Source organism: Streptomyces sp. NPDC002669 (genome assembly GCF_042889165.1).
Classification (GTDB): domain Bacteria; phylum Actinomycetota; class Actinomycetes; order Streptomycetales; family Streptomycetaceae; genus Streptomyces.
The window spans coordinates 1-57671 of the sequence record NZ_JBIAQQ010000036.1; the positions used below are offsets into that span (position 1 = coordinate 1).

Here is a 57671-nt window from a genome sequence, read left to right on the forward strand (position 1 = left end):
CCCCGGCCCGCCCCGCCACCCACCTCCCCGGCCCCGTCGACCCCCACCACTACCCCCTCCCGCCACCCACCACCGACTGAACACACCCCGGTCCGCGCAGGGGGCACCAAGTGCCGTGGGCCGGTTGTCAGAAGCAGCGGGCCTGCAGGTCCGCGGCGGAGTACCGCTTACTGATCTTGCGCCCGGAGTCGTCGCGAAGGAAGAAGTACCACTGCTGGTCCCTGTGGTGCCAGACCTTGTCCCGGACGGCACCGCGGCGGGGTGTGCGGTTACGGTCGTTGAGCACCACCTGCGCCCGTTGGCCCTCGTGGAAAGCGGGCGCAGGTATTTCGACGCCGCCGGGACTCAGCACAGCCGCCCGGGCCTGGTCGGTGAGCTGGTCGGCCTCCAGAGCCGAGCGAAGGACCGACCGGGCGGACGACCGGTCGTGGACCGTACCGAAAGGCAACAGCTCATGGAGTTCGAAGCGGCGACCCGGCTCGGCATCGAGTCTGGCGGACGCATACAGGTGCATCGGCACCTCGGTCCAGCCTCCGGGCGGAAGCTCCCGGTACAGCTCACCCGAGGCGCCCATGGCGGCCAGCACGTCGTGCGCGACCAGAGGATGGCGGACGTAGGCCTCGACCACCGCCAGACGCAGATCCTCGGCAGGGATCCGTCGGCACAGCTCCACCAGGTCGCCGGGCCTGGTTATCAGGTTGATGAACGTGTGCTCGACGAACCGCCGGGCGTTGAGGTGCTGCTCTTGCCGGGCGTAGACGAGGTCGACGGCATCGGCGAAAACCGAGGGGAAAAGGTCTTCGTACGCCCACAGCCGACAGGCGTTCAACCGGTCGGCAAGCAGCCGGTAACGCTGCCCGGCCGGCAACGACATCAACTCATGGACATTGATGTCCAATGGCCTTCTCCCTCGCGTCCGTGCCCGCCGCCCGCAACGCAGAACACCCGTTCCACGCACAATAACCGTGGGCGTGAAGTGCGCCGCAGAGGGGCGGCCGGTGCGGACGGCCGCCGCACCGGCCGCATCCACGCCGTCCATCCGCGCTGCGGCCACACCTGCGTCAACGACACCGTCAGCGTGTACTTCGCCGACGACCGGCTGCTCTCCCACGACCTCATCTGCCGTCGGTGAGACCGGCCATGCGATGGTCCGCCGGCCCGCCCGAACGGACGGAACGGGCGGAACGGATAAACGAAATGAACGAGCGGGGGGCGTCCCGGTGTGTGCCACCGGGAACGGCCCCGCCGCTGGATGGTTCGGCACTCGCCGGCCGGTGACGGCCGGCCGGACCGGTCGTGACCGGTCAGCGCCCCGGCACCGGCCTCGCGTGGGCGAAGCCCCTGTGGTGCCATACCAGGCCCCCCGCCGGGCGGCCCCGGCAGTCGGACGCGGCCACCCGGCCCACCAGGATCGTGTGGTCCCCCGCCTCGATCGCGTCGTGCCGCGCGCAGGTCAACCGCAGTGCGCTGTCGGCCAGTTGGGGTGCGTGGCGCGAGGTCGGGCCGGAGGTCAGCCGGACGTTCTCGAACCGCTTCTCGGTGGGGCCCGCGAACTTCCTCGCCAGGTCCTCGTTCTCCGGACCGAGCAGATGGAGGGTGAAGGCGTCCGCCGTGACGAGCACGTCATGGGTGCGCGAGCCCCGGTCCAGGCAGACCAGGATCAGCGGGGGGGCCAGCGACAGCGAGGACACCGCGCTCGCCGTCAGCCCCCGGGGACTCCCCGTCCTGTCGTAGCACGTCACCACCGTGACGGGGGCGGCGAGCGACGCCATCGCGGCACGGAACTCGTCGGCCGGTATGTCGCCGGACATCACCATGTGCGGTGCGCCCGGCTCCGGGGTCGCGGCGGCGTCCGGCACCCCGAGTTCCGGGGCGACGGCCGTCGCCGTGTCCGGAACGGACTGGGCCAGCAGGGTCGTGGCGCTCATCGGACAGCCCCTTCCAGTTCCCGGGACGGCATGGCCGGGGACGAGGCCCCGGGGAGATCCGCGGCCGGAAGGGCCGGCCCCGGAAGCCACCGGCCGAGGGGCTCGCCCACGGTTCCGCGGGTCAGGTCCCAGGCCACCCGACCACCCCGCACCACCGTGGTGAACCGGCCGGTGAACATCCAGCCCTCGTAGGCCGACCAGCCGCACAGCGACTGCACGTGCCCCGCGGAGAGCTGCCACCGCGCGGCCGGGTCCAGGAGCGCGAGATCGGCGTCCGCGCCCACCGTCAGCCGGCCCTTGCCGGCCAGCTCGAACAGGTCGGCCGGCCCCGTGCCCATCAACCGTGCGAGATGGGATGCCGCGGCGTCGGGCTCGACGCCCCGTGCGAGCAGGCCCGTCCACACGGAGACGGCGAGTTCCTGGACCCCGGGCAGCCCGGGGGGAGCCTCGGCCGGGGGACGGTTCTTCTCCTCGACGGTGTGCGGGGCGTGGTCGCTGCCGATGGTGGATGCCTCACCGTCGAGCACCGCCCGCCAGAGCCGCTCGCGGTCGCGCGGGGCACGGATCGCCGGGGAGAGCCGGGTGCGGGGGCCGCGCCGGGCCGTGTCGTGGTCGGTGAACGACAGGTGGTGCCCGGTGACCTCGAAACTGATCGGCAGTCCCTCGGCCGCCGCGGCGACCAGCAGGTCGGTCTCCTCGGCCGACGACACATGGAGTATGTGCACCTTGGTGCCGTGGGTGCGCACCAGATGGACCACCTTGGCGACCGCGACGATCGCCCCGGAACGCGGCCGGTGGGGTTCGTAGGCGCTGTACGAATCGGGGTCGCCGCTGCGGGAGTCGAGCAGGTCGAAGACGTGCTGGTCCTCGGCGTGCAGCACGAGACGGACGCCACCGCGCGCGGCCGCGGCGAAGGCCGCCTCCAGCTGGTGCGCCTCGCGGAAGACCACGGGCGCGGTGTGGTGCCCGGCCATGAACGCCTTCGCGGAGGTCGCGACGGCCGGGTCCAGGCCGGCGAGCACCTCGGGGTGGTCGGGGTCCGCTCCTATGTGGAACCGGTGGTCCACGTAGGAGCGGCCCGCTATCAGGGCGGCCTTCGCCCGGAGCGATGCCGCGTCGAGCGACGGCGGACGGGTGTTGGGCATATCCATGACGGTCGTGACCCCGCCGGAGAGGGCCGCCCGGCTGCCGCTCTCCCAGGTCTCCTTGTGCTCCAGACCGGGAGTGCGGAAGTGCACGTGGGAATCGATGAGGCCCGGCAGGACGTACCGGCCCCGGGCGTCCAGGCGCGGCCCGGCGGGGAGCGGATCGCCGGGGGCGACGAGGGCCGCGATCCGGCCGCCGCGGACGACGACACCGCCCTCGAAGACGCCTTCGGGGGTGACGAGGCGGCCTCCCTCCACCACCAGGTCGGCCTCTGCGGCGGACCCCTGGGAGGAGGACGGGGACATGGAGGAGGAGGGGGAGGTTTTCAACGGTTCCACGGCAGACTCACCAGTTCCTTGCAGAGGTCGTTGGTCGGTCCCATCAGGGCGACGGCCCGGGCGTCGCGCCCGAACCGGTTGATCGGGTGCGTCTCGACGTATCCGGCCGAGCCGAGGAACCGGGCGACGTCCGCCACCACCCGCTCGGCCGCCGCGGAGGCGGACAGCTTGGAGTGGAGCGTGGTCAGCCCCGGATCGGCCGAGGTGCGCCGGCCCGCCCGTTCCACCACCGCGCGGGCGGTCTCGACCTCGGTGGCCAGGTCCACCAGGCGGTGACGGACCGCCTGGTGGGCGTAGAGCCCGCGACGTTCGGCGTGCCGGTGCGCCGCGTCGAGCGCGGCCTGGGCGATGCCCACGGCGACCGCGCCGAGCGAGGCGCCGCTGTCGCGGACCCGGGCGATGATGGAGGCGGCGACGCCCGGCGCGCCGAGCCGCGCGGAGTCCGGGACGTGGCACTCCCGCACGGACACGAAACCGGTGGCGGAGCCGCGCATCCCGGACAGCCGCATCGACGTGTCGGGCAGCAGCCCCGGATGGCTCCCGGGCACCAGGAAGAAGGTCTGCCCGGCGGCCCCGTATCCGGTGTCCCGCGACGCGGCGGCCGGCGCGGGGGAATCGTCCCGCGACTGCGCCAGGACGAGGTATACGTCCGCGAGCCCCGCACTGGTGGTGAAGGACTTCGCCCCGTCCAGGACCCACCCCCCGTCGGAGGTGCGGCGGGCCTGGGTCGCGAGGTTCTTCTTGTCCGCACCGGCCCCGCTCTCCGACCACGCGGAGGCGGCCAGCCACTGGCCACCGGCCAGTCTGGGCAGCAGCTCGCGGTGCTGGGCGGGGGTGCCGTTCTCGACGATCCGGCTGGTGACGGCGCAGTGCTGGAAGAGCATGATCGCGGCGGACGCGTTCACCGAGGCGACCTGCTCGACACAGGTGTTGAGTGCCACCGCGTCGGCCCCGGCCCCGCCGTGGGACTTGGGGACGACGAGCGCGAGCAGTCCGCTCCCGCGGAGCACGGCGACGGCCTCGCTGTCCGGCTCCCCGCTGCGGTCGGCCGCCTCGGCACAGGCGGCCAGACGGCTCAGCACCTCGGGCGAGGGGACCGCGGAGGCGGCCCGTGCGGTGTCGGAGAGACCGGCCCAACGGGCGTCGGCCGCGGCGAACGGGGCGACGGAGCGCGTGTCGGTCGGCACCCGCGCGGATGTACTCCCGCGCACGGCGGTCAGGCTGTCAACGGAACCCACGGGGTCTCCTCGGATACGCGGTCGGACGGGGGGAGTACGGAGGGGCGGGAGGTGGTGAAACCGTTCTGCGGGGTCGCGGGCCGGGGACGCGGCAGCAGCCCCCGGTACTCGACCTGCTTCTCGGCGACGGACACCCAGGCGAGCCTGCGTTCCCCGTCGGAGCCCTGCGTCGAATGGGCGGCCACCCGTACGCAGCCGCCGGGGGTGCGTACCGGCAGGAGCGCGTCGGGATCCTGCGCCTCCCGCCCCGACAGGGACCAGGGCACGGTGCCCGCGATGCCGGCGGCGGCGCCCAGACAGATCGCGCCGGTGAGCGCGACGGTGGGATGCCAGGACGGTACGGAGACGGCCCGTACGAACAGCCCCCCGCCCTCCTGCGGCAGCAGGGCCGCGATCTTCGGGAAGGCCCCGAAGGTGTCCCAGCCCAGCGATTCGCAGACCGCGATCCGCAGTCGGGTCATGACGTCGAACAGCCGGGGATCGTCCGCGAAGAGCCGCCCGGGCGTGTCCGCTCCGAGGTGCGAGGCGTCCACGAAGGCGTACGGATTGCCCATCGACACCAGCGAGACGGGCACCTCCCGGCCCTCGAAGGGCACCCGGGTCACCGGCTCGCCCGTCATCAGGAGCTCCGGCAGCCTCAGCGGCGGAGAGCACAGGAAATGGGCGGTGAACCGGGTGCCGCCGTCGGAGGTCTCCTCGGTCTCGCAGACCACGTTGTCACCGTTGTTGAGCACATTGACCCGGACCCGGCAGCCCGGTACCAACGGCTGGATCATGCCGGTACGGGCGGCCGCCTCGACGGCGGCCAGGATCGAGTGACCGCAGGAACCGCGCAGGTCGAAGCTGTCGTGACTCTGCGGAAGGGACTGCACGAACCGGTAGTCGAGGTCGAACAGCGGGTGGCGGGACGGGCGCACGATGGCGTTCTTGAGCACGTCACCGGCGCCCTGTCCGGACAGCTCGGCCCGCAGGTCGGCCAGCGCGCCCAGCAGTTGGGGTTCGGATTCGGGGAAGTCGCGGCCGTCCAGGACGGCCGTGGGACAGGGCGCGCCGTGCGCTCGGGCGAGGGAGACGCTCATCCGGTGGCCACCGCCAGTTCACGCGTGCGCGGAGCCGTTCCGGCGGTCCTGCCGAAGAACTCGCTGCGCCACATCTGGTGCGACATCAGGGCCCACAGCGCCAGGGACGAGCTGTCGGACGGCCGGGCGGCCTGCTCGGCGAAGAGGGCGTCGACGGCCTCGTACCGCAACCGCCCGTCGGAACGCAGCGCCTGCGGGGACAGGACGTCGCGGGCCATCGCCCACAGCCGCTGGCCGGGGGCCAGCATCGCCGTGATCGGCAGGGTGAACGGCTGCTTGGGCCGGTTCAGCACGCTGTCGGGCAGCAGCCCCTCGGCGGCGCGGTACAGCGCGCGCTTGACGCCGACCCCGGGAACGGTGCGGTGCTGGTCGGGCAGTGTCGCCGCGTAGCGCACCACGCTCGGCTGGCAGAACGGGAGCCGGGCCTCCACCGAGCTGGCCATCGACAGGTGGTCGACCCGGCGCAGGTGGTACGCGGGAAGCCGGTAGCGCTGCTCGATCCGGCAGATGCGCTGGAGCCGGCTGCCCGTGCCGTACGCGAGCATGTCGGTGAGGCCCGGCGGCATGGGCGACATGCCGGGGGAGAGGACCAGGTCGGCGTACTCGGCGGTGTACAGATCGTCGCGCAGCGCACGGGGGACGGCGGCCAGGTGGTCCAGGTAGGCACCGGCCCAGTCCGCCCCCTCGGGCGCGGCGAGCGCCTGCGTCATGCGGGCGTATCCGCCGAAGAGTTCGTCGGCGGCGTCCCCGGTCAGGGCGACCTTGAACCCCGCGTCGCGGACCGCCCGGAAGAGCGAGAAGGTGCTGAGGGTGATCGGATCGGCGTTGGGCTGGCCGAGGTGCCGTACGACGTCGCCCATCAGGTCCGGGAAGGTGGCCGGGTCGATCTCCACCTGGTGGTGCACCGTGCCGGTGTGCCGGGAGACCTCCGCGGCGAACGCGCGCTCGTCCCCGGGCCAGTCGCCGGTGTAGGCGATGTTGAAGGTGTGCAGCGCCCCGGACGCGCCGCGGTCGTGCAGGGAGCGCGCGGCGAGCGCCGTGACCAGGCTGGAGTCGAGGCCGCCGGAGGTGATGGCGGCGACCGGCGCGTCGGCGACGAGCAGCCGGGACACCTCGCGGGCCAGCAGCTCGCGCAGTTCCTCGCCCGCCCGGGCGAGGCTGCGCTCCTCGGCGACCGGCGGGGCGGACTCGTACCCCATCCGCCGGGTGCTGAGACGGAGGCCCTCCTCCCGGGTCACGACCGCGGTGGCGGCCGGCGGCAGGACGTCGATGCCCTGGAACATGGTCCGCTGGCCGAAGGGGGTCTTCGCCGACAGGTAGGTGTGCAGGCCCAGTTCGTCCTCGTAGGGGCGTACGTCGGTGAAGCCGAGGAGGGCGGGCAGCTCCGAGGCGAAGTGGAAGCGGCCGCTGCGCTCCTCCCAGTGGTAGTAGAGCGGCTTCATCCCGGAGGCGTCGGTGGCGATCACGAGGCGCGGGGCGCGCCGCAGGTCCATGACGGCGACGGAGAACATGCCGTCGAGCTGCTCGGCGAACCGCTCGCCGTACGTGAGGTACAGCGCCGGCAGGATCGATCCGTCGCACCGGTCCTCGAAGTGGAAGCCCTGCCTGATGAGTTCGGTGCGCAACCGGTCGTGGTTGTAGAGCTCGCCGTTGAAGACGACGGTGATGTCACCGAGGCGGTAGGGCTGGGCACCGCCCTCGGGGTCCATGATCGACAACCGGTTGTTGCCGAGGGCCCACCCCGAGTGCTGGGCGAAGGACTGGGCGTCGGGCCCGCCGTGGTGCTGGAGGGCGGCGACGTGGCGCATTTCCTGGGCGGTGGTGCGGGCGTGGAAGGATCCGTGGATACGGCACATGGCTCAGATCACCTGACGTCGGAGGAGAGACCGGCGGCGGAGTAGAGCGCCGGGTCGTACGGGCTGGGACCGCCGCAGGTCACGAAGCGACGGGCGTCGGGACCGGTGTGCGGGTTGCGTGCTCCGTGCAGGACGCCGGGCGCCGCGTACAGGACGTCTCCGGCGGCTACATCGATCCAGCGGTCGCGCAGGTACATCTGGCCGATGCCCTCGAAGGCGATGAACGCCTCGTCGCTGTCGGGGTGCAGATGCACGTTGAAGGTCTGGCCCGGCTGCTGGATGCCGCAGTGCAGGCAGAGCTGGCTGCTGCCGTTGCCGGGCCAGAAGACGAAGTTCATGGTGGCGCGGTCGCCGTCGGGGGCGATCTGGCCGGTGCCGCCGAAGCCGCGCAGCTGGGTGGTCTCGTCCCAGAGGGTGGAGAAGGGCTCGGGGTCCGTGCCGGGCCTGCGGCCCGCCGCGAGCGGTGTGCGCCAGATGTAGACGGTCAGCCCCTCGGTGTCGGCCGTGAGGTCCAGGACCTGCCCGGTGGGTGCGTACACGGCGTGGGACCGTTCGACCCGGTGGCTGCGGGAGCCGACCGTCGCGGTGCCGCGGCCGTCGAAGACGACCGCGGTGTTCTCCTCCCCGACGCTCCCGTCCGGGCTGAAGGACTCGCCCGCCGCGATGCGCACGACGTGCAGGGTGACGTGCGTGGCGCCCGCGGCGGGGCTCACCGGGGTGGCCAGTGTGGTGCGCCGGCCGGGCAGCGGGGCGAAGGCGAACTCGGCGGCCGTGACGATCCGGGCGTCCCCGAGGGGGGACGCGGCGAGGGTTGCCGGGGCGGATGTGCGCGTCATGCGAAGGGCTCCTTGGAGGTGAGGAGGAGACGAGAGGAGGGCGGGGAAGGAGTGGGAGGGGCGGCCCCGTCCTCGTCCTGTGAACCCAACTTCGCCCAGGCCGGTCCCGCCGTACTCCCGCTTCGCTACCGCGGCGAAGGAGATGACCGGGAACCGTCCCGTACCGGCAGGGCCTTCATCGGGAACTCAACTCCACTGTTTGGAAAGGGAATTGATGGAAAAGGCGCAACGGAACGGGGCCGGCGCGGGCCCCCTGGAAGGGTGTCCGCGCCGGCCCCGGCTCAGTGCGTTGTGCTGCATCGCGCTGCGTTGTGTTGTGTTGTGTCAAGCCGTGTCGTGTCGTGCCGCGTTGTGCCGCGGTTCGTTACGGGCAGGACTCCTCCGGTACGCGGGCGGGCGCGACCGGCGCCGGCGGCGCCGTCTTCGCCCGCTGGGACAGGGCGGAGACACGCCCCTCCGCGACGGCGAGCGCGGCGATCACGACGACACCGCCCACCGGCACGTTCCAGGTCAGCGGTTCGCCCAGGGCCAGCACCCCGACGACGACGGAGAACACCGGCACCAGATAGTTCACACCGGACGCCGTGGTCGGACCGGCGTCCGCGATCAGCCGGTTGAGCAGGGCGAACGCGATACCGGTGGAGGCGGCGCCGAGGACCAGCAGGGCGAGCAGGGGCTTGAGGGTGAGGTCGCCGTGCAGCGTCCAGCCGGTCATGAGCGTGGTGACCACCACGGTGATGACGGCTGCCATGCTCAGCTGGGCGGCGGTCACGGAGAGCGCCGGCAGCTTGTGGGGACCGATGAAGCGGCGGATGTAGACGAAGCTGACGGCATAGCTCGCCGCCGCGCCGACGCAGGCGAGCTGCCCGCCGATCGTGCCGAAACCATCGGTGTTCCACGGCCCGACGACCACGATCAGCCCGATGAACCCACCGACCAGACCGGCCACCTTGCGGCCCGTAGGCTTCTCCTCGGAGAGCGCGAGCGCGGCGACGCCCAGCGTGATGAGAGGGGTCGCGCCCTGGATCACCCCGGCCGTGGTCGCGGTGGTGTGCTGCTCACCGATGGCGAAGAGGGTGAAGGGGACGACGTTGCCGAAGACGGAGGCGACGGCGATGTGCCCCCAGAGCTTCCGGGAGGGGAAGGCGAGCCGCTTCAGGGCGAGGATGCCCAGGACGACCAGGGCGCCGACGATCAGCCGGCCCGAGGCGAGCTGGAGGGGCGCGAATGCCTCCAGGGACATCTTGATGAAGGCGAAGCTGCAGCCCCACAGGGCGGCCAGCAGGCCGAAACGGCCCCAGTTGACGAGGTTCATGCTGTGTTTCTCCTAGGGGAGACGGGGCGGGGCGGATGGCGCCCCGTCGGTCAGTGGTGGTGGTGCGGGTGCGTGTCGTCCGGGCCGTGGTGGTGCGCGGGCCCGTTCTCGTGCGCGTGCGGGTGGTCGTGGTCCGTGTCGGGGGCGTCGACCTCGAACTGGTCGTACTTCTCCATCAGGGCGACCATCTCCTCGCGGGACGGGCGGTTGCCGTCGGCGAGAAGAGCGGCCAGACCCTCGAAGTACCCCTCGCGGTGCTCGGCCGGAGTGAAGATGATCAGCATCTCGGCGAGAGCGTCGCTCTCGTTGCGGAAACCGTGCACGGCGTTCTCCGGCACGTGCAGGAAGTCACCCGCCCTGGCGGTGCGCCAGCCGGTGCCGTCGTGCAGGCGCACCTCGCCCGTCAGCACGTAGAAGGACTCGGAGATCCGTGAGTGGTAGTGCGGGGCGGCGCCGCCGGCACCCGGCAGCATGGAGTGGTGGAAGAGCCCGAACCGCCCGTCGGTGGTCTCCGCGAGAGCGATGAAACGCGTCGTCGTGGCGGTTCCGATCTCCGCCTTCACCGCGTCCGCGTACGCCCGGAACATCGCGTGACTCATGGTCAGCCCTCCCACATGCTCAGGTAGCGCTCACCTGTGTCGGGCAGCAGCGTCACGATCACACCGTCGGTGAACTCGGCCCTGCGGGCGACGATCTCGCTGGCACGGGCGGCGGCACCGGAGGAGACACCGGTGAACAGCCCCTGGCTGGTGGCCAGTCGGCGGGCGGTGAGCAGGGCGTCCTCGTCGGAGATCGTCAGCACCTCGTCGATGAGCGAGACATCGGTGGTGTCGGCGACGAAACCGCCGTTGAGGCCCGGGATGCGGTGCTGACCCGCGTACCCCCGGGACAGCACCGGCGACTTCTCCGGCTCGACGGCTATCACCCGCACGTCCGGGTCCTGCTCCTTGAGGTGGCGGGCGACACCGGTGAGGGTGCCCCCGGTGCCGACCCCGCAGACGAAGGCCGAGATGCGGCGGCCGGTGGCCGCCACCGCGGAATGGATCTCGGGGCCCGTGGTCTCGTAGTGCGCCAGGACGTTGTCCTGGTTCTCGTGCTGGCAGGGGAACCAGGAGCCCGGCGTGGCCGCGTGCAGCCGCTCCGCCTCGGCGATCGCTCCCGGGTAACCCAGCGCGCTCGGTGTCTGGACGATCTCGGCACCGAAGGCGCGCAGCAGCTTGACCCGTTCGGCCGTGGCGTTGTCCGGGAGCACGATGACGCAGCGGTAACCGCGCGAGGCGGCGAACGCGGCCAGCGAGATCCCGGTGTTCCCGGAGGTGGCCTCGATGACGGTGCCACCGGGCCGCAGCGCGCCGCGCTCCTCGGCGGCACGCAGCATGTAGAGGGCGGCCCGGTCCTTGCTGGACGACATCGGGTTGGCGGACTCCAGCTTCGCCAGCACCCGCGCACCGGGCGCCAGGTCGCGCAGACGCAGTTCCAGCAACGGGGTGGAGCCGACGAGGTCCTCGATGCGCGAGGCGACGGCCGGGCGGGCGGGGGCGATGTGGGCCGAGGGGGCCTGTGCGGTGGTCGACACGGTTCTCATCTCTCGCAATCGGGGGAGTCGGTCGGCACGGAGTTCGGACGGGTCACCAGGAACCCGCGGAGGCGATGACGGTGAAGACGTCCTCCATCAGCTCCGGCCGGCGGCCGGGCTCCTTGATGACGGCGGTGGGCGCGAGCACCCGGGCACCGCGGGGGACGTCCTTGTTGACGAGGGCCTGCGCACCGATGACCGCACGGTCACCGACGGTCACCGGACCGAGGACGGTGGCGTTGGCGCCGAGGACGACACCACTGCCGACAACGGGGTGACGGCGGTCGCCCTCGGGCCGCTTGTTGTCGCTCCACCAGCCGACCGCGCCGAGGGTGACCTGGTGGTACATGGTCACGTCGTCGCCGACGACGGCGGTCTCACCGATCACCACACCGGCGCCGTGGTCGATGAAGACCCGACGGCCCAGGACCGCGCCGGGGTGGATCTCCACCGCCGTCACCCGGCGTGCCCACCGGGCCAGCAGCCGGGCCGGTATCCGCAGGCCGCGGCCGTGCAGACGGTGAGCGATCCGGTGCGCCCACAGCGCGGTGAGCGCGGGATGGAGGACGGCTTCCTTCTTGCTCCGCACGGACGGGTCCCGGGCCACGACGACATCGAGGTCCTCACGGAGGGCGGAGAGGAGGCGGAGGGACGCGGAGGCGGGGGTGGCGGAGGCGGGGGCGGCGGCGCCCGCCGCCCCGGAGCCCGTGGCGGGGGCGGGGGCGGACGCGGGGCCGGAGGGCTGATTCGGCTCCGGTTTCGTCGGACTGAGCAGGCTCATCGTGGCTCCAGTGGCGGGGCGGGCCTTTGACTGGAAAAGAGCGTGCCGGGCCGGCTTCCCGCCGCAGTCCCGGCCCGTTCCCGCTCGTCGGGACCGCCGCCGCCCCCGACGGAACCAGGAGGGAACGCGGCGGGAAACATACGGGAACGACCGCTCCCACACTTGCCTGTGCACCACCCGATCGGCCGCACGCCGGCCCATCGGCCGGCTGCACCTTGTCGAGATGTCCCATTGCGAACAGAGGAGCTTCCCGTGCCTGTGATTTCCGTTGACTGGTGGAAAGGCAACGACCGTGCCCGACGCCAGGAACTGGTCGGTGAGCTGACCGCCTGCGTGTCCCGGATAGCGGGGTGCCCCGAGGAGGCCGTCACCGTCATCGTGCGGGATGTGGACCCCGGCCACTGGGGGAAGGGCGGCCTGCTCGCCGACACACCCCCCGACGCCACCGCTCTGCCCGCACCGCAGGACACCGGGGGACAGCAGCCATGACGGCCCCCGCCGGATCCAGTTCCTCAGATCCGCGCTCCCTTCTCCTCGTCTGTCCGACGCCCCGGCTGGTGACCGCGGCGACGGAGGCCGGATTCCAGGTCGTCACGGTCGCCGATCCGGCCGGTTTCACGGACGACCAGCTGCGCGACCACCTGGCGGAGACCATCCGCACCCACCGGGTGGGCATGCTGATCGCCTGCGGAGAAGCGAGTACCCTGCCCGCCGTGCTGGAGACGGCCGAACGCCTCGGCGTGTCCCCGAACCCGGCGGCCGCGGCCCGGCTGCTCGCCGACGCGTCGCAGATCAGGGGCCTGATGACGCGCAGCGGCCCCCAATGGGAGGCGCTGACCCTGCCCACCGGGCCGGAGGACGGGCCCCCGCCGTACGACATCGAGTACGGCGTGGAGACGCTGACGGCGGAGGGGATGCACCGGGTCACCGGCATCGTCGAACTGCGCTTCACGGGCAGGGGAGCTCCCCGCACCAATTCCGGGCCCGGACCGGGCACCGGGGACGGCCCCACCGGCACGGTGCGCGAGGGCGCCCCCCTCCACACCTTCCCCGCGCCCATCACCAGGCAGGAGGAAGCGGAGATCCGGGCCCTGGCCACGGGCCTCCTGGACCTGGCCGGGTACGAGTTCGGCTACGCCTTCACCCGCATCGCCCGCACCGACGAGGGACCGCGCGTCATCGAGTCGCTCCCGCGGCAGGCGAGCTGGCCCACCTCCCGGCTGATCGAACTGACCACGGGACTCGTGCCGGAGCGGGAACTCGTGCGCGCCCTGTCGGGCAGCCCCCCGGAGGCGCCGGCGATGGTCGGCTGCGCCGCCGCCGTCCCGCTGCCCGACCCGTCCGGGGCACCGGACCGGATCACAGCACTCGCGGATGTACGGGAGGTGCGGGACGGCCACGTCCTGCTCACCGCCCTCACCCCTGCCGAACTGGCCACCCGGACGGCGGCCGTCCTCGACAGCCAGGTCTGATCCGGTCTCCTCCCTCATGAGTCCCCGGGGGTCCACGAGGGGTCCACGCAAACGCCCGACCGGGGTTTCCCGGCCGGGCGTTCTGCGTGGGCGCCCGCACCGGATCCCACTCTCCCCGGCGCGGTCCTTCCCGCGTCCGGCGGTGCGGGATTCCCAGCGCTTCCCAGGGTTTCCCGCTGTGTTCCCGGTCGCCCGGGAGAGCCGGTAACCGAAGCGGAACAACCCGGGAGCGGGGCACGACAAAGTCATTCCTGTCAGCAGGAAAGCCCAGGCAGGACCACTCCAGAAGGCGGGATTCAGATGCGGAACTCGGTGCTCACGATGGCGGGAATCCTCACGGCGGCCGTTCTCACGGTCGGCGGCGCTGCCGCCACGGCGAACCTCACGGGTGGCGCCGAGCTCGATTCCACGGCCACCGCGCACCTGGTCCTGAAGAGCACCGGCTCCGAGGCCGCCGGCACGGACACGGGCGAGGGCCCGAACACCGGCGAGGGCCCCAACAGCGGGGAAGGCCCCAACAGTGGCGAGGGCCCGAACACCACGCCGGTGGTTCTCGCGCTCGACGGTGAGGGTCCGAACGTCGGTCCCATGTCCGATGGTGAGGGTCCGAACGTCGGCCCCGCATCCGATGGTGAGGGTCCGAACGTGGTTCTCGCGCTCGATGGCGAGGGCCCGAACGTCGGTCCCGCGCCCAGTGGTGAGGGCCCCAACTTCGCCGCCTGATCCCCGTCGCCGCACAGGCCCCCTGCTGGAAGGCCGGTGCCCCGCTCTCCGCCGAGGAGAGCGCGGCACCGGCCTTTCCCGCGTTCGAGGATGCGGATGCCGGGAACCGGCCGCGCGGCAGTGGTCCTCGGCCGCGGCCCGGCCAGGGAACCCCGTCAGGCCGTTCGGGCCGCGGGAATCCCCATGGCCTCGAACGCCTTGTTCGCCGCCTCCCGGTGGACCCGGGCCGAACCGTGGTCGCCGAGGTGTTCCAGGGCGTGCGCCATACCGGCCAGCGCGTGTGCCTCCTCCACCCGGTAGCCGATGCCGGAGGCCGCGTCATGGGCGTGCTGGTGGAGGTCGAGGGCGAGGGAGTAGCGGCCGTTGCGGGTGTGCAGCCGGCCGACGATGTTGCCGACGGCGGCCTCGCGCATCGGTGCGCCGCTCAGATCCCCCAACTGCAGCGCCGACTCCGCCCATTCGGTGGCCGGCCTGCTCTCGCCGAGCCGGTCGGCGGCCTCGGCGGACAGGGCGAGCAGCAAGGACATGTCGGCGGGCGACATGACGTCCACGGCCAGCTTGCGGGCCCGGCCCAGCAGATCGGCGGCCACATCGACCTCGCCCGCGCCGAGTTTGGCGATCGCCAGCTCCGTGAGCCCCTCGACCTCCTTGTCTACGGAACCGATGCCCCGGGAGAGCGTGATGGCACGGGTGGCCGCCTCCACCGCCTCCGGGAAACGCCCCCACTCGGCGTACAGGTTGCTCAGGTTGGTCAGGGACTCGGCCTCGGCCCGCTCCGCCCCGAGCTCCCGCTTGATCGAGATGGACTGCTGGAGCCGGGGAAGCGCTTCGTGGTACCGCCCCAGCGCGCTGAGCAGGAGGCCCAGGACGCCGGTGTCCTTGGCCTCGCCGCGCCGGTCGGCGAGACCGACGGCCAGCTCGAACGCCTCCTCGGCCACCTCGATCCCCTCCTCGAAGCGCCCGAGCTTCCAGCAGGCCACGGAGAGGTTGGACAGGCTCAGCCGCAACAGGGCCGGATCGCCCAGCCGACGGGCGGCGGTGATCGCGGTGCGGCTCAGCTCCCGGAACTCCTCCAGCCGGCCACGCAGGTCGAGGGGAAAGACGACATTGGCGGCGAGCAGCCCCACATGGCTGTCCAGTTCCCAGCGGTACGCCAACGAGACGGCGGCCATCAGCGAGTCCTGCTCCCGCTCCAGCCAGTCCCGGGCCTGGTCCGGAGTGCTGAGCGGAGGGAGTTCGGCAGCCGACCGGGGCTCGGGGCGGTTTATCCGGGCACGTCCGGGAAAGAGCATGTCGCAGGCGGCGTCCGTCGCGGCCAGCGCGAAGTCCAGGAGCCGGCGCACGGCGCGCGCGGCCTCCTCGTCCCCCGTGCCCGCGCCCGCATTCGCACCGCCGGGTTCGGCATCGGGGCGCGCACTGCCGCGCGAGAGGTTCTGGGCGAAGCTGCGGACCAGGTCGTGGAAGGCGTAACGACCGGTCTCGTGCTGCTGGAGCAGGTGCATGTCCAGGAGGTACTCAAGGACCCCCTCCGCGTCCCGCGCGCTCTTGTCGAGCAGGGCGCCGGCCGCGTACACGTCGATCTCGGTCCCCGGATGCTGGCCCAGCATCCTGAACGCCTCCCGGGTCTCGGCCGCCAGACCCTCGTACGAGAGCCGCAACGTCACTTCGACGCTGCGCTCGCCCGAGTTGAGCTCGGCCAGCCGGTGGGCGTCGTCGCGGAGCCTGTCGACGAGGTAGCGGACGGTCCAGCGGGGGCGCTTGCGCAGCCGGGCGGCCGCGATGCGCAGGGCGAGCGGAAGATGACCGCAGAGCTCCGCCAGTTGCGCGACGGCCTCCGGCTCGGCGCGGGCGCGGGTACGGCCGAGGACCCCCTCGACGAGGGCGACACTGTCGCCGGGCGGCATGACGCCGAGCGAGACGGTGTGCGCGGCGTCGAGGTCCACGAGGAGGGCGCGGCTGGTGACGAGGACGAGGGTTTCGGTGGGGGAGGTGAGGAGCGGCCTCACCTGCGACTCGTCCAGGGCGTTGTCGAGCAGCAGGATCATGCGATGGGTGCTCATGGTGCGCCGCCACAGGGCGATGCGGCCCTCCGCGTCGTCCGGGATGCGGTCGCCCGGAACGCCGAGCGCCCGCAGCAGGGCCTCGGCGGCGGCGCCCGCGCTGAGCGGCTGCCCGCTGGGTGTGAACCCGCGCAGATCGATGTGGAGCTGCGCGTCCGGATAGCTGTCGGCGAGCTGATGGGCGGCCCGTACGGCGAGTGATGTCTTGCCGCTGCCGCCCATGCCGTCGATGGCGATGATCAGGGGGCCCGTGCCGGGGGCTTCCGCGACGAACCCGAGCAGTTCGCGGACCTCCTCCTCACGGCCGGTGAAGTCGCGCAGGTCGTAGGGGAGGGTGGAGGGCTTGCCCTCCGGGGTGAACGGGGCGACGGTGGTCTGCGGCGGGGCGGCGAGCTCGGGGCTGTTGCGCAGGATGGCGTTGTGGAGTTCGGTGAGCGAGTCGCCGGGACCGATGCCGAGTTCGTCGATCAGGAACTCGCGGACCTTGGCGAACTCTTCCAGGGCTTCCGCCTGGCGGCCGGATCGGAAGAGGGCGAGCATCAGCTGGCCGCGCAGGGTCTCGCGCAACGGGTGCGCGTCGATGAACTCTCTCAACTCGCCGACCAGTTCGCCGTTCTCTCCTGAATCGAGCCGCAGGTCGAAGAGTTGCTCGACGGCCGTCAGGCGTCGTTCCTCCAGGGCCGCGGAGGCGGCGGCGAGCACCGAGCCGCCACTGCCCGACAGCAGCGGCCCCCGCCATAACTCCAGCGCTTCGCGCAACGCCGTGGCGGCAAGTGCGTTCTGTCCGGCGGCAGTGGCTTCCCTGGCCTGTTTCAGCCCCTGCGTGAACCTGCTGAGGTCCACCTGGTCGGGTGTGGTGAGCGCCCGGTAACCCGGCCCCTCGGTGACGATCAGATTGCGCCCGTCGGGAATGCGCTGACGCAACTCCGCAACCGCCTTGCGTACCTGATGGGCGGCGGTGGCGGGCGCGTTCTCGTCCCAGACGGCTTCCACCAGACGGAAGACGGGAAGCACGCGCTGGGGTTCCAGCAGGAGCGTGACCAGCACCTTCTCGTGCACGGGGCCACCCACCCGAACGCGCTCCGACCCGTCCCAGCATTCGAACGAGCCCAGAATCCGGAACCGTACTCTCAGTTCCCCTGTGTTCTCGCTCATGAAACGTTTCCCTCCAGCGGGCCCTGGAGCGGCCCTGCCGCCACCCCACGAATGCCGATGCTCCCAGTCCTGCCGGTCCGAATGGGTCATCACACCAGGGTGTCGAGCCGGGCGGCAAGACGGCCTTCCGTTTCATGGCCTCAAGTGAGTGTTTTTCCGCAGAATTGACTTGCCGTCAACATTTGCCGTTGTCGATTGACCGGGCGTCCGGACGACGAGCTCCTCGCGCACGGCCGGTCACCCCTTCACGGGGACGGGGCGATGCGACGAACCACGGCACGTGCCGGTGGCGGAGGCCCGGAGCCAGTGTTGTGGACGGCGTCCCGGCGGGACCGATCGAACCGGGTGGCACCGATCCGGGCACGGCTCCGGCCGGGCCCTCACCGCCGGCCGCCGTGCGCTTCATGGACCCCTTCTCCTGGCCCGGCGGGTTCCACGGGTTCGGCGTGATGGCACCGCACACCGCCACACGCGCAGGGGGTGCGCAGGCGTCACCCCCACCCAGGTGCCCCGAGAGGGCATCCGAACCGGGGTTGCCGGGCGGTTGATGTTTCGGGGCGCTCTTGCGGTCGTGGGCCGTAGCACTCGCTGCCCGGGGCACGGCCCTCGACGCGCGTATCGCGGTGACGTCTCCCACCTCTCGTGGTTAACGATGTTAACGATATGGCTGAATCGCTGTTTCTGAGGGCGTAACATTGTGCACGTGAATACGGAAGCACGGATTTTGGAAGCGGCTGCCGCACTGCTCGCCGAGTCTCCGGCGGGAGGCATCTCGATCCGCGCGGTGTGCGAGGCCGCGCAAGTGGGAGCGCCGACTCTCTACCGGCTCTTCGAGGACAAGGCCGCACTGCTGGCCGCGGTCGTCGACCATGCCTTCGAGCAGTACCTGGCTTCCAAACGCGCCGTGGTGGCGTCCGATGATCCGGTACGTGATCTCTGCGACGGCTGGGACAATCACGTGGCTTTCGCCCTGGCGCGGCCCGCCTGCTACAAGCTCATGTACTCCCCGGAGCTCGGTGGCCGTCCGGAAGCCGCCGGGGAGGCCCACCGGATGCTGACTGCGGTGATCGAGCGGATCGCGGTCGCGGGCCGGCTGGGCGTGCCGGTCGACCGGGCCGCGCAGATGGTCATGGCCGCCAACGTCGGCCTGGCTCTTTCGTTGCTCTACCGGCCCGACACCAACCAGGACCCCGCTCTGTCGGACAGCATCCGGGACGCCGTCGTCACCGCCATCACCACGAAGGCCGCCGCCCCGGAAGCGGCCGCCTCACCGGCGACGACCCTGCGGACCCGGCTGAGCCGGACCCCGCCGCCCGGATTCACCCCCGCCGAGACCGCCCTGCTCCACGAATGGCTCGGCCGCCTGGAGAACCCCACCACCTGAAAAGGAACCCACTGCCATGACCTCCGACAACGGCACCACCCCGCGGATCGCCCTGGTCACCGGAGCCTCCGGCGGCATCGGACGCGCCACCGCGCTGCGTCTCGCCCGTGACGGCATGACCGTCGTCGCGCACTACGCGGGCCGCAGGGCCACCGCCGAGCAACTGGTCGAGGAGATCATCGCCGCAGGCGGACGCGCCGTCGCCCTCGGCGGCGACATCGCGGACGAGACCGCCATGACCGAGCTCTTCGACGAGATCGAGCGCACCTTCGGCGGCATCGACGTCGTGGTGAACACCGCCGGCATCATGCTCCTCTCACCGGTGGCGGAACTCGACCTGGATGCGCTGGACCGCATGCACCGCACCAACATTCGCGGCACCTTCGTCATCTCCCAGCAGGCGGCCCGCCGACTGCGCCGCGGCGGCTCCTTGATCAACTTCTCCACCACCGTCACCCGGACCGGCTTTCCCGCCTACGGCGCCTACGTGGCTTCCAAGGCCGCGGTCGAAGCCCTGACCCCGGTCCTGGCCAGGGAACTGCGCGGCCGCGACATCACCGTCAACACCGTCGCCCCCGGCCCCACCGCCACCCCGCTCTTCCTCGACGGCAAGGACGAGCAGACCATCGCCCATCTGGCCGAGGCCGCCCCCCTGGAGCGGCTGGGGCAGCCCGAGGACATCGCGGAGACCGTCGCCTTCCTCGCCGGACCCGCCCGCTGGATCAACGGGCAGACGCTATTTGCCAACGGCGGCCTGGCCTGACCCCCGTACCGAAGGAAAACCTCGCCCCGCCGCGCAGGCACCCCCGACGATGCCTCCGCCCCCCGCGGTTTCGACGGCACCCCTTTCGCGGCGTCCGTGCCGACGACCGAACGGGCCCGAGCCCGCGTGGACGGTGGTCGGCACGCGCCCTCTTCGAGCGCGAACGGTCCGGGGCGGTGCCGGCGAGTTGGGCGTCGGCCGTTGAACTCTGGTGGTCGGGCGATCCGATCCGGTGGTCAGGCGGTCTGAACCGTCGTTACGACCGTGCTCCGGCCGAGCTAGCTGCCGGGCCGGGGGGCCACCGAAGCCATGAGCGCACCGTGTGCGGGGCCCATGGGGCGTAGCTCCGTGGAGCTACGTGCCGGATGGGCTCCGCAGGAGGATGCGGGCCCGCCCCGACACCTTCTAATGTCGTGCCGGGATTTCCTCATCCGGCACGAAGGACCACGAATGCCCGACAACGCCCGCATGCGTGACTGTGCGGAGGGCCTGGCAGCCCCTGCGCCGCCGCGGCGCCCGACCGCATGGCACCCACGGGCGGACCTGCTGACCGCACGGTCCCAGCCACTGCCGCCCCTGGCCTGGCCCCGCAGCCTCCGCCTGCTGCCGCACACCCTGGTGGTGCTCACGGCCGTCGCCCTGGCAGCCACCGGCGCGGACACCACCGCACGACTGCTGGCCGCGGCGCACGCGGCCACCGTGGTGGTGGCGCTGCGCCGCCCGGTGCCCGCCTGGTGGCTGTCGACGGGACTCGCCGTCGGGATCGTCCTGGGGCATCCGCCCACCTCCGACAACGAGCTGTGGGTATGGGCAGTCCAGGCATGCGTCCTGTTCCTGCTGGCGCTGCGCGTCCCGACACCCTCGGCCGCCCTGGCCACGGCAATCAGCGGACTCGTGATGCTGATCCTCGAACTGGCGGGGGCGGCGGTGGGCCCGTGGCCGCTCGCGGGGTTCGGCTTCGTACTGTTCGCACTCGCGCCGACCATCGGCGCGGTGGCGCGAGGACGGCGCGAGGACCGGGCCCGACTCACCGAACAGATCGCGGCCACCGCCCAGGAACGGGCACTGCGCACCGTCCTGGAGGAACGCGCCCGGATCGCCCGTGAACTGCACGATGTCGTCGCGCATCACATGTCGATGATCTCCATCCAGGCGGACGCCGCACCGCACCGCGTACCGGACCCGCCACAGGCCCTGGTCACCGAATTCGCATCGATCCGGGCCACGGCCCAGGAAGGGCTCGGCGAACTGCGCCGCCTGCTGGGTCTGCTGAGGGCCGAGCCGTCCGGCGACGAACCGCCGACCACCGCCCCGCAACCCTCGCTCGCCCGGCTCGACACACTGCTGGCGTCGGTGCGTGCCACGGGTCTGCCGGTCACCGCCCACATCGGGGGCACACCGCGTCCGCTGCCGCCCGGGGTCGAGCTGTCCGCGTACCGCATCGTGCAGGAGGCGCTCAGCAACGTGCTGCGCCACGCCCCCGGCGCCACGGCCACCGTCCACGTCGACCACGGCCGCAGCACACTGCGCCTGCGCATCGCCAACACCCCCGCGACGCGTCCGGCCGCGCCCTCGCCCGGCACGGGCCACGGCCTCACCGGCATGCGTGAGCGTGCCACGATGCTCGGCGGCGAACTGTCCGCGGGGCCCGCCCCCGACGGCGGTTTCGAGGTCACTGCCGCCCTTCCCGTCCCGCCGTACGCCGAGGAGCCCGCCCCATGACCATCCGTGTGTTGATCGCCGACGACCAGGCGATGGTGCGCGACGCCTTCTCCGTCCTGCTCGGCGTACAGCCCGACATCGAGGTGGTGGCCACCGCCGATGACGGAGCGCAGGCGGTGGAACGGACCGACGAGCTGGCCCCGGACGTCGTCGTGATGGACATCCGCATGCCGAACATGGACGGCATCGAGGCCACCCGGCGCATCGCGGCACGGCCGGGCAGCCGGACGAGGATCCTGATCCTGACCACGTTCGACCTCGACGAGTACGTGTACGAAGCACTGCGCGCCGGGGCCTCCGGCTTTCTGCTCAAGGACGCCTCCGGGGACCAGCTCGCCCGGGCCGTCCGGGTCGTCGCGGCCGGTGACGCCCTGCTCGCGCCCGGCCTGACGATGCGGCTGATCACCGAGTACGCCCGGGTCACCGCCGGCCCGCGACGGGCCGCCGGAGCGCGCGTCGAGGAGCTGACACCGCGGGAGACCGAGGTGCTGTGCCAGATCGCGCTCGGCCTGTCCAACGAGGAGATCGCACAGCGCCTGACCATCGCCGAGGAGACGGTCAAGACACACGTCGGGCGCATCCTCATGAAACTGGGGCTGCGCGACCGTACCCAGGCGGCCGTCCACGCGTACGAGGGCGGGCTGGTGGTACCGGGCGCGCCCTCCGCCTGAGGCCGTCCCTCCGCAGAGCCAGGCGGAAGGTTGGCTCCGGCGCGGGACGCCCGGCGAGGGTGCGTGGCGCGACGCTGGTGGTGCGTCGGGAACAGCGGCAGCAGGAGGCCGCTCCCCGGCGCACCATCCTTCGTTCCCCGCACCGCACAGGAGCCGCACCATGTCCGCGTCCGCACGATCCGCGTCGCCCGAACCCGCCACCGGCCCCGGGCCCCGTGCCGTGGCCGGGCCGGGCCCCCTGCGCCGCACACTCCGCGCGGCCCTGGCCGTGCCCGCCTCGTTCCTCACGTTCCTCGTCGTGGCGATCGTGCTCGGGGCGTACGTGCCGGCGATACCGAAGATCGGGATCATCGGCCCCGTCCTCGGCGGACAGTACCCGTTCCACATGGCCCTGTTCGGACTCGTCGGGGTCGCGCTGGGAGCACTGGTGTGGCGCGGCGGGCTCGTACGTTGGGGCCGGGCCCTGACCACGCTCACCGCACTGGCCACGGCGGGCGCCCTCGCCATCGGAGCCGTCCAGTTCACAACGGCGAAGAACGCCGGGGCGGACGTCTCGTTCGATGACGTCCTCACGGAACTCGGCTACCCGGACGCCACCCCGGACGCCACTCCCACCTACGCGGTGCGCGACGGCGAGCGCCTGAAGGCGGACGTCTATCTGCCCAAGGGCGCACGGGCCGGTGCGCGGCACAAGGTCCCGGCGATCGTGCTCGCACACGCGGGCGGCTTCCACACCTTCGACAAGAGCGACCTGCGCGGCACGGGCCGCTGGCTCGCCGATCGCGGCGTGGCCGTCCTCGCCGTCGACTACCGCCTGGCCACACCCGACCGCCCGACCTGGAACAAGGCACCCCAGGACCTCGTCACCGCGCTGCGCTGGGCCGAGGACCACGCCGACGGGTACGGGATCGACGCCGACCGGATATCGATGGGCGGCATGTCGGCCGGCGGCACACTCGCCATGGACACCGCCTACCGCCTGCAGAACGCCACACTGAAGGCCACCGACGGCCGGACACCGAAGGCACCGCACTCGGTCGTCGGCTTCTACCCGGGCACCGACGTGACCGACATGTGGCAGCGCGACGTCGCGGGCACGCGCGAGGCGGCCGAACTGTTCACCGGCGGCACGCCCCGTGAGTACCCCGACCGCTACCGCGAGGTGTCGCCGACGAACCAGATCACCAAGGGGCTGCAGCGCACCCTGCTCGTCGTCGGGGACCGGGACCGCAGCGCGCCGCCGTCCACGGTGAACGAGCTCGCAACGGCGCTGCGCGCCAAGGACATCGACACCACGGTCGAGCAACTCCCCTTCGCGGAACACGCCTTCGACGACGCGTACGGGAGCCTGACGTCGCAGACGAGCCGGCAGATCCTGCTCGACTTCCTCACCCGATGAACCCCGGCCCCCGACCGCGCTCACGGCCTGCGGGCGGCGCCGAGGCACGGCATCTGCGCCGATTGGGGCGCACCGGTGCGCGAGCACACCCGGTTGCTCCGCCCCGTCGAGCCGGCCCGCGTGACCGCCCAGGACAAGGTCACCGTGGTCCAGGGCCGGTTCGCCGCGGTGGCACTCACGGCTCTGCGTGACGAGGAGGCGTACGAGGACGTGCTTCCGCCACCGCTGACCGCGCGCAACCCGCGCACCCGTCCGGCCGGCGGCACCGCACTGCGCCGGGCGGGACGGCCGGGGCAGGCGGAGTCGTTCCTCGGCGACCGGTCCGCGCCGGTGCGTGCCTGCGCCAGGTACGGCGTACGGACAGCACGGAGACGGTCCCGCGGCCTGGTACCGGAAACGACGCACAACACCGGACGACCTCGTGCCGCTCCCCGGCGCGGTCATCGGACTGGCCGGGTGCGGGAAGCCCCCGGCCCCCGAGGGCACGTTCGACGTGTGGCCGGCGCCCGACAACCGGATACCGCTGGTCTCCGTCTGCAAATGGCGCACCCCGGGACAGGGCGAGAAGAGCAACCTGTTCCCGCTCGACCTCGCCACCGGCAGAAGCCGGCTCGTCGAGCAGTGGGAGCCGCGCACCGGCAAAAGGCTCGCCCGCTTCGGCGCCCCGGCGATCCGCTCCCGGGCCGTGGGCGCCGAGGAAGCGGACCTGATCATCAATTCCCACCCGGCCGGACCCACACCACCGCCCGGCACCGCGGCCACGAGCCCTCGCACGTCGTACACCGGGTCACCACACCCCGGGTCAGCGCATCCACCACCGGATACGGTACGAAGTCCGGTGTGAACGATCAGACTCAGCCCGCGACCGTGCGCGTGTTCATCGCGCTCGCCCCGCCCGACCACGCGAAAGAAGAACTGGCCCGGGAACTGCGCCCCGCCTACGGCACGCACCCCGGGATGCGGTGGAACCGCGTGGAGGACTGGCACATCACCCTGGCATTCCTCGGGGAACTCCCGGTCGGGACGGTTCCGCTGCTGCGCCCGCCCCTGGCCGGCCTCGCGGCGGAGCACCGGCCGTTGCGCCTGGCACTGCGCGGCAGCGGGAACTTCGACGACCGGGTGCTCTGGAGCGGAATCGACGGAGACCTCGAAGGGCTGCACATGCTCGCCGCCGATGTGCGTACCACCGTCAAGAACTGCGGTGTCGCCTTCACGGAAAGGCCCCTGCGCCCCCATCTGACATTGGCCCGTGCCCGCCGGGGCGACCGGACCTCGGTGGGAGAGATCGCCGAAGGAATCGCCGGATTCACCGGTTGCCGATGGCACACCGAACGCCTGCACCTGGTCGGGAGCAACGCCGGCCGCAGCCGAGGGCCGATCCATTACCGCGACGTCGAGTCCTGGCCGCTCGGCGACGAGGACTCCACCGGAGCTTGACGAACCGACAGCGGGCCGGGTGGCGTGAGCCCCCCGGCAGCCGGCGGGGCAACACGGACGAGCGGTGGCTCAGGGCATGCGCAGGCCGCCGGCCGACAGCCCCAGTTCCGCTTCCGCGAGCGTGCGGGCGAGGTCGGCGAGGGGGGCCGTGCGCTGGTCGGCGCTGGTGTTGATGTACGCGCCGGCCCCGTCGACGACGGCGAGGATGCGTACGGCGGCCGCCCACGGATCGGCACAGCGGAACGCCCGCTCCTCCACGCCCCGCGCGACGATCTGCTCGATGCGGCGGCACCAGCGCAGCTCCTGGCTCACCACCTGGTCGTGGAGCGCGGGGCGATAGCGGGACAGGTGGCGCGCGTTGAGCCAGAGCTTGCTCACGTTGTCGAACTCGGTGCCCGAGATCAATGTGAAGAAGCGCCGGAGCACGCCCAGGGGGTCGCCGTCCCCGGAACCGTCCGCCGCCTCCGGCAGCAGGCCCTCCAGCTCCGCCGTGGTGGCCTCGGCGAACGCCTCGGCCACCAGCTCCTCGACCACCGGGAAGTAGTGGTGGATGAGTCCGGACTGGACTCCGAGACCGTCGGCGATCCGCTGGCGGGTGACGCACTCCAGGCCCTCCTCGAGCCCCACCCGCGCGGCCGCCGCCACGATCTCACGGCGGCGCTCGGCCGCCGACTTGCGAACTTGCCGTCCAGTACCCCTTGACGTCATGGCGATGATGCTATTGGCTGTGCAGCCAAATGACAATTGGCCCTGGAGCCAATACATGGTCGCCGCCCGTACGGCTGCCGTGGCACCAGCCCCGTAGCTGGTAGGAACGGCAGGCCGACGGCCGACCTCCACCCCCGTGAGCGCCGCCGGACGCGCGCCCGTAGCAATGCCAGGAGAAGAACGTGGACCACAACCGCGCCGATGCCGGCGACCTGGCTCAGTACGGCTACGAACAGGAACTCAAACGCACCCTCTCCGCGTGGGCCGTGTTCGCCCTCGGCTTCGCGACGATCTCCCCGGTGGTCGGCATCTACGCCGTCGTCCAGCTCGGCTTCGTCTTCGCCGGCCCCACCTGGATCTGGGCAGTCGTCGTCGCGTTCCTGGGGCAGCTGCTGGTCGCCACGGTCTACGCCGAACTCTCCTCGCAGTTCCCGATCACCGGCGGCGTCTACCAATGGGTCCGCCGCCTGGGCGGACCCCGGCTGGGCTGGCTGGTGGGCTGGATCTACCTGGCCTCGGCCATCGCCTCCCTGACCACCGTGGCCTACCTGGGTTCCGGCTGGCTGCACATGCTCTTCAGCGACTCGGAGCCGTCCCCGCTGAACCACGTGCTGCTCGGGGTGGTCTTCATCGCCGTGGCCCTGGGCATCAACCTGCTCGGCGTCAACCCGGTCAAGCACTTCCTCAACGCGGGCATCGTCGCCGAAGGCGTCGCCTCCATCGCCATCAGCGTGTTCCTGCTGCTCTTCGCCCGCAACAACGGCTTCGGCATCCTGTTCGAGACCCTGGGCGCGGAGTCCGCCTCGGGCGGGTCCGTCGTGGCCGGTTTCGTGACGTGCCTGGCCGTGGCCGGCTGGGCCTTCCTGGGGTTCGACGCCACCACACAGGTCGCCGAGGAGACCGAGCAGCCGCGACGCAGCGTGCCCCGGGCGCTGCTGCGCTCCTACGTGTTCGTGGCGTTCACGGTCCTGCTGACCTCGGTCGCGGTGACGTTCTCGCTGCGCAGCCCCGAGGACGCCGTCTCCGGGAAGACCGCGGACCCCGTCTTCGAAGCGGTGACGCAGAGCCTGGGCGGCTGGAGCGAGAAGCCGTTCGTCGCCGTCGTCCTGGTCGCGTTCGTCGCCTGCGCCATCTCGATCCAGACCTACATCGGCCGGGCCGTCTACGCCTTCGCGCGAGACCGGCAGCTGCCCTGCTCCACCCAGCTCGCGAAGGTCGGAGAACGCCAGATCCCCTGGGTCTCGCTCACCGCGACGGCCGTCCTCGCCGCACTCGGCCTGCTGCTCGGGCTCAACGGCAACGCGGCGGCCACGCTGATCTCCTTCGGCTCCGGCGGTTTCTACTTCATCTTCCTGACGGTCGCCCTCGTCGCCCTCCTCGCACGTCTGCGCGGCCGCTGGAACCCGTCGGAGGGCGAGTTCCGCCTGGGCCGGGCCGGTCTGGTGATCAACGTCCTGGCCGTGGTGTGGCTGCTGTTCGAGGCGGTCAACATCGCCTGGCCCCGCGCCGAACTCGCCCCGCCGTCGGGCAGCTGGATCCAGGTCTGGGCCGTGGTCCTGGTCTTCTCCGTGCTGCTCGTCCTCGGCCTGGTCTACGTCGCCGTCGCCAAACCCCACACCCGGCTCTCCTCCACCCCGTCGCCCGAAGAGATCAAGGCTCACTGATGTCCGCGCACCTTTTCCCCGCCGTCGCCCATGACCCCGTGGCGGGACTGCACATCCGCGAGGTCTCCCACCGGCCCGCCGGGCCGGGCGAGGTCGAGATCGACGTCCGCGCCGCCGGGGTGTGCCACTCCGACCTGCACATCCTGACGGGCGACTGGCCCAGCGACCGCCCCCTCGTGCTGGGCCACGAGGCCGCCGGGGTGGTCACGGCCGTGGGCGAGGGCGTCGCCGCGGTGAAGCCGGGCGACCACGTCGTCCTCTCCTGGTTCGCCCCCTGCCGCCGCTGCCGCAAGTGTCTGGCCGGCATGGCCTGGCTGTGCACCGGCACCCAGGCCGTGGCGAACACCCTGCCCGACGGCACGACCCCCATCACCGACGCCCGCGGCGAGGAGCTCTGGCCCTACCTGGGCCTCGGCGCGTTCACGAGCCGGGTCGTCGTTCCCGAGTCGGCCGCGGTCAAGGTCCCCGACGAGCTGCCGTTCGGCATCGGAGCCCTCCTGGGCTGCTCGATCTCCACCGGCATCGGCGCGGCCATGAACACCGCCGGCGTGCGGCCCGGCGAATCCGCCGTCGTCATCGGCGCCGGAGGGGTGGGCCTGTCCGTGGTGATGGGCCTGCGCCTGGTGGGGGCCGATCCCATCGTCGCCGTCGACCTCTCGCCCGAGCGCCTGGCCGCCGCCGAACGCTTCGGAGCGACCCACACGCTCGACGCCGCCACGACCGACGTGGCCGCCTGGTGCCAGGAGCAGCTCGGCGGGGCCGACTACGCCTTCGAGGCCATCGGCAGCCCCAAGGTCATCGAGACCCTCCCGGCCATGCTCACCTCCGGCGGGGCAGCCGTCCTGGTCGGCATGGCCCCCGTCGACGCGACGGGCGCGTTCAACCTCTTCGACCTCGCCGATCAGGGAAAGCGCATCCTCGGCTGCAACTACGGCTCCAGCGTCGGCGCGATCGACATCCCGAAACTGGCCCGCCTCTACCTGGCCGGCCGGCTGCCGCTGGACGAGCTGATCGGCAACGTCCGCCCGCTCGACGAGGCGGCCGCCGCCTTCGACGACCTCAAGTCCGCCGTCGGGGCCCGCACCATCCTCGAACCGTAGGACACCACGCACAACCGGCCCCGCGCCGTGCCCGGACGCGGCACGAGCGGCCCCGAGCCACACTGGGACGCGGGGCCGACGCGGCCCCACAACCCCCGCACTTCCTGGAGAACCGATGTACGCCGTCACCGATCCGTCCACCGGCACCACCGCCCGGACCTACCCGACCGCCACCGATGCCGAGGTGACCGAGGCCGTCGCCACCGCCCACGCGGCCACCGCCTGGGGACGGAGCAGCACCGTGGCCGAGCGCGCCGCGCTGCTGCGCCGGCTCGGAGACCTGCACACCGAGCACCGCGCCGAACTGGCGGCGGGCATCGTGCGCGAGATGGGCAAGCCGCTCGACGAGGCGGAGGGCGAGATCGACTTCTGCGTCGACATCTACCACTACTACGCCGACCACGCCGAGGAGTTCCTCGCCGACGAGGAGCTGACCGTCACCTCCGGCCCCGGCCGCGCCGTCATCCGCCGCGGCCCGGTGGGCGTGCTGCTCGGCATCATGCCGTGGAACTTCCCCGCCTACCAGGTAGCCAGGTTCGCCGCCCCGAACCTGGCCCTCGGCAACACCATCGTCCTCAAGCACGCCCCGCAGTGCCCGGACACCGCGGCACTGCTGGAACGGCTGGTGGCCGAGGCCGGCTTCCCCACCGGCGCTTACGTCAACGTCTACGCCACCAACGAGCAGATCGCCGACGTGATCGCCGACCCGCGCGTCCACGGCGTGTCCCTGACCGGCTCGGAGCGCGCCGGTGCCGCCGTCGCCGAGATCGCCGGACGGCACCTGAAGAAGGTCGTCCTCGAACTCGGCGGCTCCGACCCGTTCATCGTGCTGTCCACCGACGACCTCGACTCCGTCGTGGACGCCGCCGTCGCCGCCCGCCTCGACAACACCGGCCAGGCATGCAACGCCGCCAAGCGGTTCGTCGTCACCGCCGGCCTCTACGACGCGTTCGTGGAGAAGTTCACCGCCGCCCTCCTCGCCCGCCAGTCCGGTGCCCCTCTGTCCTCGGTCGCCGCGGCCGACACCCTGGAGCGCCAGGTGGCCGCCGCCGTGGCGGAAGGCGCCACACTGCACACCGAGGGCGAACGCAACGGCGCCCACTTCCCGGCCGGCGTCCTCACCGGTCTCACCACCGAGCACGCCACGGCCCGCCAGGAACTCTTCGGCCCGGTCGCCATGGTCTTCCGGGCGGCCGACGAGGAGGACGCGCTGCGGATCGCCAACGACACCCCGTACGGCCTCGGTTCGTACGTCTTCACCACGGACCCCGCCCAGGCCGCCCGCGTCGCCGACGGCATCGAGGCCGGCATGGTGTTCGTCAACGGCGTCGGCGCCGAGGGCGCCGAGCTGCCCTTCGGCGGCATCAAGCGCTCCGGCTTCGGCCGCGAGCTGGGCCGCCCGGGCATCGAGGAGTTCGTCAACAAGAAGCTCATCCGCACGGTGGCGTAGCCGGCGGCGGGCCCGGGGGCCGGTGGTCCGGACGGACCACCGCGAGGTCCCTGCCGGGGCGCAGGATCAGCCGTACGCCTGAACTTGCCCCTCCCGGCCCCGGGCCCACCGTCCCGCCGGGCCCACTGTCCCGGCGGGACGGCTTTCCCGGCGGGACGGCTTTCCCCGCCCGACCGAGGGTCGGCAGACGCCTTCCGTCCGCACCGCAGGGCCCGCGGCCCCCGTGCTCGGCAGACTCCCCGTCCTGCTGGGGGACGACTGCCGCCCGAAGCCGCGCAGGGCCCTCGACGTGCGCCGGGTGTGCACCGGGGCATACGGCCCGCCGTCCGTGCCGATGGCCGTCCCGCTCACAGAACTACGGGGCGTGATCGGAGCGCGTGAGTGGCGCACGAAGGGCGTGGAGCCCCCGGCCCTCGACGCCCGCGTCCACCCGCCCCGCGGAGTGTTCTCCCCGGTCAGGGGCGAATCGTCGACCTCGTCGCACATGCGCCGCTTCCCGCTTCGGTGCCCCGCCGTGCAGGTCGCCGTACCGCGTTCGACCTCGGGACGGGGATGGGAGCACTCACCGCAGTCCTGGCCCGCGCACGTGAGAACGTCCGCCGACTGCACTTCACGGGGCGCGTCGACGCCAGGGGTCCCTGGTCTCGGGGAACGCCTCCGGACCGGGCCGGGCCCAGGGCGTCCGGCAGGTGCGACCGTACGGCGAAGGAGATGCCGGCCGCGCAACCGTTCGAGACCGATACGAGTCTAGGAACCGGAAAACTTTTCCCCTGGAAGTCACCGTCCGTTCTCCCGCCTCCCAGCAGAGGATCTCTCCATGCCGATACCCCCGCACCCCCGCCGCGCCCCCCGTGCCGTCGCCGCCACTCTCGGCGCCGTCGGCCTGATCGCACTGGCCACGGCTCCTGCCGCCTTCGGCGATGAGACCGCACCCGAATTGGTCGTCGGAGGCGTCGCGCCGGTCAAGGGGTTGAAGCCCGGGGGCGGCTTCGACCTGTCGGCAACCGTGGCGAACAAGGGCACCGGGGCAGCCGAGAAGGTGTGGATCTCCTACGCCGTCACCCGAGGGCTCGACTTCGCGGCGGTTCCCTCCAACTGCCTGACACAGCAGGTCCGTCCCTACGACGAGATGCCCGAGAGGTGGATCGCGGTGTGCGCGTTCGACCAAGTGGTGGAGCCGGGCACCGTCTACACGCCCGAGAAGCCCCTCCGCGTCGAGGCACTGGACCGCGCGCTCAACGACGAGCTGCGCGTGAACGTCTGGGACGTCGATCCCGGAGCGGACGAGAACGGCAGCACGCCGGTGGCGGGAACCGCACCGGCGGTGAAACTGGTCGAGGGACAGGCCGGGAGCGAGGGGTCCGCACGAGTGGTCACCGTGCCCATCAGCACCGTCAACACGGCCGACTACCAGGTGACGGGCGCCGCGCTGAAGGGGAGCGTCGGTGACAAGGTGACGATGAAGGTGAAGTTCACCAACGCCGGGCCCGCCTGGATCATGCCCAGGCCGGGGGACCGGTCCGTCAGCGTCAGGATCACGCCTCCCGCCGGGACGTCGGTCCTCAAGCGCGGCCAGTTCTGCCGGGCCGAGGGCAAGGGGTACGTCTGCGGCATGCGGTCGATGAACGAGGGCGGCCAGGAGACCTACACCTTCGAGCTGAAGATCGACAAGCGGGTGGCGAACGCCAAGGGCCAGGTGGCCCTGAGCACCGAGGCACGGCCGTTCGACCCCAACAAGGCCAACGACAAGGCCGACATCACGCTGGACGTCACGGGTGGAGAACCGACCGGCTCGACGGGCGGCCCGGCCGATGCCTCCGGCGGCCCGGCCGACACCTCGGGCGGCTCGTCGACGGCCGGCGACGACGGGACCACGACGAACGGCGACATCCTCGCGGAAACCGGCTCCTCCACGCTGCCGCTCGCGGGAGCGGCAGCCGCAGCGGTGGCCGTGGGCGCGGGCACGCTCCTCGCCGTGCGCCGTCACCGGGCCCGGAGCACGGACTGACGACCGTCCGGCCGCCAGGACCCGTCCGATGAGTGATCTCGCGGGGCGGGGCCTGGTGGGCCGGCAGATGTGGCGTGGGAGCGGGCAGCGATTCCGTTGCCGGGGGCCGGCGGACGGGGTCGACGGCCTGGAAGCCGTGGGCACGCTCCCACTCCGTACCAGGAACGCTGTCGTACTCGTCCGGTGCGGGCGAGCCGCCCCGTCCTCAGGGAGCCGCAGACGACCACGATCGCGCCGGGTGAGACCGTCACCTCGGTGCACCGGCGGAACTGCGAGTCCTTGAACGGGATCGGCGGGTCCGGCAGGTACTCCACGGAGGCGCCCGCGTTCGCTGGGAGGCGTACGCGCCGACTGGCGCAGTCGTGCTCCCCGCGGAAGACGGTGGCCGTCCGGATCGTCATCGCGTTCGCCGGGAACCGCCGCGCGAACAGGGCAGGGCGTGAACGGGGCCTGTCAGTGGGGTGGGTGAGGACGACCTGATGAATCACGCCATCCCCGTGCCGTTGCCGTCCGCGCTCATCGATCACCACGCGGTCGACCTGGAGCGCAAGTACACCGACGGCTGGGGCATGGAGGTGCACGACGTCGCCACCGTACCCTCCGGTGAGTTCTACGCCCTCTACCGCGTTCACCGCCGTACCTACGGCGTGGCGCGCGACGAAGCCGACCCCGCGAAGGCGAACTTCCAGTACTCACTGGTGACCAGGTACACGGCCGACGGCGGCCCGCTCGCCACCGCTACGGGGTCTGCAACCACGATCGCCGCCGACCCCGCACGCGAGCGGATCTACCACCTCAACAGGTACGGGCTGTTCGCCTGGACGGCCACCGGAGCCCGCGCCCAACGCCTCGACCTTGAGGACGAGCGGTACAAGCTGCTCAAGCACTTCAAGCTCTTCGACTGCGCCCCTGCGGGCGAACTCGTCCTCGTCCACCGCGCCCAGCACCTGATGCTCCGCATCGAGTGCCCCGCCTCCCTGGACGACCTCGACCAGGTGGTGGAGAACGCCCTGCGCTCCTGTACCGAGGAACGCACCGTCCTCAAGAAGCAGTGGCAGCCGGTGAACTGGCACTGGGCCGACGGAACAGCTCCACCGCACCGCCTCTGACGGCGCAGCGCCCCGGGCCCACACCACGAGGCGGCGCCGCGGGGCGCGGCGACAGCGGCACGAGCACACACGGCCGGGCTCCCTTCACCCGTCCCGATACTGCGGTGAGCGCAGGGACTCCGGGGCGGGCGGGGCGCCGGGTTCTCCCCGCAGCACCTGACCCAGCCCCCTGACCTCACGTTCCAGGCGGGCGGCCATGGTCCTCACCGTCGTACTCGATGCCCCTGCCCGGAGCTGTTCGGCCAGGCCGTGTGCCTGCGTCTCGATGTCGGACAACAGAGTGGGCAGCTGCGCCAGCAGGCCGGTCGCGGCCCTGGTGCGCAACAGGGCCGCCTGCTTGCGCAGTTGCGTGTTCTTCCGGTGCAGGTCGACGAAGACGGCCGCCTTGGCGCGCAGCAGCCAGGGATCATACGGCCGCGACACATGGTCCACCGCACCGGCCGCGTACCCACGGAAGGTGGCGTGGGGCCCCATCTCGTACGCGCTGACGAAGATGATCGGGGTGTCGCGAGTCTGCGAACGGCGCTTGATGCGCGAGGCGGTCTCGTGGCCGTCCATCCCCGACATCTGGGTGGCGAGCAGAACGAGGGCGAATTCGTCGTCGTCCAGCGCCTTGAGCGCTTCCTCTCCCGACGGGGCGCGGACGAGTGTCTGGCCGAGTGCGGACAGGTCGGCTTCCAGCCCCAGCAGGTTTTCCGGCCGGTCGTCGACCAGAAGGATCTTGACCTTCGTGTCCGTGGCGGAGGACGGTGCCGAGGACAGGGCGGGGGCCCTGGGATCCGTTCGCTGAGCCACGGGCGGTTGTGGCCGGGCCCGTTCCCGGTATGCCGGGGGTCCGGGGGCCGGGGGAGGCCGGTCGAGGGGCGGGGCGTCGAGGTGCGTGGCGACGCCGAGGCGTTTCAGCAGCCGCTCCTCCAGTTGGGCGAAGGACCGTTCGGGCGCGCCGACAGCGGCAGTGCCTCCCGGGTGCGCCACCCAGGCGGTGAAACTCGGCGAGTGCCGGACACACGCTGCCAGGCGGTCGGCGATCAGCCGGGTGGTGCGCAGCAGCTCGCGGGCGGGAAGGGTGCCGAGGAGGATGCGTCGTGCGTCGTCGGAGAAGTCGAAGAACTCCGGCTGCGGCAACCGGCCGGTGGTGTCCGCGGCGGTGTTGTGCATGAGGCCACCGAGAAAGACCTCCACGAGGTGCCCGGTGTCCGCCGGAGGGCCCAGGGCCTCCTGCACCATGCGCATGACGGGCGGGGTGACGGGCGCCACGGCCGCGAGGTGGGCGGCGAGCCGGTACGCCTCCGGGCTGGCCGCGCCGCGGAAGCGCAGGACGGCTTCGGCGTCCGGATCCTGCCGGGTCCCGGCGTGCCGGGGTTGGGCGACGGACCGCCCGATGTCCCACAGCGGCAGCACCGCGGTCGCGCTCGGTGAGGCGACCAGCCGGGCCCAGTCACCGACGGCGGCCGGCGTGGGTTCGAGCACCGGGACGGGGACGGAGCCGAAGCCGACCAGATCCGCCGGCAGGCTCGGGTCGGTGACGTGCCAGGCGGTGGTGGGACCGCCCCTGCGGACACTGGTGACGTGCCACGGCCGGGCCGTGATGCCCGAGTTCGCCCAGAGCCGGGCGGGCAGCGCCTGCAGGATCGCGGTGGGTTGCCGTCGGGCCCACAGCCCCACCGCCTCGCTCATCCGGCCGTCCCACCACGCGTCGCCGACGCCGTCACTGACCACGAGGACAAGAGTGCCGCCGGTGGGGTCGCAGAGCGCGGCCGGCGGAAGATGGGGACCTTGCTGCCGGTAGGGACGGTTGCTCAGCAACGGGGCGTGGGGACCGCGGGTGTCGAGCCCGAACACGCGGACGTCGCGGAAGGCCCCGGCCCGTTCCATCAATGTGCGGATCTCGGAGGCCAGACGCTTCCACAGAACCATGGACACGCCGTCGTCGATCAGCAGGGCGAGGGAGAGCCAGCGGCTGCGGGCGGGACTCGTCACGGTCTCGGGCAGACCCGTCTCGGCCATGGCGTCCACCGTCCGGGCCACGTCCAGCTCCTGACGGAGCCGATCGGGGAGCCGTTGCCGCAACGGCCGCAACGCCTTGCCGAGCGTGAGATGACGGCCGGGCAGGACATGGAGGCCCGGGGTGCGCAGGGCGTGCGCCCGGTGCGGGGCCGGCTCCGGCCCGCCGCCCCCCTTCCCCCGCGGAGCCGCATGCAGGGGGAACAGGCGGTGCGGGACGACCTCCGGCGGCGGCTGCGCACCCGGTTGCGCGGGATCGTCCGCGCCGGGGCTCCGGGGCTCACCCTGCTCGGCGGCCTGCCGTGAAGGGGCGGCCGGGGCCGGACGTCGCACCAACGGGTCGACGTCGCCCGGCAGGGTCCTGGCCAGCCACAGGACATCGAGGAGTTCCTCGTCGGCGAGGTCGACGCCGCTCCTGGCCAGGATCTCCCTCAGACGTCCGAGCATGCCCTCATACCACCCCGCCGAGTTGGTGCAGAACGGCGTCGAGCAGCCGGCCGGCGTCCAGGTCGATACCGCCCTTGCGCAGGAAGACCGCGTTGAGAAGCTGATCGGTCGCGAGTTCCCCGGGCGCGCGACGGCCGAGGAACTCCTCCAGCAGGTCGTCGATGTCCTGGAGCGCCTCCCGGCCCAGGTGCGCGGCGACGATGTCCCGCAGCCGCTCCTCGTCGGGCTCCGGCAGGTCGAGACGGACGCACCGGCGGAGGAAGGCGGGCGGGAACTCGCGTTCACCGTTGCTGGTGATGACCACGACGGGGAACTCACGGCCGCGGACGCGTCCCCGGACCACCGTGGCCGGCGCGTCCGGGTCGTCGGTCCGGACATGGACCGTGGAGTGTTCCTCGGGGAGGCGGCTGAGCTCCGGAATCTCGAACTCGCCCTCCTCGAACACCGTGAGCAGGTCGTTGGGCAGATCGACGTCCCCCTTGTCCAGCTCGTCGATGAGCAGGACCCTGGGCCGGTCCCGGGCCAGCAGCGCGTTGCCCAGGGGGCCGAGCCGGACGTACTGGCCGATGCCCGGTCCGGAGCCGTCCGTGTCCCGGCGGAGGTTCGCCTCCCGCAACCGGCCGATCGCGTCGTAGTGGTAGAGGGCGTCCTGCAGGCTCGAACGGCTGTTGACCGGCCAGTGCAGGACCCGGCCGAGGGCGAGTTCATGGGCGATCGCGTGGGCCAGGGAGGACTTTCCGGTACCGGGATGTCCCGTGACCAGCAGAGGACGGCGCAGGTGGAGGGCGGCGTTGACGATGTCCGCGTCGTCGGGGTCGATCAGATACGGACGGGGGCGCGCGGCCCGCGAGCCGTCGGGCTCCTCCGGATGGAGCCGGCGCCAGGGCGGGGCGGGCGGGAAGGGGACCGCACGGGGCGCTCCATCGCCCCGGAAGAGCCGCCAGTCCCCGTCGCGGGACGGGGCGGAGCGGCCGGTGGCAGCGGATTCTGCGGCGGTCATGACGCGTGGGCTCCTTCTGGGGGGTCCTGCAGGGTCAGCGATTCGGGCCGCGGCCGCCGCCCGTGTTCCTCCCACACGAGTGCGGGGCGCGCCGGGAGCGCCTCCGGCTCGTCGAACGCCGCCCCGCGGAAGACGCGGACCCGCTCGGGCAGATCGGCGAGCGGGCCGGTGGGGTCCAGCTGGTGCAGCCCGGCCGCGTCCGCGGGGCAGTCGGTCCGTCGGTCCCAGAGGACGACCGGGACGCCGAGCGCCAGGCAGAGTTCGAGCAGCGCGTTCCGCTGTTCCGGGGAACCGTGGAGCACGACCTGGGTGGCGTCACGGTGAGTGGTCTGCAGCAGCCGCCTGAGCCGTGGCCGAGTGACCCGCTCGTCGTCGACCACCAAGGGGGCCGCGTGCCCGCTCTCCCAGCGCCGCCGGTGCTCACGTTCCCTGCCGCGCACCAGGTCGCTCATCTCCGGGCAGCTCAGGGTGAGACAGAACTCGGCGCCGATCGGCTGGTCGGGCACGAACTCGTTGGGTGCCCCGGGGTTCCACTCGTCGACGGGCAGATGGAGGCTGTCGCGGGCCACCAGCACCGTCGCGTGCGGCGTGGCCGTCGGACCGAGTTCGTCCGCGACGACCTCGACGGCGTCGCGCACCCGCCGGGCCACTTCCTCGGGCGTCCTCGGCGCACTCTCCGCCTCGTGGAGGGAGGTGTGCGTGCCGTCGGCGCGGGCGAGCAGAATGCGGCAGTAGTAGCTCTCGCGCGGCTCGGTCCGCGCGCGGGACACCTCGACGACGACGCGGGAGAAGGGGGACGACTGCCGGGCGGCCCAGCGGTCGGCGTCCGTGCGTCGCTCGGCGAGCGCCGCCGGATGGATACCGGTCCGGGCGGCCACCTGATCGGACCAGCCGCGCAACTCCGCCCCCGCTTCCCTTCCCAGGGCGGCGGCCACGCATTCGACCAGGCGGAGCAGGGCCGGCACGGGAGGTGTGCCGTCCGGTACGCGCTCACTGTCGGAGACGGACTCCAGGTGCTCGACGACGGGTTCGAGGTCGTCGGCGCACAGATGCGTGCGGTTCAACGGGTCGGGCAGCCAGGCATAGCGCAGGGCCTCGCGGGCGGCACGAGGTATCAGCGCGGGCTGCTCCTTGCAGACGTCGCGGAGCAGCTCCAGCAAGTGCTTGCACTCGTCCAGGGACAGGAGCAGGCACAGCCCGCCGGCACGGGCACGGGTGAGGACGGCCGTCAGACGGCTGCGCTCGTCCTCGCCGGTGAGGGCCGGGGCCAGGGTGCTGCTCAAGGAGGGCAGGGCGCGGGGATGGGCCGCCACGAGTGCCGCGAGGTCGGGCACGGTCGGCTCATGGCTGTCGGGGACGGTGTACCCGAGCCGCCGCGCGAGGGCACGGGCATGCGCCGCGTAGGTGATCCGGCCACCGAGCACCGACCACAGGAGCCGCTCGGTCTCCCGCTCGACCGGGCCGCGTTCCGCCGCGGGCCGGGCCGTCGGGAGGGCGGCGCCGATCTCGGCCGGGCGGGGTGGACCGCCGGCGTACCGCCGCAGGAGCGCCTCGAAGCCGTCGTCCCCGACGAAGCGATGCGCCGGGAGGGCTCGCAGACGGCGGTTGCCGTAGGACAACTCGTCGCGGATCACCACGCCCACCAGATGGTCCTCGCAGAACACCGCGGTTCCCGAGGCGCCTCCCCAGGCCTTGCGACCGTCGTCGCGGAGGTCGGGCGCGAGCTCCTGGTCGAGCACATAGAGGCCGCGGGCCCCGGAGGACAACGGAGGCAGGACACCCCGGAGGTGCTCGGCGTCGCGCCCCTCTTCCGCGGATGCCAGCGGAAAGCCCAGCCCTTCATAACGCAACGGAGCCGTGCCCACGGGGCGCCCCCATCGAACCGACCCCGGTACGTCGATCTCGTCGTGCGTGAGCAGCAGGGCCACGTCCAGATCCTGCGGATGGACCCAGATCGGCTCCGCTGCGGTGCGCACCGTCTCACCGCGACCCGGGTGCCCCACCCTGACCTGGATCTCCTCCCAGTAGGCCCCGCTTTCGCGGTCCCGGAGGACGTGCCCGGCGGTGAGCACCAGGCGGGGCGCGACGAGATAGCCGGAGCCGACGCGATGGCGCACCCGCGTGGTTCCGCTGCGGATCAGCACCAGTCTGTGCGGGTCCATCACTCCTCGTCCCAGGACCCGGTTTCGGTATCGCTGATCTCAGGACTGGAACCGCCGCGGGCCCGGTCCCGGACCAAAAGTTTCAGCGTCAGCCGGTGGGTGCGGACGGTGGAGTGCTCCCCGCCCACGCCGACGCTCGCCACACCGAAGCTGAACTTGCCGTCCCCCTTGCCGCTGTCGCGCACCTCCAACTGCAGCTCCAGTTCGGCCTCCTCGACGCCGAACGCGAATTGCTGGTCCGCCCCCAGGGCCTGCGCCTGATAGAGCTCCTGTCGCAGTTCCTCGATCGCTGCGGCAAGACCGATCCCCGCCATCCCCACCCCCAACGCACACTGTGCCTGCGGAGTAGTCTGCCAAGATTTCGGGGCCGGGCGCCCGGGTTTCGGGGAACAGGCGCGGCGGGGCGCGTGCCGGGCGAGCGGGGAGGCGGGGCCGCGTTCGCCGTCGCGGCTCACGCACATGACTCCAGGCATCGCCCGGACAGTCGGGCCGTCGGCCGGAATCAGACGGCCCGGCAGGTTGCCAGGCCCGCTTCTGCCCGGGCGTATTCGAAGACGTGTGTTTCGGAGCCGGGGACGGCGAGCGCGGCCAAAAACTGTTCGAGCCCTTCGTGGAAGCGGCCCGAGGTGGCGTACGTCTGGCCGAGCCGGCAGTGGATGTCCATCTCCAGCCGGTTGTACTGAGGTTCCTTCAGAGGGTCGAGCTGCTCGTGCACGGCGAGTGCTTCGTGGTGGAGGGACAGGGCGTTGTCCGGGTCGGTGGTCTCCTGGGCGGTGCCGAGCCGGGTCAGCAGGAACGCCTGCTGGAAGGTGGGCGCGCTCCGTGCGACGAGGTCGAGGGCGCGACGGAACATGTTGTACGCCTCACGGCGGCGGCCCTGACCGAGGTGGACCTCCCCGATGCAGAAGAGTGCCTGGCTCAGCAGATTGGGCCTGCCACTGGTCTCGGCGTGGGCGTAGGCGAGGCCGAAGCAGTCCAGTGCGGCTTCGACGCGTCCGTAGTGGTGATGGACCGAACCGAGCAGGCTGAGCGCCATGCCGGTGAGCCAGTTGTCGGCCACCCCCTCGGAAAGGTTCAGGGCCGTGGTCAGCTGAGGGATGGCATCCTCCCCCCGGCCCAGATTGAGGGCCACGGCTCCCAACCCGGCCAGAGCGCGGGCCTCTTCGCGCACTTCACCGTTCCGGCGGCTGAGCTCCAGGGCCGAGGTGAACCACGCGTGTGCCTCCGTGAACCGGCCCTGATAGATATCGGCCATTCCCATGTTGCTTCGCAGAGCGGGAGCCATCCGCAGATCGGTCGCTTCGTCGGCGTGGGCGAGCGCCGTCCCAAGGGTGGTTCGGAGCTCGTGATAGTGGCCCCGGCGCAGGAAGTGGTCGGTCAGCGCCTCGGCGATCCAGCAGGCATGATCGGCCTCGCCCAGCGCGGCGGCATACGCGACCACGTCGGGCAGCCCGGCACCTGCTGCATCCAGCCACCGCTCCGCGTGCTGCCAGTCCGAGAACAGTGTGCCGGTGGGCTGCGGGCCGGTGGGGAACCCACCGGGGCCCCAGTCACTGGCGAGACGGCCCGCGTCCAGGTAGAGGCGGAGCAGGGCGCTACGTGCCGGGGAGTGTTCACCGGGCGCGGTCCGGGCGAGGCGGCGGGCGTGCGCCCGGACCAGGTCGTGGAAGCGGTAGCGGCCCGGACCGGGCTGCTGGAGGAGACTGACGTCGACGAGGCCCTCCAGAACATTCTCCGCCTCGGCCGGCGGGCAGCCCAGCATGGCCGCCGACACCAGCTTGTCGACCTCGGCCGTCGGAGCGAGCCCCAGGACCCGGAACCCGCGCTGCAACGGCGGGGGGAGCTGGTCGTAGGAGAGGCGGAACGCCGCTTCGACACTGCGGTTCCCGGCGCTGAGTTCGGCGAGCCGGTCCTCGCCGCCGCCCATCCGCTCCACCAGGAACGCGGGTGTCCACGTGGGCCGGGTCTGCAGCCGTGCCCCGACGATCCGCAGTGCCAGGGGCAGGCCGTCGCAGAGCCGGACCAGTTCACCCATGGCCTCCGGCTCGTTGTCCGCGCGCTCCTCCCCGACCAGGTGCCGCAGCAGTGCTGCCGCACCACCGGCTGCCAGAGGCTCCAGGGTGATCCTGAGACCGGCGTCGAGTTCGACCATGCGACGGCGACTGGTGACCAGCACACGGCTGCCCGGCCCGGCCGGAAGGAGCGGTGCGACCTGGCGCGCGCTCGCGGCATCGTCCAGTACCAGCAGGAGCCGCAGCGAGTTCGTGGCGGTGCGCCACGCCGCGGTGAGTTCGTCGAGGTCGCTCAGTGCCTCGCTGTTGGGCTCGCCCAGGGAGCGGAGGAGCTTGCGCAGGACCCGCTGCGGTGCGAGGCTCTGCTGCTCCTCGCTGTGTGCCCGCAGATCCGCGTAGAGGCACCCGTCCGGGTAGTCGGCGCGCAGCCGACGGGCGGCGTGGAGGACGAGCGTGCTCTTGCCGACCCCCGCAGTGCCGTCGACGGCCGTGAGGGACACCGTGTCGTCCGGGACCGGTGCGGTCAGCAGATCCAGTTCGCGTGCACGCCCCTCGATGTGCCCGACGGCGCCGGGCAGGTCGTTCACCGGGCGCCGGGCACGGGCCGGCCGGGCAGGCGGGCCGCCGAGGAGGAACGCGTCGTCGCGCCGCAGAACCGCCTCGTGGACGCGCTGGAGTTGTGGTCCGGGATCGACGCCCAGTTCGTGGGCGAGCCGTACGCGCATCGCTGCGAAGGCCCTCAACGCATCACCTTGCCGCTCGACCGCGTACAGGGCACGCATGCGCAGCCCCAGCATCGGTTCGTTGAGCGGGTCGGCCGCCGTGAGCGCGCTCAGCTCGTCAAGGGTCTCACCGGCGCGCCCCAGTCCGACCAGACACTCCAGCCTTCCCGCCCGGAGCATGCCGCGACGCTCCGCCAGCAGTTGCCGCTCGCCCCGGGCGAACGGGCCGGGCAGCCCGGCCAGAGGCTCTCCTTCGAACAGGGCGAGTGCAGCGGCGAACCTGTCGGTGGCGGTGGCCAGGTCGCCCGCCTCCTTGGCCCGCCGCGCCGCCCGGGTGTGTGCCTCGAGTTCCGCGGTGTCCAGTTCGAGGTCGTCGAGGACGAAGCGGTATCCGCCGCCCCCGCCGCGGATCACCGAGGCCCCCGGCCCGGCTCCTTGCGGATCGAGCGCTTTGCGCAACGCGAAGACGTAGCTGGGAAGTACACGATGGCCCGATCCCGGCAGCTGTGTGCCCCATACGTCGTCGAGCAGTTGCTCGTAGCCGACCGGACTGCCCCGACGCAGGACCAGCGCCACCAGCACGGCCCGCCTCCGAACGGGACCGACGTCCAGCACCGTCGTGCCGCGCCGTACGCGGACCGGGCCGAGTATCTCGACCCGAAGCCGCTCCGTCGCCCCGCCGCCCGACACGGCCCCTCGGCTTCCCCTCACTGCCACCTCGCACATCATCAAAATTTCATCCGCGCTGAAACACCTGCGGCCATGGTGGGCGGGACCGCGCGGGACCGGAGGCGAAGTCGCCTACGTGCAACGGAGTTCGGCACGGCGTCCCTCGGCTGTTCCGGGCGGGGAAGGAAGGCCATGAGGGGACCTTCCGTCCTTGTCCGGAACCAGGGGAACGCTCGCGAGGACCCGGGGCTGTGCGGGAACCAGTTCCGCTCGACCCGCCCGCGTCGTACGGCCCCGGGGGCCCGCAAGAACCCCCGCTTCTCACGAGGGTAGTGCTGCGGTACCCGTGGTCGGCACGTGAAAGAGGCAAGTCCAAGCCGTCAGCGGCAAGTTGGCCGAATGCAGGCCACGACGGCGCGACGCGCGGAACGGAAGCGAGGAACCGGCCGGCATGGCGAAAACCAAAGGGGCGCTGCTGCCGGTCTACGTACTGGCCGACGAATCCGGCTCGATGGCCCCCCACGAGGGAGATCTCTCCAGCAGCCTGGACTCGCTGTGCGAGGGACTGCGGGCCGAGCCCATGGTCGCGGCCGAACTGCGGCTGACGGTACTGGGCTTCTCAGACGACGTGCAGGTACGCCTGGCGATGACCGACATGCGCCACGAGACCAGCCTGCCCAAGACCAAGGTCCGGGGCCTGAGCAGCTACGGGGCAGCCTTCGAGGACCTGCTGACCCGGATCCCGGCAGACGTCCGACGGCTGCGCGACGCGGGTTACCAGGTCAACCGGCCGGCGGTGTTCTTCCTCAGCGACGGGCAGCCCACGGACAAGGAAGCCTGGCGGCAACCGCACGGCCGGCTCACCGACCGGGCGAAGACACCGACCGCCCCCGACATCGTGGCCTGCGGGATCGGCGACGCCCTCGCATCCACGATGGCGGAAGTGGCCACACGACCGGAGTTCGCGTTCGTGGTCGAGCCCGTGACCGACATCGGGCAGGCGGTCGCCGAGTTCTTCCACCCACTCACCGCAAGCCTCGGCCACGCGCTGGGCCCGGGTGCACAGGAACTCATGGTGCCCCGCCCGGCCCTGTTCGGCCCGGCGATCGACGAGGCCGGACGATGACCGCCGCCGGTCGCCGACGCCCACACCGCCACCTCGGCCTTCGCCGCCGAGCGCGGCCGCTTCTGCCTTCTTCACGCGTCGAGATGCGGCGCCGCGCACCACTGCTACCGGGCGAGGAACCGCTCGACGACCACCCCGGGGGACCTGCCCCGCACGCTGCCACAGCCGTACGTCCCCAACTCTCACGAGGGCGCGTCACGGATGGATATGAGAGGGAGTCATGACCGAACCGACCCCGAACGGCGAACAGCCTTTCCCGCCGGGCCCTTCGGCGGGCGGCCCGAGCACGCCACCGGCACCGAAAGTCCCCTCGACATCCGACACCCCATCACCTCTCCCTGGCCCGCCTCCTCTTCCGGAGGCCCCACCGCCACCCCCGACCAGCCCGGACGGGGCTGCCGTGCCCCCGGCTCCCCCTCAGCCTCCGGCGCCCGTCGGCCGAGCGACAAGCAGGCCGTGGATGACCCGGATCCAGGCCCTGACCGGAGGGCAACGCGTCTTGCTGGTCGGCGCGGTCGGCCTCGTCCTCGTGGCGCTGGTGGCCGGGCTCCTGTCGCTGACGTCCTCCGACTCCGGCAAGGCGCAGGCGGCCCGGCAGAACCTCAAGCCGTTCCGCGAAGCCGTGGACGGCCTGGCCGACGCACCCGGCCTGCGCTACAAGGACACCTCGACCCTCGGCATCACCGAGAACGAGATCAGCGTCACCGCCGGCGGCAGCCAGTTCGGCACCACCACCTCAGGGCGCAACGACCACGGCCGGGACGTGCTGCGCATCGGCGGCAAGACATTCACACGATGGCAGGTCGACCCCGCCCCCAGGAAGAACGTGGAAGCGGGCGAGAAGGCCCCGCCCAGCGAGTGGATCGTGGGGCTGGACGACGGCTCCGACCTCATGAACGAAGCACTGGCCCGCACCATCGCCCCGCCGAAACTGGCGGCCGTGCTGGACAAAGCCCTGAACGACCTGGAGAAGTCACCGCCGTCGGCAAGCGAGCCGAAGACGTCCCGCCAGAAGCCACTGCGCGTGAACGGAACGCCCGCGCTCGGCATCGACACCTCCGCCGGCCGCCTGCTGGTGACGAAGGACAAACCGCACCGCGTACTGAGGCTCGAGGCATACGACATTCGCGACGACCTCGCCGGCATGAAGGATCAGATCGAGAACGGACAGGAGCCGACAGCTCCCCGCACCATCACCACCGGCCCACTGGCCTCCGGTGACGCCGAGGGAATGGACCTGACCCCGATCCTCGCCGACGCCGCCGACAAGATGTTCGACACCCTCGTCGACTACGCGGACCAACTCAAGGACGCGACCGACAGAGGCATCACCTTCACCATGGACAGCGCGGGCGAGATGAACTGCGGCTCCTCGGGCTGCACCGCCACCCAGAGCTTCACCGGCAAGGTCGCCTCCATCGCCCGGAAGGAACGCGTCACCAAGGGCGAAGTCACCGCCGTGATGAACGCAACCTTCACCATCGACGGCAAGCCCGCCGGTCAGTGCATCAGCCCACAGCGCACCTTCCCCGTCCGGGGCAACACCATCTCGGGCACCCTGAAATGCTCCAATCCAGGAGCCGGCCCCCTCTACGCCTCGGTCGCAGCCCGAGTCCAGGCACAGGCCCAAGCCGATGCCCGGGCATGCGGCTGCAGAGTCCGCCTCACCTACCCACTCCGCGCCAACACCCTGATCGACGCCCGCGCCCTGGCCAAGGTGGAAGCGAAGAAACTGGCCGACCGAGCAAGGTCGGAACGGGACGCCGTGGACTGTGCCACACCCCACAGCTTCCCCTCCGGCACCCGGGTGCTGCTCGCCGACGGTGCCACCCGGGCCATCGAGGACGTACGCATCGGGGACCGAGTTGCCGCCAGCGACCCACAGGCAGGGCTGACTGCTGCACGGCCGGTGACCAACACCTTCACCACCGAGGGCGACAAGAACTTCACCCGGCTCACCATCACCACCGAGCAGGGCCCCGCCACCGTCACGGCAACGGACAACCACCCGTTCTGGCTCGCGGACAGCCGGCGATGGAGGAACGCCGGCGACCTCCGGGCCGGCGACGAACTACGCACCCCGAACGGCACCAGCGCGACCGTGACCGAGGCCCGCGACCAGCAGGGCCCACAACGCACGCACGACCTCACCGTCAAAGAACTGCACACGTACTACGTGCTGGCGGGGGCAACTCCGGTACTCGTTCACAACTGCGAGCCGTACAAAATTCCTCTGAATGAGAATGGACTGCCGGAAGGTGGCCACACAACAGGGACGGCAAGGCAGCCCTTGACGGGACAGAAACCGAATTCCGTCTACACGAGAACCGGAAAGGACGGCACTCCTGTCCAAAATACTATCTATGATCAAAATGGCAATGCTGTCGGGCACTTCGACTTCAAGACCCACCCCGGAACCCAGGGTCCGCACGGGCATGTTTTCAAGGAACCGGGAGTCGTTGCGGGGCATGGCCCCGGCGCCCCCCACGTTCCGGAGGCCGGACTTCCTCCAGGCTGGAATTTGAGGCCGTAGCGTCACCAGCTGACGGTACGTCGGCCCGCATGAGGGTCGGCGTACCGTGGCCCGTAGCTGCCATCCAGCAATAGCCTTCACCCGTCAGGGGCATCGCTCCCTGTGCCCCTTTGATTTTCCTGGCCGCACGGTGGACGCATCGTGCAATTATTGGATCGATTTCTTGAATCCGGCCGATGGGGTACCCCTCAGGGCTCGGCTATCATTGACAACCAGTGCATGTTATCCGGATATTTTTTGATTGACGGTATCGTTCGAATGAATAATCGAAGGGGTTGCGGGTGTCTTTTGTGAAGCTTGCGGCGGATGACCTCGACGGGTTTGTCGGGAGGTTTGGAAATTTTGAGGATGCTGTAATTACTGGAATTCAAATTAATTTGCCGAGGGGGTCGACGGTCGATCGAATTGCTGCGCTCGATATCCAGGCTGTGGATGTTACTTCCAACGATGAATGGAGGCTTGTCCGACTCGTGGTCGGAGGGGTCTACGAGTATTGTTTTACCTGCAGCAAACAGCAATCTTATTTTATCCTCTCGGATGGCCTGAAGCTGGACTGTGCATCTGGGCGATGCATCCTTGATCTTGATCCCGGACCGGATGAGTGGTTTCCGGGGCAGGTCGAGGAAAAAGGTGAATATTCCAAACAGTACCTCATCGGCACATGGTTCGGATATGAAATACTCGATGGTCCTTTCATCTGAGTAAATAGGGACTGCGGGGGAGTCCCTATTTCCCGGCATGGGCGAGAAAGCGATCACGTACGGAATCTGCGACATGGCCGCGAACGCCGGCTGCGTCGGAACCGATCACGGCGCCGCGGCGTCCGCCGTCGCCTCGATCCGGCGCTGGGGGCAGGCCCGTGGCCGACACGATCACCCTCACGCCCGCCGGCTGCTGATCACCGCAGACGGCGAGGGCTCCACCGGCTGCCGCCCCCGCGGCTGGAAGACCGAGCCCGCCCTCATCAGAGGGGACGCGACCTTAGGTAAGTCGTGGCTGATGGCCCGGAGGATTTACCCGCCGGGGCACCAGCCAGCTCACCGGCTTGCTACGGCTTTCCCTTCCATTTCGCCGGGACGAGCGGTACCGGCATCAGGAAGCAGACGAAAACGAGTTGGGCCACGAATTCGACCAGCAGAGGCTCGGCCGTGCTGCCGGCCAGACACGGCCAGATGAACACCAGCATCGGGACCACCAGCACCCCCCGAAACCGGGCCGGTGTCATCTTTCTGTGCCCCAGACCCGCCAGGATTGCGAGAAGAAGCGTCGGAATGCCAATGAGGGCGAGCATGCCGAGGGCGGTCCCAACAACTTGCTCGGTGGAGTCTTCCACCGGATCCAAGATCGAGATGATCGCCCACGCTGTGGCGTGCAGGAGCAGATACGTCAGGAGACATCGACCGATCCGGCCGAGCACACGGAGTATTCCAGGAACCGCAGGCTGTTCAGCTTTCTGCATCAGCATCCTTCCACCCACCACCCGTCTGTCCAGGGCTTGCTGACCTTTATCTGCACCTCGAACTACCCCCCCCCACGAGCCGCCAGAGCCGCCTGCCGGACAGGCTCACGGCGGCGAGTCGTCCTTCTGAGCGAGCAGTCGGCGGACCTGTGTGACCGTCACTGTGTTCGTTGTCGCCGCGTTCTGTCAGCTCTCCGCCCGTGCCCCTGCGCCGTGGCCGTAGGCACGACGGGCTGGATCCGGTGCTGCGGGGCGGTGGCCGAGTACTCCGCGGGCGCGCAGGTCGGCGAGCGAGTCGAGGTCGGGGCGGTACAGGGTGCCCCCGTCCAGATCCGCGGCGGCCGCCCGGACCCGGGGGTGAGCGGGGTCGGTGACGGTGGTGTCCGTCTCGACGGGGGAGTGGTGTTCGGCTGGGCCGGGGCCCAGCCGGCGGCGGGTCGTCATGCTCCCCGATCGTACGGACCACCGTCGAGACGTCCGTCACCACGTCCTGCGCCCACCGCATATCTGTTCCCAGGGGCCGGCGGACCGGAATTCGGAAGACCATCCAGGGCCCCGGCCTCACTCCTGCTGGGAGGGCATGACACGTCATCACCCCACCGCGCCTGCCACGGCGCTGACCGCGTGGGCCGAGTGCGGCATCGACTGGCGCGTCCACCTCGGCGACCCCGCCCAGGGCCCGTTTGGTTGTTGCACTGGCACCGGCCTCGATGAACGTTCGGCCCGGCCGCGGCCGCCCGGGCCCTGGCGCAGAGCGGGTGGCGGATCACTGGCCCCTGGAGGAAGACGCCGCCGACACGCGAGGGGCCGCTCATGCACGTGTGCAGGTGTTCCTGTCGGGCCTGAACCAGGTCCGCGCCATGGGGCCGTGCTGCTCGGCTTCGGTACGGCTGGCTTCGAAGGCGGCGATGGCGGCTTCGGTATCGGTGTGGGGCCAGGGGATGTCGCCGAGGACGCGGTGGTGGCGGGCCTTGGATGCGAGGCGGCCCTCGATGGGCAGCGGGTGGGTTCAGGGGGGAGGGTGTCGAACCGGGCGGCAAGGTCGGGGTGGGGCGACCAGGTGGGCGAGGAGGTCGGCGGGGTCGTCGTGGGCGAGGGCCGCGTGGAGCCTGTCGAGCGGGTGACGGGCGGTGGTGGGGAGATCGGTGAGGGCGGTGATCTGTCCGGCAAGGCGGCGCAGGGCGACGGCGTGGGTGCGGGCCCAGGTGGGAGTGGTGCATTCGGCGGCCCGGGCCCGGCGGGTGGCCGTCACGCGTTGCTCGCCAGTGGTTCCGGCGGGGCCGGGGCGGCCGCGCAGGTAGCGGCGTTCGGCTGCCTGGCGGCCGGCGGCACCGAGGGGGTGGGCGAGGTCTGCCCAGCCGGCGCCCGCGTCGCGGGCGGTTTCGGTCAGGCCGGTCTCCCGGTCGGTGAGTCGCTCGCGCACCCGCCGCAGCAGCATCAGGGAGGCCAGCGCCTGCTCCGGGCCGGGCCGGGGTCTCCGGGCACGCCCGGAGAGCCCCGCCGGGCGTCCCGTAGCGCGTCGCCCATGGCGCCGAGGGTCGCCGCGGCGGCGAGGAACGACGCCAGCCCGTGGGTGTTCGTGCTGGTCGCGGCCCATTGCTCGGCTGCGGTCACGGTCGTCTCCCCGGAGATGTCATCCAGTCGACGACATCGTGTTTGTCATCCATTGGATGACATGTTACAACGGTGTCAGTGAGGCGCATTGGCAGCAACTGCCTGAACCTGCTGGAGGTGTTTTCACAATGTTGATGCGCACTGACCCTTTCCGTGAGCTGGACCGGCTGGCGCAGCAACTGATGGGCCCGGGCACCTGGTCCCGCCCCTCGGCGATGCCGATGGATGCCTATCGCGAGGGCGACGAGTACGTGGTGGCCTTCGACCTTCCCGGCGTCGGCGCCGACGCGATCGACATCGACGTCGAGCGGAACATGCTCACCGTCAAGGCCGAACGCCGGCCGGTGACGAAGACCGATGACGTGCAGATGGAGCTGTCCGAGCGGCCGCTGGGCGTCTGCTCCCGCCAGATCACGCTCGCCGACACCCTCGACACCGAGCACATCCGGGCCGACTACGACGCGGGCGTGCTCACCCTGCGCATCCCGATCGCCGAGCGTGCCAAGCCCCGCAAGATCTCCATCGGCGCCGGTTCCGGCCGCAAGGAGATCTCCGGCTGACACCGGCCGGACGAGTGCGGAGGATGGGCACCCGACCCCTCCGCACTCCCCGGGCGATCCTGAAGAGGAAGGGGCGGCGGTCGAGATGACTCTGCGACGTGAAGCGTTCCTCGATCACGTGAAGGAACGCGGCGAATACGGCACCGAGGAGGAGGCCGAGCGTGCGGCCCGCGTGGTGCTCGGCCTGCTCGGCGCGCATCTGGTCGGCGACGTCCGCGCCCATCTCGCGGCGTGTCTGCCGGAGGGCTTCGCCCTGATCCTGCTCAACCCGCTGCGGAGCGCCGAACCGCTCTCCCCGGAGCGGTTCGTCCGGGCGACCGCCGCCTGGATCGAGGGCGCCACCGAGCGGACCGCGGCCTGGGACGTCGGCGCCGTGCTGTCCACCGTGGCCGACGCGGCCGGCGACGACCTGCTGGGGCAGATCCTGCTCCAGCTCCCCGCCGGCTACGACCTCCTCTTCGGACGTCCCCAGCCCACCTGACCGTGACGGGCGGTGCCACACCCCCGACACCACCCCACCCATCCCGGCTCCACGAAAGGCATGCACCACAGTGATCTCCGATGCGCGCGTACCGCTTGGGCACCACCCGTCGTACGGGACGGCGTACGAGCAGATGCTGGAGAAAGTCCGTTACGAAGGCGCCTACCCCACCCGCGAGCGGGCCGATGAAGCCGTCCGTCTGGTCCTCGCGGGACTGGGACGACAGCTGACCGGCGACGAACGCGTCGACCTCGCCGCCTGTCTGCCCCTGGAGGCCGCCCGCATCCTCACCACGCAGGTACCCGACCCCCGGCCCCTGACCGGCTGGGCCTTCGTCAAGGACCTGGCCACCCGGACCGGCGCCTCCCCGGCCACCACCCGCTGGGACACCGGATCCGTCTTCTCCGCCGTCGCCGCCCACGCCGGCCCCGACCTCACCACCCGCATCCTGAGGCAACTTCCCACCGGCTACGCCCTGTTGTTCGGCCGCGCCGAACTCGCCCCCGCCGCGTAGACGGGAGAGACGCGTACGGGCCACGGGCGCAACGACCGCCGGGACGGCCATCGACACCCGGCTGCGCCTCGCCTTCACCACGGCCGCGCCCGTGGCCCCGGCCGCCGCGATCGGCATCGAACCGACCAGCATGCGCCAAGCCGAAGAACTGCGGATGTACGCCGTCGGCAACGAGCTCGCCGCGCGGCTGACGCACACCCTCCGCGCCCTGGACCTCGCCAACCACAACACTCCCGTCGACCGCGCCCACGATGAGGAGGAAGACCTGGCCCGCCTGCCGCCTCATCGCCGCAGCCTGGTACCAGTTGCTCGCCCGCACCCCGATCGGCTCCGCGTGCACTCCGCTGTGCCTCACCGCACGCGAGGACCCCGACTCCTTCACCCTCGACCGCCTCCTGCAGCTCCCGCACCGCGACCTGGTGGCCGATGTCGTAGCCCACCTCCACCACACCGCGGACAGCCGGCTGCGAGCCCCGCGTGCCCGCCCCCGGCCCGAGGACTGCACACCGGCCCCGCGTTCCCCACACCTCCCAGATCACCGCCGACGTCGACCTCGTGGTCGACGGCCCCTCATCGACTTCAAGAGCGACAGGCGCCCGCACCGCTTCCCCGAGGCGAGTGCCCGGCAAGCGGTCGTCGCCGGGGTGCTGCTCTTGGTCCTGGTTGTCCGGTCCAGTCGAAACATCGCACCGGCCGGTCCCGCGACCAGTGCCGTGCAAGGTCACTCCGAGCATCGAAAAGCACGAGGGGTCAGGTCAACCCTGCATCTCCTGAGAACGGGTCGGCACCGGGGCGGTGTGGCGGGCCGGGGCTCCGAGGCGGAGACAGGGGAACTGCGGCCCGACCGCGGCTGCACAGGTGAGCGCGTGTCCGGCCTGCGGTACTACGAGTCTTTGCCTTACCGTGCCGGACAATTCGGCAATTTGGCAGTGTGGCGAGCAGGGAGGACAATTAAGAAGAGTGCGGGGCCCGGGTTCGTGTGCGATCGGGGAAAGTCGTGATCGTCATGGAGTCGTTCTGCTGATTGTGGTGTTCTTGGCCAAGATCGCCATTCTGTGGCCGCTCCGGGGCATCCTGATCACGATCGGAGCGATCCTGTTCCCGCCAGGTTGCCCGAGTCACCCGGTCGGCGGGCGACGGCACTGCTGGTACGCACAGCCGCACCGCCGTCGTACGACAACCGCCACGCTTGAACCGTCCCCTTTGAAGAATGGCAGGGGACCACGGCACGGGGCACTCGGCTAACGAGCGGAGGACCCAATGTCACCCATGGTCATCATTGTTATCGCTGTCGTACTGGTGCTTCTCCTGTGCATGGTGGCAGCGTGGATAGTCACCACACGCCGCCGGAAACTGCGGGAGCAATTCGGCCCGGAATACGAGCGGGCCGTGGAAGCCGAGCACGGCCGCCGGGCGGGCGAGCGCGAGCTGCGCGAGCGCGAGGAACGCCACGACGCGCTGGACATCAAGCCACTGCCCGCGCCTGTTCGCGACCGCTACACCCAGGACTGGACCCGGGTGCAGGAGACGTTCGTCGACCGGCCCGACGACGCGGTCCACGAGGCGGACCGGCTGGTGACCACGCTCATGAGCGAACGCGGGTACCCGACCAAGGGGTACGAGCAGCAGCTGAAGGACCTGTCGGTCGAGCACGGCCGCACGCTGGAGCACTATCGCGCCGCCCATGAGGTCAACGACCGCAGCAGCCGCCAACAGGTGACCACGGAGGAGCTGCGGGGTGCGATGGTCCACTACCGCGCGCTGTTCGGGGAACTGCTCCACAACGGCGAACAGCCGCGCAAAGACCAGGCATGAGCCCGCGGCTGTCGACTTGAGGATGACGACACCGGCCCGGTCGACGCCCGGCCACAACACGTGAGGAACGGGAGCGAAGAGATGCGCAACCAGGACACACCCCAGCAGGCCGAGGGCGTTCCGGCCACGGAGGACCTGACCGGTGCCCGGCAGGGCATCGGAGACGCGGCGCCGGGTTCGGCCGACGCCCCGCCGACGTACCCCGGGGAGGCCACGGCTGCCGATCAGGAGAGCCGGGAGGAAGACGGCGGGCGGGCAGCTGTCGGTGAGCGCCGGGAAACGGAACCGGGCGATGAGAACGAACCCCTGCTCGGAAACGAGCAGGAGGAATTCCGCGCCCGGTGGCAGAAGATCCAGGGCGAATTCGTCGACGACCCCCAGAACGCCGTCAACGCGGCCGACCAACTGGTCGCCGAGACGATACAGGCACTGGCCACGACCTTCTCCGAGCACAAGCGAGGTCTCGAAGGCCAGTGGCAACGGGGCGAGAAGGTGGCGACCGAGGATCTGCGCATTGCGCTCCAGCGGTACCGCTCGTTCTTCAACCGCTTGCTCACCACCTGACCGACCCGCCGCTGCCACGTCCGCAGGCCACTGACCGGCCGACGGCCCGATGCCCCGGCAGAAGGCGCACGAAGGATGGCCGACCATGAGTATCTCCAAGAAGGTCGCGCACAAAGTCGAAGTGGTCAAAGGCGGTGCCAAGAAGTCCGCCGGCCGCGCCACGGGTAGCCCGCGGCTACGCATGGAAGGACGCTGCGACCAGATCAAGGGCAACATCAAACAGGCCGGGGCGAAGATCAAGGACGCCTTCAAGCACTGACCACGGCCCTCCCCGACCGCAGGCCCCGGAGTCCGCGGTGGATACAGCGATGCCTCGCACTCCTCCAGGTTCTGTCTCTTTGGTCGGCCTCGGGCCCGGATGAAGGTGCCCGCGAGATGCAGAGCCGCCTGGTAGGCGATCGCGAGCTTGTCGGTTCGTGCGGCCAGGCCGTGCCACCGCTTGAGATGGTTGATGCACCGCTGCACGGTGTTCTGCTGCTTGTCTGCCTCGCTGTCGAAGCCTGATGGGCTCGGACGATGGTTCAGTCGGCCGACACAGTCCAGCCGATGTCGTCCTCGGTATCGGCTGCGGTCGGCAGAGCGCCGAGGGTGTGCTCCCAGGTGCCGTCGACGGCCCACTTGATCAGGCGCCCGTGAAGCAGGCTGGAACGGGCCGAGCTCGTCCGGCGGGCCCCGCCACGGCGAACCGGTGCGGTACTTCCACGCGATGGCCCCAAGTGTTCGGCGGTGGTCGGTCCAGTGCCGCCCGCGAACCGGATCGGCCGGCATCAGCGGCGCGATCCTGTCCCACATCGCATCAGTGATCATTAGTCGGACAGACGCATCCGGTCAACCGAGCAACCAGCCAGGTGGGCACGTGTCAGGACTGCCCGTCCCAAGCCGGAAGTTCGATGGCGGTGACAATGCTGCGGACACCCAGGGCCGCCCGCCGGGCCGGGGCTGTCTGGTCAACGATGACGGAGCAGCCGACCCACCGCCCGCCGCATTCCTCGACCATCGACCGCACAGCCGATGCCTGGCTACCCGTCTCGATCCAGTCGTCGACCAGCAGCACCCGGTCCTCGGGTCCCACCGCGGTTTGCTGCAGACGCAGCTCCTGGCGAGTACCCCGGTAGTCGGGGTCGCTGCGACTGGTGACCTTCTTCCCGGGGAAGATCCCCTCGCCCTTGCGTACCGCGACGAAGCCGACGCCGAGCTCGACGGCCACTGCCGCGCCCAGGAGGAAACCGCGCGACTCGATGCCGCCGACGGCCGTGACCCCGTCCTCTCGGAACGGCCCGGCCAGTTCACGGACTACCGCAGCAAGTGCGTTGGGGTCACGGAAGATCTGCCAGACGTCGGCGTGGCCGCCAATCCAACGGAAGCGTTCAAGAACCGGACCACGCGCGTGAGACACCACGATCGCGAGTCTGCGGCCGAACTGGCTGCCCGGGCAACCGGATTCCCCGCTCGTGGAAGACAAACGGGCAGGCAGTACTTTGCCCTCGCCATGATCCTCATCCGGGCCCCACGCTGACCAAGGAGACAGAGCCCGGACCGGGTTGGCCAACGACGCGTAGGCCGGGGTGAAGTACGGCTCGACCAGGTTTCTCTTCGCCCAGTGGCGCACCTTTCGCTCTTGTGGGCGGAGAGGTCGTCCAGGAGCACTGGCTCTGTCCGCGGTCTCACGAACACGTCGGACCCGTACCGCTGGGGCGGACCGGCGTATCAGTTTCCCGTGGCCCTCGGGCGCGTCGATGTGGATCAGACGCAGCTCCGAACCGTCCTCGTGCAGCTCCGTCCGCCGAGGCTCGTGCCCGGTGGCCACCAACCGGTCACCGGCTCGGGACGGATATCGCGGCGCCCCGGTCAGCGCACGATGCCCGCAGTCGTGGAGTCGGGCCGCCGCTGCCTGCTGTACGACGCTTCCCCCAGGCCCCTCACGTCCGCACGCCTTCGTTTGTTGGTGTTTATCAGTCGCCGTGGCTGCCGTTTCCGGGCCCGCTGCTGTGGTGGCCGGTGCCGGCAGTGCCTCCCCCGGACCAGCTGCCCGGGTCCAGTCCGTGGGCGAGGCTGTGGCCGCCGGTGGTGAAGTCGGCGTAGAGGTTGCTCAGCTCGCCGAGGAGTTGGCGGGTGAGAGCGTCGGCACCGGCGGTCAGTGCAGCTGCGAGTTCCGCGTCGGCGTCCAGGGAAGTTCTGGCGCTGGCGGGCATGAAAAGGGCAGGGGCGGAGAGGGCTGCCAAACGACGGCGACCGGTGATGCCCCGCAAGCCCGGATAGGCGGCACGGGCCAGGCCCGCAGCCTGGACGAGCATGGCAAGAGCCGTGTTGTGGGCGGCCACCGGCATCGCGGAGCCGGAGCGGACCACGCTGTCGAGACGGTCCAGCAGCGCTCGGCGGCGCGACAGGTCGACAAAGAGAATGTCGTGGCGGGCACGGCCACCGGGGTCGCGCCACCTGCGGACACGGACCACCTTCTGGTCCTCGAGCCGGGAAAGGTACTCGATGGTCAGGGAGCGCGGTGTCCGGCGCAGCCATTCCTTGGGGCTGGGCGGGGGAGCCGCCGCGCTCAGGCTGCGCAGGACATTGTTCAGGCGGCGGTCTTCGACGTGCTGGGAGCCTGTCACCTCGATCTGCCGGGGGCCGACTGTGATCCGTCCGGCCAGGCCCAGATCTACCAACTCTGAAGCCCGCAGGGCGAACCGGAGCCGGTCCTCGCCCCGTATCCGTATACGTCGCCTGCCCGGAACTATCGCGAGCAGGAGCAATTCATCCCCCAGAGCCATACATGCAAGGTAGGTGCAGAGGGCAAACCTCCGCAGCCCCTCGTGCCGGCCTTTCGTTGCCGGGATCGCCATTCAGGCCCACGTGCACAGGGAACGGCCGCACCGCGTGCCACGACCACCGCTCCTTATCGCCCGCCTCTACCAGCGGATGCCGAGGCGTCGGGGTCGGCCCGTCGTTGTTCGGTGAGTTTGTCGGCCCGTTCGCGGACGCTGTCGAGCCACGTGCCGAGCTTGACCACCACGCCTCGTCAGCGCCGTCCAGGCGGCCTCCCACGCCGTCCGCCTCCAGGCGTTCGAGGTGCTTGCGGGGCAAGTGAAGGTGCCCTTCGCGGGCGTGGTACTGCTGTGCGGCGCGGAGGTTGAGGGCACACATATCGTCCGGCGCACCGGCCGCGTGAAAGTCTGCGAACTCCTGCGGCTGTTGCAGACCGAACACGAGGGGACCGCCGCACGAGCCGAGCACCTGCGCGAGCAGATCGAGCGGCTCGCCACCTCCCTCGCCGAGACCGAAGCCCGCCCGGCCGAGCTCACCGCCACCCGCAAGGCCATCGACGCCCCACCCCACCCGACCACGAACCGGCCCCCGCACGGACCACCATCGCCACCGTCTACCAGCGCATCAGGACCGCGTTCAACGAGCACCCCGGCAAGGTGTTCCGCTTCCACGGTCTGCGCGAGCGCCTCGGCCTGCCCGCCGACGAGCCCTCGATACAACGTCACCCGCTCCCGCCCGGGACGGCACGCCCGTCAGGGATTCCTCGAGCAACCCGGACGCGACCGCTACCAGAAACGGACTTAACGCGCTCTCAGGAATGGCGAAAGGTCCGGCGGGCGTGCGGGTTCTGGTGGGTCGAGGGCGAGCAGTACATGGCGCGCGCCCTGGAGCTCGGGCTGCGGCGCGCGTGGCGCCGGGTCAGGTTCGGTATCTGCCCGGCGGACCTCCACCGGTCGCATTGACCGTTCCGCACACGAACTGGCGGGCCCGTAGTTCCAGTCGTACACGCTTACCTGCGACCGAACGGTCCGCCAGAGCCCGCGGGTGGTAGCAATGCATCCTTGAGGATCTTCGTCCACAGTCGGGGACATGCGGCCGACGAGGCTTGCGACCGCACAGCCCGTCGAACCTCCGTACCCCTGAGTGCCACTCGCTCGGCCTGAACCCCCGCCACCTGGCAACAGAACGTCCGCGATGCGAACCACACCCATCACGCAAGTCCGATGCCCAACTACCCCCAAGTTGGCGACAGGGCCCAGAAGTTGGACCAGAACCCTCAGTAATCAACGAAGTCACCACCAGGTCCTCCGCGACGACCTGGCCGAAACCTCCGGCAGGACGGGCACCACCTCAGCGCACTCCGGCCGGGTTGAGTAAGTCGCTGCTCGGGGCAGGTTGTCAGGGCTTCCCCCGGGCTCGCCCAGGGGCAGGTCCGGGCGGCGGAACGACCCGTGGCAGGGCTTGCCCGGCTCCTGGTCGCGAGCCTCGCCTCCGGCGATCGGGGGTGGAGATGCAGGAGGCATCCTCCTGCGCGACAGTGGTGGGAGGGGGAAGCCCATCACTCTCGACTCTCGGGAGAGCCATGATCATCAAGATGCTGCACGAGAAGGGCCTGAAATCCGAGCACGCATACTGCGCCGGCTTTCTTTCTGTCGGTTTGGCCGTGGCCTCGTGGGCCGGGTCGCTGAAAGCGGAGTGCCGCGGGCTCGGGCGCGCGGATCACTGGGGCATTTTTGTCGGCGAGTGGGCACCGACCTTCTTCGCGATCGGCCTGGCCCTTGCGAACTATGAGCACGACGACCGGGAGTCCTCACCCGAGTCGCTGCGCTCCGTGGCCGACTGAGGCCGAGGGCGCGAAACGCGCAGTCGGCAGTCGGCAGACGACGCGGTCAAAACACCCGGTGTCTTCGGCGAACGGGCTCGGCACGCAAAGAGATGCCGAGCGACGACACGGCCGATGGTGAAGGCACACCGTCGGGCCGGCGAACGCCACGCCTCGGACACTTCGCAGGACCGGCCCGGCGCACCCGTCAACAGGCGCTGTCGGCGAAAGCATCGACGGCGGCGCGGGGCGCCGGGAAAACCCCATGTGTACGCGGCGAGCAGGCACCTCCCGCAGCCGACCGACCGCCACCCGCCCTGCCACCCGTCGGCGGGACATGCGGGGAGCCCGGGAGCGCTCCTGAGGAGCTGCCAAGGTCTGCGGCCTACCTCCTCGGTCCCGCAGCGCACCAACGGAGACGGCGCTGCCACGTCGGCGCAGCACACCACGGATCCAATCCTCGGGACCGACCCGTTCGCCCGGCGAAAC

At 71.2% G+C, this 57671-nt stretch carries 50 protein-coding genes and 4 pseudogenes; 27 read left to right on the forward strand and 27 right to left on the reverse strand.

The features are described 5' to 3' along the window. Positions 1-127 precede the first annotated feature (127 nt). Positions 128-898: a hypothetical protein gene (locus tag ACFYW1_RS34680; protein WP_389002553.1), complete on the reverse strand. Its 771-nt coding sequence runs from the start codon at positions 896-898 to the stop codon at positions 128-130. Positions 899-976: 78 nt separating this feature from the next. Between ACFYW1_RS34680 and ACFYW1_RS34685 the strand changes: the two genes are divergently transcribed. After that, positions 977-1132 (forward strand): hypothetical protein, encoded by a 156-nt coding sequence (locus ACFYW1_RS34685; RefSeq protein ID WP_389002556.1) that lies wholly within the window; start codon positions 977-979, stop codon positions 1130-1132. Between the two features lie 172 nt (positions 1133-1304). On the opposite strand, the gene ACFYW1_RS34690 is transcribed toward ACFYW1_RS34685, so the two are convergent. The 10 genes from ACFYW1_RS34690 to epsC form a co-directional block, all read right to left on the reverse strand. Beyond that, entirely contained in the window at positions 1305-1928 is a 624-nt protein-coding gene (locus ACFYW1_RS34690) for a flavin reductase family protein (protein ID WP_389002559.1), read from the reverse strand. Continuing rightward, on the reverse strand, positions 1925-3412 hold the full coding sequence (locus tag ACFYW1_RS34695; protein WP_389002562.1) for a dihydroorotase family protein: 1488 nt from the start codon (positions 3410-3412) through the stop codon (positions 1925-1927). Before ACFYW1_RS34695 ends, ACFYW1_RS34690 begins: the two co-directional genes overlap by 4 nt. Then, entirely contained in the window at positions 3400-4650 is a 1251-nt protein-coding gene (locus ACFYW1_RS34700; RefSeq protein WP_389002565.1) for an acyl-CoA dehydrogenase family protein, read from the reverse strand. The genes ACFYW1_RS34695 and ACFYW1_RS34700 overlap by 13 nt, the downstream gene beginning before the upstream one ends. Next, positions 4629-5729 (reverse strand): PrpF domain-containing protein, encoded by a 1101-nt coding sequence (locus ACFYW1_RS34705; protein ID WP_389002569.1) that lies wholly within the window; start codon positions 5727-5729, stop codon positions 4629-4631. The genes ACFYW1_RS34700 and ACFYW1_RS34705 overlap by 22 nt, the downstream gene beginning before the upstream one ends. Then, positions 5726-7585, reverse strand: coding sequence for an asparagine synthase (glutamine-hydrolyzing) (asnB, locus tag ACFYW1_RS34710; RefSeq protein ID WP_389002572.1), 1860 nt, complete (start codon positions 7583-7585; stop codon positions 5726-5728). Before asnB ends, ACFYW1_RS34705 begins: the two co-directional genes overlap by 4 nt. Before the next feature lie 8 nt (positions 7586-7593). Further along, a complete protein-coding gene (locus tag ACFYW1_RS34715) occupies positions 7594-8421 on the reverse strand; it encodes a cupin domain-containing protein (RefSeq protein WP_389002575.1) in 828 nt (275 codons plus the stop codon). 364 nt (positions 8422-8785) lie between these two features. Beyond that, on the reverse strand, positions 8786-9736 hold the full coding sequence (locus tag ACFYW1_RS34720) for a DMT family transporter (protein ID WP_389002578.1): 951 nt from the start codon (positions 9734-9736) through the stop codon (positions 8786-8788). Between the two features lie 50 nt (positions 9737-9786). Next, entirely contained in the window at positions 9787-10335 is a 549-nt protein-coding gene (locus ACFYW1_RS34725) for a cupin domain-containing protein (RefSeq protein WP_389002581.1), read from the reverse strand. A 2-nt stretch (positions 10336-10337) separates the two neighbouring features. Beyond that, on the reverse strand, positions 10338-11321 hold the full coding sequence (locus ACFYW1_RS34730; protein WP_389002584.1) for a PLP-dependent cysteine synthase family protein: 984 nt from the start codon (positions 11319-11321) through the stop codon (positions 10338-10340). 43 nt (positions 11322-11364) lie between these two features. Beyond that, positions 11365-12093, reverse strand: coding sequence for a serine O-acetyltransferase EpsC (gene epsC, locus ACFYW1_RS34735; protein WP_389002587.1), 729 nt, complete (start codon positions 12091-12093; stop codon positions 11365-11367). Positions 12094-12345: 252 nt separating this feature from the next. Between epsC and ACFYW1_RS34740 the strand changes: the two genes are divergently transcribed. The 3 genes from ACFYW1_RS34740 (at position 12346) to ACFYW1_RS34750 (ending at position 14288) form a co-directional block, all read left to right on the forward strand. Beyond that, a complete protein-coding gene (locus ACFYW1_RS34740) occupies positions 12346-12582 on the forward strand; it encodes a 4-oxalocrotonate tautomerase family protein (RefSeq protein WP_389002590.1) in 237 nt (78 codons plus the stop codon). A gap of 68 nt (positions 12583-12650) precedes the next feature. Next, positions 12651-13565, forward strand: a complete 915-nt coding sequence (locus ACFYW1_RS34745) for a hypothetical protein (RefSeq protein ID WP_389002593.1) — start codon at positions 12651-12653, stop codon at positions 13563-13565. 300 nt (positions 13566-13865) lie between these two features. Then, on the forward strand, positions 13866-14288 hold the full coding sequence (locus tag ACFYW1_RS34750) for a hypothetical protein (protein ID WP_389002596.1): 423 nt from the start codon (positions 13866-13868) through the stop codon (positions 14286-14288). Between the two features lie 155 nt (positions 14289-14443). On the opposite strand, the gene ACFYW1_RS34755 is transcribed toward ACFYW1_RS34750, so the two are convergent. Continuing rightward, the gene (locus ACFYW1_RS34755) at positions 14444-17503 is read right to left on the reverse strand and encodes a BTAD domain-containing putative transcriptional regulator (protein WP_389002599.1); all 3060 of its coding nucleotides are present in this window, start codon (positions 17501-17503) and stop codon (positions 14444-14446) included. Positions 17504-18206: 703 nt separating this feature from the next. Here ACFYW1_RS34755 and ACFYW1_RS34760 point away from each other — a divergent pair. The 7 genes from ACFYW1_RS34760 to thpR all read left to right on the forward strand — a co-directional run bounded on the left by ACFYW1_RS34760 (position 18207) and on the right by thpR (position 24879). Beyond that, entirely contained in the window at positions 18207-18887 is a 681-nt protein-coding gene (locus ACFYW1_RS34760; RefSeq protein ID WP_389002602.1) for a TetR/AcrR family transcriptional regulator, read from the forward strand. Between the two features lie 16 nt (positions 18888-18903). Next, positions 18904-19650 (forward strand): SDR family oxidoreductase, encoded by a 747-nt coding sequence (locus ACFYW1_RS34765; RefSeq protein WP_389002605.1) that lies wholly within the window; start codon positions 18904-18906, stop codon positions 19648-19650. A 468-nt stretch (positions 19651-20118) separates the two neighbouring features. After that, entirely contained in the window at positions 20119-21372 is a 1254-nt protein-coding gene (locus ACFYW1_RS34770) for a sensor histidine kinase (protein WP_389002608.1), read from the forward strand. Then, complete coding sequence (locus ACFYW1_RS34775) at positions 21369-22043, forward strand: response regulator (RefSeq protein ID WP_389002611.1); 675 nt, start codon at positions 21369-21371, stop codon at positions 22041-22043. The genes ACFYW1_RS34770 and ACFYW1_RS34775 overlap by 4 nt, the downstream gene beginning before the upstream one ends. A gap of 160 nt (positions 22044-22203) precedes the next feature. Continuing rightward, positions 22204-23442, forward strand: a complete 1239-nt coding sequence (locus ACFYW1_RS34780) for an alpha/beta hydrolase (RefSeq protein ID WP_389002614.1) — start codon at positions 22204-22206, stop codon at positions 23440-23442. Between the two features lie 421 nt (positions 23443-23863). Further along, complete coding sequence (locus tag ACFYW1_RS34785; RefSeq protein ID WP_389002617.1) at positions 23864-24286, forward strand: hypothetical protein; 423 nt, start codon at positions 23864-23866, stop codon at positions 24284-24286. Next, positions 24283-24879: an RNA 2',3'-cyclic phosphodiesterase gene (gene thpR / locus ACFYW1_RS34790; RefSeq protein ID WP_389002620.1), complete on the forward strand. Its 597-nt coding sequence runs from the start codon at positions 24283-24285 to the stop codon at positions 24877-24879. Before ACFYW1_RS34785 ends, thpR begins: the two co-directional genes overlap by 4 nt. Before the next feature lie 69 nt (positions 24880-24948). Here thpR and ACFYW1_RS34795 read toward each other — a convergent pair whose 3' ends face one another. Continuing rightward, positions 24949-25587: a TetR/AcrR family transcriptional regulator gene (locus ACFYW1_RS34795; protein ID WP_389002623.1), complete on the reverse strand. Its 639-nt coding sequence runs from the start codon at positions 25585-25587 to the stop codon at positions 24949-24951. A gap of 182 nt (positions 25588-25769) precedes the next feature. Here ACFYW1_RS34795 and ACFYW1_RS34800 point away from each other — a divergent pair, with 182 nt between their 5' ends. The 4 genes from ACFYW1_RS34800 to ACFYW1_RS34815 all read left to right on the forward strand — a co-directional run bounded on the left by ACFYW1_RS34800 (position 25770) and on the right by ACFYW1_RS34815 (position 31809). Beyond that, on the forward strand, positions 25770-27251 hold the full coding sequence (locus ACFYW1_RS34800; protein WP_389002626.1) for an APC family permease: 1482 nt from the start codon (positions 25770-25772) through the stop codon (positions 27249-27251). Then, the gene (locus ACFYW1_RS34805; protein ID WP_389002629.1) at positions 27251-28351 is read left to right on the forward strand and encodes an alcohol dehydrogenase catalytic domain-containing protein; all 1101 of its coding nucleotides are present in this window, start codon (positions 27251-27253) and stop codon (positions 28349-28351) included. Before ACFYW1_RS34800 ends, ACFYW1_RS34805 begins: the two co-directional genes overlap by 1 nt. Before the next feature lie 115 nt (positions 28352-28466). Next, on the forward strand, positions 28467-29801 hold the full coding sequence (locus ACFYW1_RS34810) for an NAD-dependent succinate-semialdehyde dehydrogenase (RefSeq protein ID WP_389002632.1): 1335 nt from the start codon (positions 28467-28469) through the stop codon (positions 29799-29801). Between the two features lie 817 nt (positions 29802-30618). Beyond that, the gene (locus ACFYW1_RS34815; protein WP_389002635.1) at positions 30619-31809 is read left to right on the forward strand and encodes a hypothetical protein; all 1191 of its coding nucleotides are present in this window, start codon (positions 30619-30621) and stop codon (positions 31807-31809) included. Here the strand turns inward: ACFYW1_RS34815 and ACFYW1_RS34820 are convergent. Next, positions 31785-32210, reverse strand: a complete 426-nt coding sequence (locus tag ACFYW1_RS34820; protein ID WP_389002638.1) for an urease accessory protein UreD — start codon at positions 32208-32210, stop codon at positions 31785-31787. The genes ACFYW1_RS34815 and ACFYW1_RS34820 overlap by 25 nt on opposite strands. Positions 32211-32288: 78 nt before the next feature. Between ACFYW1_RS34820 and ACFYW1_RS34825 the strand changes: the two genes are divergently transcribed. Then, positions 32289-32918, forward strand: coding sequence for a hypothetical protein (locus ACFYW1_RS34825; RefSeq protein ID WP_389002641.1), 630 nt, complete (start codon positions 32289-32291; stop codon positions 32916-32918). A gap of 84 nt (positions 32919-33002) precedes the next feature. Here ACFYW1_RS34825 and ACFYW1_RS34830 read toward each other — a convergent pair whose 3' ends face one another. From ACFYW1_RS34830 to ACFYW1_RS34855, 6 genes and pseudogenes are all read right to left on the reverse strand, one after another. Next, positions 33003-33680, reverse strand: coding sequence for a two-component system response regulator (locus tag ACFYW1_RS34830; RefSeq protein WP_389002731.1), 678 nt, complete (start codon positions 33678-33680; stop codon positions 33003-33005). A gap of 258 nt (positions 33681-33938) precedes the next feature. Beyond that, positions 33939-35369: pseudogene (locus ACFYW1_RS34835) on the reverse strand (SAV_2336 N-terminal domain-related protein); the annotation flags it as partial. Positions 35370-35373: 4 nt separating this feature from the next. Continuing rightward, positions 35374-36369, reverse strand: a complete 996-nt coding sequence (locus tag ACFYW1_RS34840; protein WP_389002644.1) for an AAA family ATPase — start codon at positions 36367-36369, stop codon at positions 35374-35376. Next, on the reverse strand, positions 36366-38531 hold the full coding sequence (locus ACFYW1_RS34845) for a hypothetical protein (RefSeq protein WP_389002647.1): 2166 nt from the start codon (positions 38529-38531) through the stop codon (positions 36366-36368). Before ACFYW1_RS34845 ends, ACFYW1_RS34840 begins: the two co-directional genes overlap by 4 nt. Further along, positions 38531-38845: a trypco2 family protein gene (locus tag ACFYW1_RS34850; RefSeq protein ID WP_389002650.1), complete on the reverse strand. Its 315-nt coding sequence runs from the start codon at positions 38843-38845 to the stop codon at positions 38531-38533. Before ACFYW1_RS34850 ends, ACFYW1_RS34845 begins: the two co-directional genes overlap by 1 nt. A gap of 188 nt (positions 38846-39033) precedes the next feature. After that, positions 39034-41982, reverse strand: a complete 2949-nt coding sequence (locus ACFYW1_RS34855) for a BTAD domain-containing putative transcriptional regulator (protein ID WP_389002653.1) — start codon at positions 41980-41982, stop codon at positions 39034-39036. A gap of 403 nt (positions 41983-42385) precedes the next feature. On the opposite strand from ACFYW1_RS34855, the gene ACFYW1_RS34860 reads away from it, so the two are divergent. From ACFYW1_RS34860 to ACFYW1_RS34875, 4 genes and pseudogenes are all read left to right on the forward strand, one after another. Then, positions 42386-43060 (forward strand): hypothetical protein, encoded by a 675-nt coding sequence (locus ACFYW1_RS34860; protein ID WP_389002656.1) that lies wholly within the window; start codon positions 42386-42388, stop codon positions 43058-43060. Between the two features lie 460 nt (positions 43061-43520). After that, the gene (locus ACFYW1_RS34865) at positions 43521-45593 is read left to right on the forward strand and encodes a polymorphic toxin-type HINT domain-containing protein (RefSeq protein ID WP_389002659.1); all 2073 of its coding nucleotides are present in this window, start codon (positions 43521-43523) and stop codon (positions 45591-45593) included. A gap of 281 nt (positions 45594-45874) precedes the next feature. Beyond that, positions 45875-46294 (forward strand): hypothetical protein, encoded by a 420-nt coding sequence (locus tag ACFYW1_RS34870; RefSeq protein ID WP_389002662.1) that lies wholly within the window; start codon positions 45875-45877, stop codon positions 46292-46294. A 46-nt stretch (positions 46295-46340) separates the two neighbouring features. Then, positions 46341-46553, forward strand: a pseudogene (locus ACFYW1_RS34875) (ISAzo13 family transposase); the annotation flags it as partial. An 88-nt stretch (positions 46554-46641) separates the two neighbouring features. Here ACFYW1_RS34875 and ACFYW1_RS34880 read toward each other — a convergent pair. From ACFYW1_RS34880 to ACFYW1_RS34890, 3 genes and pseudogenes are all read right to left on the reverse strand, one after another. Beyond that, complete coding sequence (locus ACFYW1_RS34880; protein WP_389002734.1) at positions 46642-47052, reverse strand: hypothetical protein; 411 nt, start codon at positions 47050-47052, stop codon at positions 46642-46644. A 186-nt stretch (positions 47053-47238) separates the two neighbouring features. Then, complete coding sequence (locus ACFYW1_RS34885) at positions 47239-47496, reverse strand: hypothetical protein (RefSeq protein ID WP_389002665.1); 258 nt, start codon at positions 47494-47496, stop codon at positions 47239-47241. A 567-nt stretch (positions 47497-48063) separates the two neighbouring features. Next, positions 48064-48666, reverse strand: a pseudogene (locus ACFYW1_RS34890) (type III effector protein); the annotation flags it as partial. 128 nt (positions 48667-48794) lie between these two features. On the opposite strand from ACFYW1_RS34890, the gene ACFYW1_RS34895 reads away from it, so the two are divergent. The 6 genes from ACFYW1_RS34895 to ACFYW1_RS34920 all read left to right on the forward strand — a co-directional run bounded on the left by ACFYW1_RS34895 (position 48795) and on the right by ACFYW1_RS34920 (position 52859). Beyond that, positions 48795-49226 carry an Hsp20/alpha crystallin family protein gene (locus tag ACFYW1_RS34895; protein WP_389002668.1) on the forward strand — a complete coding sequence of 144 codons (432 nt, stop codon included), beginning with the start codon at positions 48795-48797 and terminating at the stop codon, positions 49224-49226. Between the two features lie 85 nt (positions 49227-49311). Further along, complete coding sequence (locus ACFYW1_RS34900) at positions 49312-49707, forward strand: DUF2267 domain-containing protein (protein ID WP_389002671.1); 396 nt, start codon at positions 49312-49314, stop codon at positions 49705-49707. A 70-nt stretch (positions 49708-49777) separates the two neighbouring features. Then, positions 49778-50221 (forward strand): DUF2267 domain-containing protein, encoded by a 444-nt coding sequence (locus ACFYW1_RS34905; protein WP_389002674.1) that lies wholly within the window; start codon positions 49778-49780, stop codon positions 50219-50221. Between the two features lie 1269 nt (positions 50222-51490). Beyond that, positions 51491-52036: a hypothetical protein gene (locus tag ACFYW1_RS34910; protein ID WP_389002677.1), complete on the forward strand. Its 546-nt coding sequence runs from the start codon at positions 51491-51493 to the stop codon at positions 52034-52036. 81 nt (positions 52037-52117) lie between these two features. Next, complete coding sequence (locus ACFYW1_RS34915) at positions 52118-52600, forward strand: hypothetical protein (protein ID WP_389002680.1); 483 nt, start codon at positions 52118-52120, stop codon at positions 52598-52600. A gap of 85 nt (positions 52601-52685) precedes the next feature. Further along, positions 52686-52859, forward strand: coding sequence for a CsbD family protein (locus tag ACFYW1_RS34920; RefSeq protein WP_389002683.1), 174 nt, complete (start codon positions 52686-52688; stop codon positions 52857-52859). 83 nt (positions 52860-52942) lie between these two features. Here ACFYW1_RS34920 and ACFYW1_RS34925 read toward each other — a convergent pair. From ACFYW1_RS34925 to ACFYW1_RS34940, 4 genes and pseudogenes are all read right to left on the reverse strand, one after another. After that, positions 52943-53407 (reverse strand): annotated as a pseudogene (locus ACFYW1_RS34925) (transposase); the annotation flags it as partial. Between the two features lie 52 nt (positions 53408-53459). Next, positions 53460-53999 (reverse strand): phosphoribosyltransferase family protein, encoded by a 540-nt coding sequence (locus ACFYW1_RS34930; protein WP_389002686.1) that lies wholly within the window; start codon positions 53997-53999, stop codon positions 53460-53462. A gap of 553 nt (positions 54000-54552) precedes the next feature. Then, entirely contained in the window at positions 54553-55365 is an 813-nt protein-coding gene (locus ACFYW1_RS34935; RefSeq protein ID WP_389002689.1) for a GPP34 family phosphoprotein, read from the reverse strand. 913 nt (positions 55366-56278) lie between these two features. Then, positions 56279-56659 carry a transposase family protein gene (locus ACFYW1_RS34940; RefSeq protein ID WP_389002692.1) on the reverse strand — a complete coding sequence of 127 codons (381 nt, stop codon included), beginning with the start codon at positions 56657-56659 and terminating at the stop codon, positions 56279-56281. 283 nt (positions 56660-56942) lie between these two features. Here ACFYW1_RS34940 and ACFYW1_RS34945 point away from each other — a divergent pair, with 283 nt between their 5' ends. After that, positions 56943-57203 carry a hypothetical protein gene (locus ACFYW1_RS34945; protein WP_376449807.1) on the forward strand — a complete coding sequence of 87 codons (261 nt, stop codon included), beginning with the start codon at positions 56943-56945 and terminating at the stop codon, positions 57201-57203. The last annotated feature ends 468 nt before the right edge of the window (positions 57204-57671 follow it).

Bases quoted from the DNA above. Each gene is read 5' to 3' on its own strand.
- ACFYW1_RS34690 (WP_389002559.1), bottom strand. From the start codon at position 1,928: ATGAGCGCCACGACCCTGCTGGCCCAGTCCGTTCCGGACACGGCGACG.
- ACFYW1_RS34705 (WP_389002569.1), bottom strand. From the start codon at position 5,729: ATGAGCGTCTCCCTCGCCCGAGCGCACGGCGCGCCCTGTCCCACGGCC.
- asnB (WP_389002572.1), bottom strand. From the start codon at position 7,585: ATGTGCCGTATCCACGGATCCTTCCACGCCCGCACCACCGCCCAGGAA.
- ACFYW1_RS34715 (WP_389002575.1), bottom strand. From the start codon at position 8,421: ATGACGCGCACATCCGCCCCGGCAACCCTCGCCGCGTCCCCCCTCGGG.
- ACFYW1_RS34720 (WP_389002578.1), bottom strand. From the start codon at position 9,736: ATGAACCTCGTCAACTGGGGCCGTTTCGGCCTGCTGGCCGCCCTGTGG.
- ACFYW1_RS34725 (WP_389002581.1), bottom strand. From the start codon at position 10,335: ATGAGTCACGCGATGTTCCGGGCGTACGCGGACGCGGTGAAGGCGGAG.
- ACFYW1_RS34730 (WP_389002584.1), bottom strand. From the start codon at position 11,321: ATGAGAACCGTGTCGACCACCGCACAGGCCCCCTCGGCCCACATCGCC.
- epsC (WP_389002587.1), bottom strand. From the start codon at position 12,093: ATGAGCCTGCTCAGTCCGACGAAACCGGAGCCGAATCAGCCCTCCGGC.
- ACFYW1_RS34750 (WP_389002596.1), top strand. From the start codon at position 13,866: ATGCGGAACTCGGTGCTCACGATGGCGGGAATCCTCACGGCGGCCGTT.
- ACFYW1_RS34755 (WP_389002599.1), bottom strand. From the start codon at position 17,503: ATGAGCGAGAACACAGGGGAACTGAGAGTACGGTTCCGGATTCTGGGC.
- ACFYW1_RS34765 (WP_389002605.1), top strand. From the start codon at position 18,904: ATGACCTCCGACAACGGCACCACCCCGCGGATCGCCCTGGTCACCGGA.
- ACFYW1_RS34770 (WP_389002608.1), top strand. From the start codon at position 20,119: ATGCGTGACTGTGCGGAGGGCCTGGCAGCCCCTGCGCCGCCGCGGCGC.
- ACFYW1_RS34775 (WP_389002611.1), top strand. From the start codon at position 21,369: ATGACCATCCGTGTGTTGATCGCCGACGACCAGGCGATGGTGCGCGAC.
- ACFYW1_RS34780 (WP_389002614.1), top strand. From the start codon at position 22,204: ATGTCCGCGTCCGCACGATCCGCGTCGCCCGAACCCGCCACCGGCCCC.
- ACFYW1_RS34795 (WP_389002623.1), bottom strand. From the start codon at position 25,587: ATGACGTCAAGGGGTACTGGACGGCAAGTTCGCAAGTCGGCGGCCGAG.
- ACFYW1_RS34805 (WP_389002629.1), top strand. From the start codon at position 27,251: ATGTCCGCGCACCTTTTCCCCGCCGTCGCCCATGACCCCGTGGCGGGA.
- ACFYW1_RS34810 (WP_389002632.1), top strand. From the start codon at position 28,467: ATGTACGCCGTCACCGATCCGTCCACCGGCACCACCGCCCGGACCTAC.
- ACFYW1_RS34815 (WP_389002635.1), top strand. From the start codon at position 30,619: ATGCCGATACCCCCGCACCCCCGCCGCGCCCCCCGTGCCGTCGCCGCC.
- ACFYW1_RS34820 (WP_389002638.1), bottom strand. From the start codon at position 32,210: ATGACGATCCGGACGGCCACCGTCTTCCGCGGGGAGCACGACTGCGCC.
- ACFYW1_RS34825 (WP_389002641.1), top strand. From the start codon at position 32,289: ATGAATCACGCCATCCCCGTGCCGTTGCCGTCCGCGCTCATCGATCAC.
- ACFYW1_RS34840 (WP_389002644.1), bottom strand. From the start codon at position 36,369: ATGACCGCCGCAGAATCCGCTGCCACCGGCCGCTCCGCCCCGTCCCGC.
- ACFYW1_RS34845 (WP_389002647.1), bottom strand. From the start codon at position 38,531: ATGGACCCGCACAGACTGGTGCTGATCCGCAGCGGAACCACGCGGGTG.
- ACFYW1_RS34850 (WP_389002650.1), bottom strand. From the start codon at position 38,845: ATGGCGGGGATCGGTCTTGCCGCAGCGATCGAGGAACTGCGACAGGAG.
- ACFYW1_RS34860 (WP_389002656.1), top strand. From the start codon at position 42,386: ATGGCGAAAACCAAAGGGGCGCTGCTGCCGGTCTACGTACTGGCCGAC.
- ACFYW1_RS34865 (WP_389002659.1), top strand. From the start codon at position 43,521: ATGACCCGGATCCAGGCCCTGACCGGAGGGCAACGCGTCTTGCTGGTC.
- ACFYW1_RS34880 (WP_389002734.1), bottom strand. From the start codon at position 47,052: ATGCAGAAAGCTGAACAGCCTGCGGTTCCTGGAATACTCCGTGTGCTC.
- ACFYW1_RS34885 (WP_389002665.1), bottom strand. From the start codon at position 47,496: ATGACGACCCGCCGCCGGCTGGGCCCCGGCCCAGCCGAACACCACTCC.
- ACFYW1_RS34895 (WP_389002668.1), top strand. From the start codon at position 48,795: ATGTTGATGCGCACTGACCCTTTCCGTGAGCTGGACCGGCTGGCGCAG.
- ACFYW1_RS34900 (WP_389002671.1), top strand. From the start codon at position 49,312: ATGACTCTGCGACGTGAAGCGTTCCTCGATCACGTGAAGGAACGCGGC.
- ACFYW1_RS34910 (WP_389002677.1), top strand. From the start codon at position 51,491: ATGGTCATCATTGTTATCGCTGTCGTACTGGTGCTTCTCCTGTGCATG.
- ACFYW1_RS34915 (WP_389002680.1), top strand. From the start codon at position 52,118: ATGCGCAACCAGGACACACCCCAGCAGGCCGAGGGCGTTCCGGCCACG.
- ACFYW1_RS34920 (WP_389002683.1), top strand. From the start codon at position 52,686: ATGAGTATCTCCAAGAAGGTCGCGCACAAAGTCGAAGTGGTCAAAGGC.
- ACFYW1_RS34935 (WP_389002689.1), bottom strand. From the start codon at position 55,365: ATGGCTCTGGGGGATGAATTGCTCCTGCTCGCGATAGTTCCGGGCAGG.
- ACFYW1_RS34945 (WP_376449807.1), top strand. From the start codon at position 56,943: ATGATCATCAAGATGCTGCACGAGAAGGGCCTGAAATCCGAGCACGCA.